The organism is Nocardia arthritidis, from assembly GCF_011801145.1.
Lineage (GTDB): Bacteria > Actinomycetota > Actinomycetes > Mycobacteriales > Mycobacteriaceae > Nocardia > Nocardia arthritidis_A.
In genome coordinates, this window is record NZ_CP046172.1 from 4,816,405 (window position 1) to 4,871,968 (window position 55,564).

Annotated in this window: 60 protein-coding genes (2 of these 60 running past the window's edge); 34 read left to right on the plus strand and 26 right to left on the minus strand. The window is 66.7% G+C overall.

The window, feature by feature from the left end; translation table 11 throughout:
• Window positions 1-529, minus strand: the beginning of a protein-coding gene (locus F5544_RS21750) for an MFS transporter (protein ID WP_238847376.1). Its footprint begins 647 nt before the window's first position; 529 of the gene's 1,176 nt are visible here — the first part of the coding sequence; the start codon lies at window positions 527-529; the stop codon falls past the left edge of the window.
• Window positions 530-593: 64 nt separating this feature from the next.
• Here F5544_RS21750 and F5544_RS21755 point away from each other — a divergent pair, with 64 nt between their 5' ends.
• From F5544_RS21755 to F5544_RS21770, 4 genes are all read left to right on the plus strand, one after another.
• A complete protein-coding gene (locus tag F5544_RS21755; protein WP_238847377.1) occupies window positions 594-971 on the plus strand; it encodes an ArsR/SmtB family transcription factor in 378 nt (125 codons plus the stop codon).
• A 108-nt stretch (window positions 972-1,079) separates the two neighbouring features.
• A complete protein-coding gene (locus tag F5544_RS21760) occupies window positions 1,080-1,901 on the plus strand; it encodes an alpha/beta fold hydrolase (protein ID WP_167474895.1) in 822 nt (273 codons plus the stop codon).
• Between the two features lie 77 nt (window positions 1,902-1,978).
• Window positions 1,979-2,800: an alpha/beta fold hydrolase gene (locus F5544_RS21765; protein WP_167474896.1), complete on the plus strand. Its 822-nt coding sequence runs from the start codon at window positions 1,979-1,981 to the stop codon at window positions 2,798-2,800.
• A gap of 68 nt (window positions 2,801-2,868) precedes the next feature.
• On the plus strand, window positions 2,869-3,936 hold the full coding sequence (locus F5544_RS21770; RefSeq protein ID WP_167474897.1) for a TfoX/Sxy family DNA transformation protein: 1,068 nt from the start codon (window positions 2,869-2,871) through the stop codon (window positions 3,934-3,936).
• Window positions 3,937-4,163: 227 nt separating this feature from the next.
• On the opposite strand, the gene F5544_RS21775 is transcribed toward F5544_RS21770, so the two are convergent.
• Together F5544_RS21775 and F5544_RS21780 are read right to left on the minus strand one after the other, a co-directional pair.
• Complete coding sequence (locus tag F5544_RS21775) at window positions 4,164-5,003, minus strand: hypothetical protein (RefSeq protein ID WP_167474898.1); 840 nt, start codon at window positions 5,001-5,003, stop codon at window positions 4,164-4,166.
• Between the two features lie 208 nt (window positions 5,004-5,211).
• Window positions 5,212-5,829 carry an NAD(P)-dependent oxidoreductase gene (locus F5544_RS21780; protein WP_167474899.1) on the minus strand — a complete coding sequence of 206 codons (618 nt, stop codon included), beginning with the start codon at window positions 5,827-5,829 and terminating at the stop codon, window positions 5,212-5,214.
• Window positions 5,830-5,909: 80 nt separating this feature from the next.
• Here F5544_RS21780 and F5544_RS21785 point away from each other — a divergent pair, with 80 nt between their 5' ends.
• The 9 genes from F5544_RS21785 to F5544_RS21825 all read left to right on the plus strand — a co-directional run bounded on the left by F5544_RS21785 (window position 5,910) and on the right by F5544_RS21825 (window position 12,980).
• Window positions 5,910-6,482, plus strand: coding sequence for a TetR/AcrR family transcriptional regulator (locus F5544_RS21785; RefSeq protein WP_167474900.1), 573 nt, complete (start codon window positions 5,910-5,912; stop codon window positions 6,480-6,482).
• A gap of 68 nt (window positions 6,483-6,550) precedes the next feature.
• Window positions 6,551-6,964, plus strand: a complete 414-nt coding sequence (locus tag F5544_RS21790; protein WP_167474901.1) for a VOC family protein — start codon at window positions 6,551-6,553, stop codon at window positions 6,962-6,964.
• Between the two features lie 87 nt (window positions 6,965-7,051).
• Window positions 7,052-7,807, plus strand: coding sequence for a phosphotransferase family protein (locus tag F5544_RS21795; RefSeq protein ID WP_238847378.1), 756 nt, complete (start codon window positions 7,052-7,054; stop codon window positions 7,805-7,807).
• 191 nt (window positions 7,808-7,998) lie between these two features.
• A complete protein-coding gene (locus F5544_RS21800) occupies window positions 7,999-8,763 on the plus strand; it encodes an SDR family NAD(P)-dependent oxidoreductase (protein WP_167474903.1) in 765 nt (254 codons plus the stop codon).
• Window positions 8,764-8,803: 40 nt separating this feature from the next.
• Window positions 8,804-8,977, plus strand: a complete 174-nt coding sequence (locus F5544_RS21805; protein WP_167474904.1) for a hypothetical protein — start codon at window positions 8,804-8,806, stop codon at window positions 8,975-8,977.
• Window positions 8,978-9,220: 243 nt separating this feature from the next.
• Window positions 9,221-9,673, plus strand: coding sequence for a hypothetical protein (locus tag F5544_RS21810; RefSeq protein ID WP_167474905.1), 453 nt, complete (start codon window positions 9,221-9,223; stop codon window positions 9,671-9,673).
• A gap of 193 nt (window positions 9,674-9,866) precedes the next feature.
• Window positions 9,867-10,112 (plus strand): S1 RNA-binding domain-containing protein, encoded by a 246-nt coding sequence (locus F5544_RS21815; RefSeq protein WP_167474906.1) that lies wholly within the window; start codon window positions 9,867-9,869, stop codon window positions 10,110-10,112.
• Window positions 10,113-10,184: 72 nt separating this feature from the next.
• Complete coding sequence (locus tag F5544_RS21820) at window positions 10,185-10,994, plus strand: dienelactone hydrolase family protein (RefSeq protein WP_167474907.1); 810 nt, start codon at window positions 10,185-10,187, stop codon at window positions 10,992-10,994.
• A gap of 435 nt (window positions 10,995-11,429) precedes the next feature.
• Window positions 11,430-12,980, plus strand: coding sequence for a right-handed parallel beta-helix repeat-containing protein (locus tag F5544_RS21825; protein ID WP_203217625.1), 1,551 nt, complete (start codon window positions 11,430-11,432; stop codon window positions 12,978-12,980).
• Window positions 12,981-13,155: 175 nt separating this feature from the next.
• On the opposite strand, the gene F5544_RS21830 is transcribed toward F5544_RS21825, so the two are convergent.
• Window positions 13,156-13,566, minus strand: a complete 411-nt coding sequence (locus tag F5544_RS21830; RefSeq protein ID WP_167474908.1) for a DUF4345 domain-containing protein — start codon at window positions 13,564-13,566, stop codon at window positions 13,156-13,158.
• A gap of 78 nt (window positions 13,567-13,644) precedes the next feature.
• On the minus strand, window positions 13,645-14,238 hold the full coding sequence (locus tag F5544_RS21835; protein WP_203217626.1) for an alpha-ketoglutarate-dependent dioxygenase AlkB: 594 nt from the start codon (window positions 14,236-14,238) through the stop codon (window positions 13,645-13,647).
• Window positions 14,239-14,500: 262 nt separating this feature from the next.
• Between F5544_RS21835 and F5544_RS21840 the strand changes: the two genes are divergently transcribed.
• Window positions 14,501-14,941: a VOC family protein gene (locus F5544_RS21840; RefSeq protein ID WP_238847379.1), complete on the plus strand. Its 441-nt coding sequence runs from the start codon at window positions 14,501-14,503 to the stop codon at window positions 14,939-14,941.
• A gap of 113 nt (window positions 14,942-15,054) precedes the next feature.
• Here F5544_RS21840 and nuoN read toward each other — a convergent pair whose 3' ends face one another.
• The 14 genes from nuoN to F5544_RS21910 form a co-directional block, all read right to left on the minus strand.
• Window positions 15,055-16,671 carry an NADH-quinone oxidoreductase subunit NuoN gene (gene nuoN / locus F5544_RS21845; RefSeq protein WP_167474909.1) on the minus strand — a complete coding sequence of 539 codons (1,617 nt, stop codon included), beginning with the start codon at window positions 16,669-16,671 and terminating at the stop codon, window positions 15,055-15,057.
• The gene (locus F5544_RS21850; RefSeq protein WP_167474910.1) at window positions 16,668-18,260 is read right to left on the minus strand and encodes an NADH-quinone oxidoreductase subunit M; all 1,593 of its coding nucleotides are present in this window, start codon (window positions 18,258-18,260) and stop codon (window positions 16,668-16,670) included. The genes nuoN and F5544_RS21850 overlap by 4 nt, the downstream gene beginning before the upstream one ends.
• Window positions 18,257-20,143 carry an NADH-quinone oxidoreductase subunit L gene (gene nuoL, locus F5544_RS21855; RefSeq protein ID WP_167474911.1) on the minus strand — a complete coding sequence of 629 codons (1,887 nt, stop codon included), beginning with the start codon at window positions 20,141-20,143 and terminating at the stop codon, window positions 18,257-18,259. The genes F5544_RS21850 and nuoL overlap by 4 nt, the downstream gene beginning before the upstream one ends.
• A gap of 1 nt (window position 20,144) precedes the next feature.
• Window positions 20,145-20,444: an NADH-quinone oxidoreductase subunit NuoK gene (nuoK, locus tag F5544_RS21860; RefSeq protein WP_167474912.1), complete on the minus strand. Its 300-nt coding sequence runs from the start codon at window positions 20,442-20,444 to the stop codon at window positions 20,145-20,147.
• On the minus strand, window positions 20,441-21,283 hold the full coding sequence (locus F5544_RS21865) for an NADH-quinone oxidoreductase subunit J (RefSeq protein ID WP_167474913.1): 843 nt from the start codon (window positions 21,281-21,283) through the stop codon (window positions 20,441-20,443). The genes nuoK and F5544_RS21865 overlap by 4 nt, the downstream gene beginning before the upstream one ends.
• The gene (gene nuoH, locus F5544_RS21870; RefSeq protein ID WP_167474914.1) at window positions 21,280-23,097 is read right to left on the minus strand and encodes an NADH-quinone oxidoreductase subunit NuoH; all 1,818 of its coding nucleotides are present in this window, start codon (window positions 23,095-23,097) and stop codon (window positions 21,280-21,282) included. Before nuoH ends, F5544_RS21865 begins: the two co-directional genes overlap by 4 nt.
• Window positions 23,090-25,540 (minus strand): NADH-quinone oxidoreductase subunit G, encoded by a 2,451-nt coding sequence (locus tag F5544_RS21875; RefSeq protein WP_167474915.1) that lies wholly within the window; start codon window positions 25,538-25,540, stop codon window positions 23,090-23,092. Before F5544_RS21875 ends, nuoH begins: the two co-directional genes overlap by 8 nt.
• Window positions 25,537-26,853, minus strand: a complete 1,317-nt coding sequence (nuoF, locus tag F5544_RS21880) for an NADH-quinone oxidoreductase subunit NuoF (protein ID WP_167474916.1) — start codon at window positions 26,851-26,853, stop codon at window positions 25,537-25,539. The genes F5544_RS21875 and nuoF overlap by 4 nt, the downstream gene beginning before the upstream one ends.
• Complete coding sequence (gene nuoE, locus F5544_RS21885; protein WP_167474917.1) at window positions 26,850-27,551, minus strand: NADH-quinone oxidoreductase subunit NuoE; 702 nt, start codon at window positions 27,549-27,551, stop codon at window positions 26,850-26,852. Before nuoE ends, nuoF begins: the two co-directional genes overlap by 4 nt.
• On the minus strand, window positions 27,548-28,933 hold the full coding sequence (gene nuoD / locus F5544_RS21890) for an NADH dehydrogenase (quinone) subunit D (protein ID WP_238847380.1): 1,386 nt from the start codon (window positions 28,931-28,933) through the stop codon (window positions 27,548-27,550). The genes nuoE and nuoD overlap by 4 nt, the downstream gene beginning before the upstream one ends.
• Entirely contained in the window at window positions 28,933-29,706 is a 774-nt protein-coding gene (locus F5544_RS21895; RefSeq protein ID WP_167474918.1) for an NADH-quinone oxidoreductase subunit C, read from the minus strand. The genes nuoD and F5544_RS21895 overlap by 1 nt, the downstream gene beginning before the upstream one ends.
• Window positions 29,703-30,257: a NuoB/complex I 20 kDa subunit family protein gene (locus tag F5544_RS21900; RefSeq protein WP_167474919.1), complete on the minus strand. Its 555-nt coding sequence runs from the start codon at window positions 30,255-30,257 to the stop codon at window positions 29,703-29,705. Before F5544_RS21900 ends, F5544_RS21895 begins: the two co-directional genes overlap by 4 nt.
• A 55-nt stretch (window positions 30,258-30,312) precedes the next feature.
• Entirely contained in the window at window positions 30,313-30,693 is a 381-nt protein-coding gene (locus tag F5544_RS21905) for an NADH-quinone oxidoreductase subunit A (RefSeq protein WP_167474920.1), read from the minus strand.
• A gap of 213 nt (window positions 30,694-30,906) precedes the next feature.
• The gene (locus F5544_RS21910; RefSeq protein ID WP_374111265.1) at window positions 30,907-31,305 is read right to left on the minus strand and encodes a hypothetical protein; all 399 of its coding nucleotides are present in this window, start codon (window positions 31,303-31,305) and stop codon (window positions 30,907-30,909) included.
• Between the two features lie 163 nt (window positions 31,306-31,468).
• On the opposite strand from F5544_RS21910, the gene F5544_RS21915 reads away from it, so the two are divergent.
• From F5544_RS21915 to F5544_RS21950, 8 genes are all read left to right on the plus strand, one after another.
• Window positions 31,469-33,004 carry a hypothetical protein gene (locus F5544_RS21915; protein WP_167474922.1) on the plus strand — a complete coding sequence of 512 codons (1,536 nt, stop codon included), beginning with the start codon at window positions 31,469-31,471 and terminating at the stop codon, window positions 33,002-33,004.
• Window positions 33,005-33,007: 3 nt separating this feature from the next.
• Entirely contained in the window at window positions 33,008-33,451 is a 444-nt protein-coding gene (locus F5544_RS21920) for a hypothetical protein (RefSeq protein WP_167474923.1), read from the plus strand.
• The gene (locus F5544_RS21925) at window positions 33,451-35,172 is read left to right on the plus strand and encodes an FHA domain-containing protein (RefSeq protein ID WP_167474924.1); all 1,722 of its coding nucleotides are present in this window, start codon (window positions 33,451-33,453) and stop codon (window positions 35,170-35,172) included. The genes F5544_RS21920 and F5544_RS21925 overlap by 1 nt, the downstream gene beginning before the upstream one ends.
• Window positions 35,173-35,338: 166 nt before the next feature.
• Window positions 35,339-36,151, plus strand: a complete 813-nt coding sequence (locus tag F5544_RS21930) for an SAM-dependent methyltransferase (protein ID WP_167474925.1) — start codon at window positions 35,339-35,341, stop codon at window positions 36,149-36,151.
• A gap of 22 nt (window positions 36,152-36,173) precedes the next feature.
• Window positions 36,174-37,046 carry a LysR family transcriptional regulator gene (locus F5544_RS21935; protein ID WP_238847381.1) on the plus strand — a complete coding sequence of 291 codons (873 nt, stop codon included), beginning with the start codon at window positions 36,174-36,176 and terminating at the stop codon, window positions 37,044-37,046.
• Between the two features lie 87 nt (window positions 37,047-37,133).
• Window positions 37,134-38,276: an NAD(P)/FAD-dependent oxidoreductase gene (locus tag F5544_RS21940; protein WP_238847382.1), complete on the plus strand. Its 1,143-nt coding sequence runs from the start codon at window positions 37,134-37,136 to the stop codon at window positions 38,274-38,276.
• Entirely contained in the window at window positions 38,273-39,160 is an 888-nt protein-coding gene (locus tag F5544_RS21945) for an RNA polymerase sigma-70 factor (protein ID WP_167474926.1), read from the plus strand. The genes F5544_RS21940 and F5544_RS21945 overlap by 4 nt, the downstream gene beginning before the upstream one ends.
• 116 nt (window positions 39,161-39,276) lie before the next feature.
• A complete protein-coding gene (locus tag F5544_RS21950; protein ID WP_203217627.1) occupies window positions 39,277-39,948 on the plus strand; it encodes a class I SAM-dependent methyltransferase in 672 nt (223 codons plus the stop codon).
• An 88-nt stretch (window positions 39,949-40,036) separates the two neighbouring features.
• Here F5544_RS21950 and F5544_RS21955 read toward each other — a convergent pair whose 3' ends face one another.
• Window positions 40,037-40,591, minus strand: coding sequence for a flavoprotein (locus F5544_RS21955; protein WP_167474927.1), 555 nt, complete (start codon window positions 40,589-40,591; stop codon window positions 40,037-40,039).
• A 21-nt stretch (window positions 40,592-40,612) separates the two neighbouring features.
• Window positions 40,613-41,791 carry a helix-turn-helix domain-containing protein gene (locus F5544_RS21960; protein ID WP_167474928.1) on the minus strand — a complete coding sequence of 393 codons (1,179 nt, stop codon included), beginning with the start codon at window positions 41,789-41,791 and terminating at the stop codon, window positions 40,613-40,615.
• A gap of 457 nt (window positions 41,792-42,248) precedes the next feature.
• On the opposite strand from F5544_RS21960, the gene F5544_RS21965 reads away from it, so the two are divergent.
• From F5544_RS21965 to F5544_RS21975, 3 genes are all read left to right on the plus strand, one after another.
• The gene (locus tag F5544_RS21965) at window positions 42,249-42,467 is read left to right on the plus strand and encodes a hypothetical protein (protein WP_167474929.1); all 219 of its coding nucleotides are present in this window, start codon (window positions 42,249-42,251) and stop codon (window positions 42,465-42,467) included.
• A gap of 53 nt (window positions 42,468-42,520) precedes the next feature.
• Complete coding sequence (locus tag F5544_RS21970; RefSeq protein WP_167474930.1) at window positions 42,521-42,850, plus strand: hypothetical protein; 330 nt, start codon at window positions 42,521-42,523, stop codon at window positions 42,848-42,850.
• A 213-nt stretch (window positions 42,851-43,063) separates the two neighbouring features.
• Entirely contained in the window at window positions 43,064-43,507 is a 444-nt protein-coding gene (locus F5544_RS21975) for an SRPBCC family protein (protein ID WP_167474931.1), read from the plus strand.
• On the opposite strand, the gene F5544_RS21980 is transcribed toward F5544_RS21975, so the two are convergent.
• Window positions 43,446-44,639 (minus strand): Cmx/CmrA family chloramphenicol efflux MFS transporter, encoded by a 1,194-nt coding sequence (locus F5544_RS21980; RefSeq protein WP_238847478.1) that lies wholly within the window; start codon window positions 44,637-44,639, stop codon window positions 43,446-43,448. The genes F5544_RS21975 and F5544_RS21980 overlap by 62 nt on opposite strands.
• A 393-nt stretch (window positions 44,640-45,032) precedes the next feature.
• On the opposite strand from F5544_RS21980, the gene F5544_RS21985 reads away from it, so the two are divergent.
• The 3 genes from F5544_RS21985 to F5544_RS21995 are packed head-to-tail and all read left to right on the plus strand — an operon-like array spanning window position 45,033 to window position 47,516.
• Window positions 45,033-45,956: a phosphotransferase gene (locus tag F5544_RS21985; protein WP_167474933.1), complete on the plus strand. Its 924-nt coding sequence runs from the start codon at window positions 45,033-45,035 to the stop codon at window positions 45,954-45,956.
• A gap of 25 nt (window positions 45,957-45,981) precedes the next feature.
• Window positions 45,982-46,626: a nucleotidyltransferase domain-containing protein gene (locus F5544_RS21990; RefSeq protein WP_167474934.1), complete on the plus strand. Its 645-nt coding sequence runs from the start codon at window positions 45,982-45,984 to the stop codon at window positions 46,624-46,626.
• A 38-nt stretch (window positions 46,627-46,664) separates the two neighbouring features.
• Window positions 46,665-47,516, plus strand: coding sequence for a class I SAM-dependent methyltransferase (locus tag F5544_RS21995; protein ID WP_167474935.1), 852 nt, complete (start codon window positions 46,665-46,667; stop codon window positions 47,514-47,516).
• On the opposite strand, the gene F5544_RS22000 is transcribed toward F5544_RS21995, so the two are convergent.
• Together F5544_RS22000 and F5544_RS22005 are read right to left on the minus strand one after the other, a co-directional pair.
• Complete coding sequence (locus tag F5544_RS22000) at window positions 47,513-47,827, minus strand: transcriptional regulator (protein ID WP_167474936.1); 315 nt, start codon at window positions 47,825-47,827, stop codon at window positions 47,513-47,515. The two genes, F5544_RS21995 and F5544_RS22000, sit on opposite strands and share 4 nt — an antisense overlap.
• The gene (locus F5544_RS22005) at window positions 47,824-48,183 is read right to left on the minus strand and encodes a hypothetical protein (RefSeq protein ID WP_167474937.1); all 360 of its coding nucleotides are present in this window, start codon (window positions 48,181-48,183) and stop codon (window positions 47,824-47,826) included. Before F5544_RS22005 ends, F5544_RS22000 begins: the two co-directional genes overlap by 4 nt.
• A 126-nt stretch (window positions 48,184-48,309) precedes the next feature.
• On the opposite strand from F5544_RS22005, the gene F5544_RS22010 reads away from it, so the two are divergent.
• Genes F5544_RS22010 through F5544_RS22030 form a run of 5 tightly spaced genes read left to right on the plus strand, consistent with a single transcriptional unit; the run spans window position 48,310 to window position 53,152 of the window.
• Window positions 48,310-49,752 carry a form I ribulose bisphosphate carboxylase large subunit gene (locus F5544_RS22010; protein WP_167474938.1) on the plus strand — a complete coding sequence of 481 codons (1,443 nt, stop codon included), beginning with the start codon at window positions 48,310-48,312 and terminating at the stop codon, window positions 49,750-49,752.
• 19 nt (window positions 49,753-49,771) lie between these two features.
• Window positions 49,772-50,194, plus strand: coding sequence for a ribulose bisphosphate carboxylase small subunit (locus F5544_RS22015; protein ID WP_167474939.1), 423 nt, complete (start codon window positions 49,772-49,774; stop codon window positions 50,192-50,194).
• Window positions 50,184-51,182, plus strand: coding sequence for an AAA family ATPase (locus tag F5544_RS22020; protein ID WP_167474940.1), 999 nt, complete (start codon window positions 50,184-50,186; stop codon window positions 51,180-51,182). The genes F5544_RS22015 and F5544_RS22020 overlap by 11 nt, the downstream gene beginning before the upstream one ends.
• A gap of 16 nt (window positions 51,183-51,198) precedes the next feature.
• A complete protein-coding gene (locus F5544_RS22025) occupies window positions 51,199-52,266 on the plus strand; it encodes a class 1 fructose-bisphosphatase (protein ID WP_167474941.1) in 1,068 nt (355 codons plus the stop codon).
• A 7-nt stretch (window positions 52,267-52,273) separates the two neighbouring features.
• Entirely contained in the window at window positions 52,274-53,152 is an 879-nt protein-coding gene (locus tag F5544_RS22030; protein ID WP_167474942.1) for a phosphoribulokinase, read from the plus strand.
• Between the two features lie 13 nt (window positions 53,153-53,165).
• Here F5544_RS22030 and F5544_RS22035 read toward each other — a convergent pair whose 3' ends face one another.
• Window positions 53,166-53,957, minus strand: a complete 792-nt coding sequence (locus F5544_RS22035; RefSeq protein ID WP_167474943.1) for an aldose 1-epimerase — start codon at window positions 53,955-53,957, stop codon at window positions 53,166-53,168.
• 109 nt (window positions 53,958-54,066) lie between these two features.
• On the opposite strand from F5544_RS22035, the gene F5544_RS22040 reads away from it, so the two are divergent.
• The gene (locus tag F5544_RS22040; RefSeq protein ID WP_167474944.1) at window positions 54,067-55,233 is read left to right on the plus strand and encodes a thiolase family protein; all 1,167 of its coding nucleotides are present in this window, start codon (window positions 54,067-54,069) and stop codon (window positions 55,231-55,233) included.
• Between the two features lie 44 nt (window positions 55,234-55,277).
• Here F5544_RS22040 and F5544_RS22045 read toward each other — a convergent pair whose 3' ends face one another.
• Window positions 55,278-55,564, minus strand: partial view of a hypothetical protein gene (locus F5544_RS22045; protein WP_167474945.1) — the 3' end only. 1,273 nt of this gene lie beyond the right edge of the window; only the last 287 of its 1,560 coding nucleotides appear in the window; its start codon lies off the right edge, out of view; the stop codon is at window positions 55,278-55,280.

Consider the following 55,564-nt stretch of genomic DNA (forward strand, 5'->3'; position numbering starts at 1 on the left):
CGGCGGCGGGCAGCAGCAGCCCGACCTCGACGATGAACGGCAGAACGTATGGGGCCGGGGCATATTGGGCCAGCGCTCCGCCCAACACCGGACCTACGCTGATGCCGCTGATGGAGACGGCGGTGGAGACGAGCGCGGCCTTGCGATGATCGCCCGCGGGCTCGAATTCGACCAGTGCCGCGCTGAGCGGCCCCGAGGCCGCACCCACCGCGATGCCTTGCAGGATGCGCGCCGCGAACAGCCAGCCGGTGCTGGTGGCCAGTGCGAAAAGTATGGATCCGAGCGCGGCCAGCGCCAGCGCGGGCAGCAGCACCCGGCGGCGGCCGATCGCGTCGGAGAGCGGACCGCACAGCAGCAGCGAGGGGATGAGCGCGCCGACATAGGCGGCGAAGATCAGCGTGAGCACCAGCGGTGAGAAGCCGAATTCCCTTGCGTATCCGCGATATAGCGGGGTCGGGATATTCGTGCCCGCGAGCAGGATCAGCAGGGTGTATGCGATGGACCAGAACCGCCATCCGGCGTGTGACATGTGGGCTCCCCAAGATTTCATGTTCGGATTTCCTGAACATAGCACATGTTCGGAAAATCGGAACATGAGTTATTCTGGGGGTATGGCCAGCCGCACCGCCACCGAACTCGTCCACCCCGCCCGCGCGGACCTACGGTTCACCGAGGTACTCGCCGCATTGAGCGATCCGGTCCGACTGGCGATCGTCGCGCGACTGGCCGAACTCGACGACGATGCCGAATTGGCCTGCCGTGTCTTCGAACTCCCGGTCAGCAAGTCGACCCAGAGCAATCACTTCCGGGTGCTGCGCGAGGCCGGCGTCATCGCGCAACGCGACGAGGGCACCCGCCGGATGAACCGGCTGCGCCGCGCCGACCTCGACGCCGAATTCCCGGGACTATTGGATCTGGCGATACCCCAGGGCCGCGCCGTCGTGGCGGAATGGGCCGCGCAGCGGGCGTAGCAGGCGGAACCCGCGGCCGAATTCGGCGCGAACTTGCCGCGAACGATGACTATCGGGCGCTCGCACCGTCCAGACTGGTGACACCGCCGTCACTAGGAGAGCTCCCCGATGACCGAATCCATCCCCGTCGGCACCGGAACCCTCGCGGTTCCCGGCGCAAACCTGTACTACGAACTGCGCGGCACCGGACCACTGATCGTGCTGGCCGGATCGCCCATGACGGCGGCGCCGTTCGCTCCGCTGGCCGATACGCTCGCCACCGACCACTCCGTGCTCACCACCGATCCGCGCGGTCACGGCGGCACCGTGCTCGACGATCCGGCCCAGGACTCGACCCCCGAACTGCGCGGCGACGATCTGGCCCGGCTCATCGTCCACATCGACCGCGGCCCCGCCATCGCCTTCGGCTCCAGCGGCGGCGCGAGCAGCGTGCTCGCCCTCGTGCAGGACAATCCGGACCTGGTGACCACCGCCGTCGCGCACGAGCCGCCCCTGGTGGAACTGCTCGACGACCGCGCGCGACGCATTGCCGCCATCGAGGACATCATGGCCACCTACGACGCGGGCGACAGGCTCGCCGCCGGACGAAAGTTCATGGCGTTCACCGAGGTTCCGGTCTCCGAGGAGATGATCGACCAGATGTACGGTCCGGGCCGCGATCCGGCGCAGCTGGCCGAGGAGGCCTACTTCTTCCGCCACGAGATGCTGGGGACCACCCAGTTCCTGCCGAATATCGAAGCGCTGCGCAATGTCCCGACCCGCCTGGTGATCGGCATCGGCGAGACCTCGGCGGGCCAGCTGTGCGACCGCGCATCGCGGGCGCTGGCCGCCGGACTCGGGATCGAACCGGCCCTGTTCCCCGGCGGGCACGGCGGCTTCATGGAGGACGCGGAGGCCTTCGCCAAGCGGTTGCGTGCGGTGCTGAGCTGAAATACGCACCGGGGACCGATGAATTCGCGCGGCGGCGGCGGTCTGTTCCTGAGGACACCCGTTCCGAAGGAGGACCCATGGATTCAGTCGTCACCGCCCGCACCCTGACGGTGCCCGGCGCCAGCCTGCACTACGAGGTGCGCGGCGCCGGAACCCCGATCGCGCTGGTCGGCGCGCCGATGGCGGCAGCGGCGTTCGCGCCGCTCGCCGATTTGCTCGCCGGGGATCACACCGTGCTCACCACCGATCCGCGCGGCCACGCGGGCAGCGTCCTCGACGATCCGGACCAGGACTCGACCCCCGAACTGCGCGCCGACGACCTGGCCCGACTGCTCACCGAACTCGGCGCGGGCCCCGCGGTGGTGTTCGGCAGCAGCGGCGGCGCCGTCACCGCACTGGCACTGGCGCAGGCACGCCCCGATCTGGTGCACACCGTCATCGCGCACGAACCGCCGATCGTCGAGTTGCTCGACGATCGCGCCGAATTACGTTCTCGGACAGAGGAAATGATCGCCACCCACCGGTCCGGCGACGCACTCGGGGCCTGGCGGCAGTTCATGGCCAACGCGAATATTCCCATACCGGAACCGGTGCTGCGGGAGCAATTCGGCGGCGACCGCGACCTGACGCAACTCGCCTCCGAGGCATACTGGTTCGCGCACGAAATGCGCGAGACCACCGCGTGGGCACCGGATCTCGACGCGTTGCGCGCCGGATCGGTGCGGATCATCGCCGCGATCGGCGAGCAGTCGGCGGGGCAGCTCTGCGACCGCAGCACCCGTGCCCTCGCGGCCGCTCTCGGCATCGAGCCGACCATATTTCCTGGGGACCACATCGGATTCGTATCCGATCCGGCCGGGTTCGGCGACCGGTTGCGGGAGGTGCTCGCCGCTCGGTGACGAATCTTCGGGCGGCCGGGTGAAATTCGGTTGAGCGGCGGCGGATTCTGTGGCGTCATGGAACACCTATGAGAGTGAAGCCGCAGCGGCCGGGGACGCGACATGCGGTGGGGGACGGGCTCAAGGTGCATCGCCGAACGATGCGACTCGACCGCCGGGACCACACCGTCATCTCGCTGCGCCCCGGCACCGCAATCCGATTCAGTACCAACCGTTTTCACAACACCTGGCATGTGCTCTCCGACGACCGGGGCGCACAGCTGCTGGCCCGGCTGCTCTGGGGGCTGTCGTATCAGGCGCGGCCGGGCACCCTGGTGGTGATCGATCAGCCGTTCCTCGCGCCGACCCCGTTCGACGCGGACCCGGCCGACCCGATCGTGTTGCTGCCCAACTGGTTCGGCAATCTCACCGCGACGGCGGCACGGGAGCTGCGACACCGGCTGCCGCTGCGCGGGCCGTCCGAGGGGACGGTGCGGTGGCGCAGTTTCGGTCTGTCCCAAGACTATTGGGCAGGTCGCCCGGACTGGCGGTGGCGGGCCGAGCGCGGCACCACCAGCCGCCGCAGCGGGATGATCGTGCTCGCCCCGATCGACCCGGACGAGTGCCGCGACTGGGCGGTCGACGTCGCCCGCATGAACACCGCGGAGCGCACCTCCGACCACCGCTACCTCGGCCCATGGCGACACGGCTACGACGGTGAGGTGCAGATCTTCCGGCACTTCCATCAGATGGTCGGCGTCGCCGCACGGGCGCGCCGCCAGGTGCTGGACCGGCCGGACGGCCCGCCGGCCGACCCGGAAGGCCTGCGCTACGCGATCTGGGCGGAATCCGCCCGAATCCGTGGACAGCACTTGCGGATTCGCGGCCGCGCCCGCTACTGGACCGACCTGAACGAGGCCGCAGGCCTGATGCTCGGACCCGCCGGTATCAACTTCGTGTCCGAACTCCAGGAAGTCGGCGCCGTCGAAGCCTACCGCCGCATGCGCGCCGCTCAGGTCCGCGGCCTCGACCTGCGCATGCTGTGGGCGATGGACGCCGTCATCACCGGAATAGACCGCGCCGCAGTATCACCCATGCGCCGTCGCCAATTGCTGACCCAACTGCGAGCACTCGATCGCCGCGAGTCCGCAGGATGATCTCGCGCGCTGACGCGCCTCGTCAGCAGCTGTCGGTGCCGCGCCCGGATCGGTTGCTGCGGTAGCCCGGTGCCGCATATCGTGACCGCCGCTTCAACGACCCTGCATCCGCCGCGGGATGTTGCGTGCGCCCGTATGTCGTTGACCGCCTGTTGAATCCGGAGCACCTGATACCGCGATTTCCGCCCGTGTTCGCTGTCCCCACGTGGACTGATCAGTCGTCTTCGCTACTCGATTGCCCAGGGCACGGGTTCAGACCGCTTCCGGTGGGCGTGATATTCGACCTGACTGTCATCGATGTGCACACCCTTCTCACGTAGGTGCTCGACGACCTGGTGCGTGAACTTACGCGCGGGCCGATAGTGGGTGCTGTGATCGGAGATGAGAGCCAAATGGCCGTTGCTGACCCGGATTTCGCCTGCTCCTGCTACTGGTGCGCCCGCGAGAAAACTCGAGTGATGGAATACCCCCGCGATGTGTTGCGGTGAGGAATACAGGTCGCCGTTCTCGTCCATCACGAAGATCGCCCGTCCGCCTTGTGGGGTCCACAGTGTGCTGGCAGTCGAGGTGTCGAGGAGGCGGCCGGTGCTGTCGTATAGCAGGCCATCGCGGATGGTGAGTTTGTACGCCTGTCGTTCGGTTGCATTCAAGTATTTGACGTGAGTGTCACGCCATACCCGATTGCCCGGCACTTCCTCACCCACGAACTCGGGGTGTATCGGTGTCGTCCGGTACCGGGCTATCGAGCCCCTGGGCACGGTACTCGTGGGCTCGATCTCCGGCCACGACACTTCCGGCCATGGTCGCATGTCGTCGAGTTCGGCAACGATCCGGTTGAGGAAATCTCGAATCTCGGCTTCGCTGTGCCTCGTGCCTATCGTCGCATTGAGCTCTGCGCCCGACTCGAGCGCTTCGAGGAGCGCGCGGTACTCCTGATCGGCTGTGAGATCAAAGAAGGGTTTTGTGAGCAAGTCGCGTGATACGCGGCTCACCTCCGCCGGGCCGAGTTCATTGAACTGAACCACATAGAGAATGGCGTTCACGACACCGCGCCATTCTTCGGTCATCTTGTCCTCCACATCATTTGGTTGCCATGAACTGAATCGTCGACGGATCCGGTTCTACGCCGCGTATATGTTGCTGCCTGGACCGGCAGGGTGGCGTCTGGTTGCCGCCCGCCGCACTGTAGTCGGCCGCGGAATTCGGCGCAGTTCTTCAGCCTTCGTGTGTGCCGGTGCCGAGTGGATCGGTAGGTGAATTGTTCGTGGCCGCTGCTCAATTCGCGACGTTGACATGGTGGTGGACCGCCGACGGATCGGCGGCGAGGGTGAGCACGCAGCGGGCCAGGTCGGGGCGGGTGATCCGGACGCCGAAGGTCACATTGCGATCGATGGCCGTGCGATAGGAACCCTTGCCCGGCTTGTCGGTCAGCTGTGGTGCGCGCACGATCGTCCAGTCGAGGCCGGACCCGCGGACCACCTCCTCGGCGCGGGACATATCGGTGAGGCTGTGGCGCAATAGATTTCGTAGGATCAGCGGTTTGACCACGTAGCGGGTGAACGGGTCGTCGCCCGGCCCGGCGATTCTGGCGCTGTTGCTCATCACCAACAGTCGTCGTGTTCCGGTGGCCGCCATGGCTTTTGCGATCATCTGGATGGTATCCGCCTGTACCGAGGTCGGTCCCTTCTCCCGGGAGCCGATGGCGCTGAGTACCGCGTCCGCGCCGGCGACGGCCCCTGCCAGTTCGGCCGGGTCGAAAGCGACCATTCGGGCTCGCTGCGGCAGTTGATGCCGACCGCGTACCACCGCCGTCACCTCATGGCCGTCGTCCAGTGCCTGCTGGACCAAATGAGCGCCGGTCCGGCCGGTCGCGCCGAAGATCGTGAGCCGCATATCGCACCCCATCAGGTTGGTGAGTATTTACTAACCTATAGTGGGTGAGTAATTACTAACCTGTCAACCGGAGCTCACCGTTGGGAACCCGCGATCGCATCCTCGACGCCGCCGCCGACATCATGCGCGAGCGCGGCGTCGCCCATGCCACTACCAAGGAAATCGCAAGGGCCGCAGGCTATTCCGAGGCCGCGCTGTATAAACACTTCGGCGACAAGGAGGAGCTGATCCTAGAGGTGCTGCGCGAGCGAATGCCCGATCTCTCCGCGCTGACCCCGCGCGCGGGCACATCGACCGTCGAGGCGAACCTGGCCGCCATCGCCCGCGCCGCCACCGCCTTCTATCAGCGGGCGCTACCGCTGTTCGGCGGGCTGCTCGCCGAACACGCCCGCATGGCGGCGCACCGCGACGCCATGCGCAAACACGGCGGCGGGCCGGGACACGCCATCGCCCGGATCGCCGAATACCTGCGCGCTGAACAGGAACTCGGCCGGATCGCCGCCGATGCCGACGTGGAAACCGTGGCGGCGCTACTCGACGGCGGCTGCTTCCACCAGGCATTTCTGCGCTACTACAGCGCCGGGCCCGATGCGGGACCGATCCCGGCATCGGTGGCGAAGCGGATGGCCCACAGTCTTTTCCGCGCGCTGTGACAAGGTCGCCGACGGGCCGTCATGACGTCAACCGGTCGGTAGGGCAATGCTGTGCCAGTATCGGTGGCATGTCGATTTCCGTGGAATCCATTGCCCATGTCCGGCTCACCGTATGCGATATCGGGCGGTCGCGGGCCTTCTACGAGAAGGTGTTCGGATGGCCTGTGGCGCTGGAGGTTCCGGACGGCGCCGATGAGGAGACGAAGCAGCGGCTCGGGTTCCTCTACGGTGGGGTGATCTATCGGATGGAACACGGTTTGATCGCGCTGCGGCCGGTGGGGACCGACCGCTTCGACGAAAACCGGGTCGGGCTCGACCATCTCGCGTTCCCGCTGGGTTCACTGGCCGAGTTGGAAGCGGCCGCAGCACATCTCGATGAGTGCGGTGTCGCGCACGAGGAGATCAAAGATATCGGCGTCAGCTACATTCTGGAGTTCCGGGACCCGGATAACATCGCCCTGGAGTTGATTGTCAAGAAGTAGTCGGCGGGTCGCCTCGGCACAGAGGCTCGGATGTGGGCTGCCCCGCCAGCGAAAAATGCGGCGACGTCGGCGATCATCCTCGCGATAATGGCCGGCGTGGCGGGAATCGAAGTCGTTGTGGCCCATCAGGAGCGCGCGACGTTGCGCGTGGGTGAGATGTTCCTGAAGATCGACGTCGATCAGGCACACACCGATATCGAGGTCGATGCGATGGCTTTGGCGCCGATTCCGACGCCGGAGGTCCTGTGGCGCAAGCCGCCCGTGCTCGCGCTCGCCGCCCTGCGCGGAGCGCCGCTCGGCCGCCTGGGCCGGCCGTCGACCGCATCGTCGGCGGCGTGGGTCGCGGCGGGCGCCGCCGTTCGGAGGCTGCACGATGCGCCGCTGCCGCCGTGGCCCGGTCGCAACCTCGACGGGGCCGCATCGGAACTCGACGCCGAATGCGCGTGGCTCATCGCGAACGATGTTCTGCCCGCCGACGTGGTCACCCGTAACCGCCGGGCCGCCGAGGCCGCGCTGCGGCCGTGGACACCGGTGTTCGCGCACGGCGACCTGCAGGTCGCCCACGTATTCGTCGACGGTGACGAGGTCACCGGCGTGCTCGACTGGTCCGAGGCGGGCCCCGGCGATGCCCTGTACGATCTCGCCACCTTGACGCTGGGACATCCGGAGCGCCTCGACGACGTCATCGCCGGGTACGGCGCGGATGTCGACCGGGATATCGTCCGCGCGTGGTGGTCTTTGCGGAGCCTGCGGGGTGTCCGCTGGCTGGTCGAGCACGGCTTCGACCCGACCTTGCCGGGCTGCGAAGTGGACGTGCTGAGAGCGCAGGCGATGCGAGGCTGACGCTCGCACGCTCGTCCAGGTCCGCGCACCGGACCATTGGAACGAATCCGGGCACCGGCATTGTTGCATCGGTTGTCGTCGCGGCGATTCCGGAGGAGACCCATGTTCGCGATCAACAAAGATCCGGCGGCACTTGCCATCTCGATGATCGGCGGAATCCGGCCCGGCGAGAGCAGGGGAGTACCCGCCGAATGAGCGGACAGCCTGATGGCTCGCGGCGGGTCGCTTTGGTGACCGGCAGCTCGCGCGGGCTGGGCAGCGCGATCGCCCGGCGTCTCGCCACCGACGGATTCGCCTTGGTGGTCAACGGATTACCCGGCGATGCGCGGGTGCGCGAGGTGGTACGGGAGATCGGTGATGCGGGTGGTGTCGCCGCGGCGATCTGCGCCGACATCACCGACGAGCGGGCTGTCGACGAACTCGTGGCCGCCACCGCGGAAACGCTCGGGCCGCCGGATGTGTTGGTGCTCAACGCGACCGGCCCGCAGCCCGAGGCGCCGCTACTCGACGTGACCTGGGCCGACCACGTCCAGCAGTTGGACTTCTTCGTCAAGAGCCCAATCCTGTTGGGCCGGGCCGTAATTCCCGGCATGCGCGCCCGCGGCTTCGGCCGGATCATCCAGATCGACTCCGAGGTGGCCCACCGCCCACCTCCGGGCCGGTCGGCATACGCCACGGCCAAGAACGCGCAGATCGGCCTGACGCTCAGCTGGGCAAGGGAACTCGCACCCCACGGCATAACGGTCAACACCGTCGCACCCGGCTTCATCCCCGTCGAACGCCACGCCACCGTCCCCGCCCCGGTCCGCGCCGCCTACCTCGCGCAGGTCCCCGCGAACCGAATGGGCGTCCCCGCCGATGTCGCCCACGCCGTCAGCTTCTTCGCCTCCGAAGGCGCGGGTTTCATCACCGGCCAACGCGTAGTCGTCGACGGCGGCCGCTTCCTCGGCACCTGACCGCGCCGAAATACCGTGTCTATCAAGGAGATGCGATCAAATGCACTTGTTCGGGAGTTGGCTGTCCGGAACCTGGCGTGCTTGGTTCGCCGAAGCGGTCCACATCACCACGCCCCAGCTCACCGCGCTCGCACCCGCGGCGGCCGGTCTCGTCTGGGGCATCTGGTTCCCGCCGTTGACGGTCGCCGCCCGCCGCCCGGCTCACGCGCGATGACCGCGCTCGACACCACCGCCACCAATGCCGCGAATCGCCGAACTTCGCAGGGCCACAAACGATCTGGAAACAACCAGTCATCGATCGTGTCAGCAGCGGCACCGGATAACGATGGCGGTTTTCCAGCGGCAGGCCGCCTATTTCGGAAATATCGTCGGGGTTGTTGTGGCGGCCGTTCGGCTCCTATCGTCGGCTGCGGCGATACGGTCGCGGTCGGGAGATGGTGCCGGGAAGGAATTCTGAATGATCACGGATCCGATACTCATCCGGATCGGCGAGGTCGCGCGGCTCGGCCACGGTGGCGAGCGGGAGGCCGCTCGCCACCAGTTCGCGGAGATTTGGGACGAGATCGGCGGCGAGCAAGGCGATCCCCTGCAGCGCTGCACGCTCGCGCACGCGATGGCCGATATGCAAGACGACGTGCGAGAGGAGCTGATCTGGGATCAGCGAGCACTGGCGGCCGTCGGCCTGATCACCGATGCGCGAGTCGCGCAGGCCGGGGTATCGGTTCCGGTGGCCGGACTGTATCCCTCGCTGTATCTGAACCTGAGTGAGTGCTATCGCAAGTTGGGCGATCTCACTCGTGCTCGTGAGTATCTACAGCGTGCGCGGGAAACGATCGGCGCGCTCGGCGATGACGAATATGGGCGGCTGATCAGAGACGGCTTGAAGCAGGTCGCTGAACGACTGAGCTGACGAGATCCTCGGTGCGACAAGTGACCTGGTCGGTCACCTCCGCTATCCTGGCACCTGTGACTGCCGGGTCGGCTGTAAGCCGCACACAGACAGGTTTCCCGGCCGCGCGGTGAGCGCGGCGCGGGCCAGAGGCCCGCCCTCCCAACGCATCCCGATCTATCAGCTCAGGGACTTGCGAAAGGAGGTGAAAACAATGTCCTCTCATGAGGTTTCGCTTGCCGCGTGGCAGGCGTTCCAGGATAAGTACGGTGTGGGTGCCCTCGTCGACGCGACGGTGGTATCCGTGGTCCCGTTCGGCGCGTTCGTCGAGGTCGCGCCCGGAATCCATGGTTTGTTGCACAAGGATTCCTGGGACCGGGCCCCGGAAGTCGGTGATTCGATGTCGGTTCGCATCGCTGAATGGGGACCGCCGCGACTGAGCGTCGCTCCGGCTCGATAACACCCAGCGTGGGGCCAGGTTCAGGCTGGCCCCACGTCAGTGATCGTAGTCGGTCGCATCCGCGACCCCACCGTGTACAACTACCCCCTTGGAATGATTGTCGTGAATGATGTTCTTCCCCAAAACTCCGCCACGCAAATGCCGACGGTGACGGTCTCGACTTGCAGCCTGCCTTACCGCGACGATGACACCTCGCTCGCGGGCGTGCTGTATTGGAGCAGCACTCCCGCTCCGGGAGTCCTACTCGTTCACGGAGGAGCCGGACTGGACCAGCATGCGCGCGATCAGGCGCACCGCTACGCAGAACTCGGCTATACCGTTCTGGCCTGCGATATGTACGGCGACGGCGTCAGGGGCGACCGAGAAAAGATCCTCGAATGCCTGACAACTCTGCGTGATGATCCGGCGCTGCTGGTCCGTCGAGCGACCGCCGGGCTCACCGCCTTGTCCGAATGTCCGGAAGCGACCGGTGACGCTGTGGCCATCGGATTCTGTTTCGGCGGAATGGTTTGCCTCGCGTTGGCGCGATCGGGTGCGAACCTTGCCGCCGCGGTCAGCATCCACGGCAGCCTCGCGACGTCCGCCCCCGCGCGGCCGGGTGGTGTGAAAGCCAGGATCCTCGTCTGTCACGGCGCTCGCGACCCCCACGTCCCACTCACCGACGTCACCGCATTCGCCGAGGAGATGAACCGGGCCGACGCCGATTGGCAGCTGATCATGTACGGCCGAGCCGTGCACGGCTTCACACATGCCCAAGCTGTATCTGGCGCGACACCAGGGGTAGCCTACGACCGATCCGCCGACCTTCACTCCTTTGCCGCAACCAAAGCGCTTCTCGCCGAAACCCTTCCAATCGGTGGCGGCCGTTCGCTACCTCGGTAACTGCTGGGAGCCTTGGTCTTCCTCACGCTCTCGATCGCGACATCGGTCGTGCTCGTCCTCGATTTCCCCGCCGCCCGAGCTCGGGTTCCACCTCGGCCGCCAGTTCCGCGATGCCGAAACCTGATGCGGCCGCAGGTGTCTCGTGAACGATCGGCACCGGACGCCCACCCTGAATTCAGAATCCGCGCATGACCGACCATGGTGCCTTCGGACCCGAACATCCCCAGATGGTGATGCCAGGAATCCCCGGCGGGCAGCCCATTCGGCCCACTGGGACAACGGCACATTGCTGGGGGCGATTGGGACACAAGACAATTCGGCCCATCCCTGCGTTGTAAGCTACTCGAGCGCGTGTCCTCATCGGCGATTTCGAACTCCCCTCACCGGGAAACCGGACAATTGCCTCCCCAGTTGTCGGCGCGTGAAGATACCGGAATGAAGATCGTGAAGCTCGGATGTCGGGCCCGCAGGCTCCTCTCCTCGATGAGTGTCGTCGCCCTCATCTGCGCGGGCTTATCCGCCACCGCCGTGGGCTCCTCGACCGCTGTCGGCGGACCACCATCCGCGCCACCCCAGATCTGCGGCAATAGCGGCGTCCTCGACGGTGGCCCCACCACGGCGCCCCCGGGCGCGATCGAGGTGCCGAAAGGCAACAACAAGGACGTGGACTTCCGGCAGGAGAACAAGACGTTTTGGTTCGCGCCGGGGGTGCACACACTTGACAGTGGCGAGTACGACAAGATCGAACCAGGGGCCAAAAGTACCTACATAGGGGCCCCGGGGGCCGTCCTCGATGGCCAGCACTTGAACAGCTATGCCTTCGGCGGGTCGTCCGCCGGCGTCCGCATCGCCGATCTGGAGATCCGGAACTTCGGCAAGGCCGGCGAGAACAAGAACGCGGGTGTCGTCAACCATGACTCCGGTGACGGCTGGGTGATGGAGTCGCTCTACATCCACGACAACGCCGGAGCCGGCGTCTTCCTCGGCAGCGACAACGTGGTCCGCAACAGCTGCTTGAAGGATAACGGGCAGTACGGATTCAGCATGTACAAGGACCCGGTCCCCGGCAAGTCGTCCATCACCAACATCACCCTGGACCACAATGAGATCGCCGGGAACAACACGGATGACTGGGAGGCGCGCGACACCACCTGCGGCTGCACCGGCGGCGGCAAGTTCTGGGATGTCCAAGGCGCGCGAGTCACCAACAACTACGTCCACCACAACCGCAGCGTCGGACTGTGGGCGGACACCAATGACATCGACTTCCTCTTCGACGGCAACTGGATCGAGGGCAATGACGCCCAGGCGATCTTCTACGAGATCAGCTACAACGCGGCGATCCGGAACAATGTGATCAAGGGCAACAACATAAAGGGCGGGAAGGCCCGGATGGCCCAAGCGGACTCGTTCCCCGAGACCGCGGTCTACATTTCGGAATCGGGCGGTGACAGCCGAGTCTCGTCCACCAGCACCGGCACGCCCACAGTGGACATCAGCAACAACCTGTTCATCGATAACTGGGGCGGCGTGGCCCTGTGGGAGAACGCCGACCGATTCTGCAACTCGCCGGCCAACACCAGCACGGGTTACTGCACTGCCGTGAACCCGGCGGTCACATTGGCCAAGTGTGCGGCCGGGACAATCGACAACGAGCCGTACCGCTCCGACTGCCGGTGGAAGACCCAGAACGTCAGCATCAGCAATAACGAGTTCCGCTTCGACCCGGCGCAGGTCGGTGGTTGCGATATCGCCTACTGCGGCCACATGGCCGTGCTCAGCAACTACGGCAGCGACCCGAAGTGGTCCCCCTACCAGGGCAATGTGATCGAGAAAGCCATCACGTTCAACCAGAACAACAAGTGGCGGGGCAACAAGTACATCGGCCCCTGGCAGTTCATCACCGAGGACCAGGGCTCGCTGAAGGACTGGGCCACCTGGCAGGCGGCCCCGTACAACCAGGACGCCGGCAGCACCAAGCAGTAGATCCACGCCGGACCCGACAACGGGCGAGTTGGGGGGCAGTTGCGTGGCTCAGCTGATCGAACTTCCCTTGCCGCAGGTGAATCTGGGTTACGGCGAAAACACCGTCGCCGCAGCGTAATTCGATGCGGCGACGGCTAGTGCGGGGGCGTGAAGCCCTTGGGGGCGAGGCGGATTGTTATCGGGCCAGTTCGAGTAGGTCCGAACGGATCGGACGTTTCGTGATCTGTTGCAGCAGTGGCGAATAGATCAGTGGGGTGACGAGTTCCACGACGAGCATGGCGATGTAGAACCAGTGTGGCCATCCCACGTAGGCCACGGTCAGTAGGCGGACCAGGCCGCCGATGAAGAACAGCAGCATGAGCAGGTGGATCAGGCCGGCGTGGCGGTTCAGGTCTCGTGCCGCCCATACGCAGGCCGCGCCGTAGGCGGCGAACAGCACCATGCTGAAACGGAGGTCGCCGTCGAGTGTGGCGTTCGGTGTATTCGCCCCGATGATCGTGTTCGGCCCGACGAATATGTGCGCCAGCGCGATCAAGACGCAGGCGACGCCGAAAATGATTAGGTACCAACGCAATACGGTTTGCACAACCGCCCCCTTCGCCGGAGCATCGTGTACGCGTGTCAACTAGCTGGGTCGCAGCGTAACCGCATTAGTAGACACGCGTCAACTATCGTGATTCTCGATGTCGATCTCCGCGAGCACCGTTCGGAATGTCACCGACACTCGCCGTCCGCGTGGAACTCGCCCGGACGGTGCGGGATCGGTCTTGCGCGCCGGGATGGTATGCCGCCACCGGTAACGTGCTGCACGGGTCATCTCGCACAGACTGCCGGGTGCCAATCTGATCGGCACCCGGCTCGCGCCGTCGGGGTCCAGAAAGTCCATCGTGCACGCTGAGCCGAGGCTCAGGGTTGCAACGACCGGCCCGAAACAGGGCACACAGTCGATATGTGGGCTGATGCCTTGCCCGGGGAGGTATTCGTTGACGATGACCTGATCGGGCGCGACATCCCACTCCAGCCGCTCCGCCAATTCCCGCGCCCATCCGGGCAGCGGCGGTGCGGGCTCGCGCGCGGACACCGAGCGGCGGCCGTAATCGTAGCGGTGGCCGAAATGCTGGACCCGGCGGCGCAATTCGCTCGACCACACACCTGCATCGATCGCGGCCAACACCGTTACCTGCTCCGATACCTCGAGCCAGTCCGCCCCATAACGAAGACCCTCCACACCCGCGATGTCATCGAATACCACCGTCACACGATCAACTGTGCCACCCCGGAACGACACCTAACGGGTGCGGCCGATGCCCGTCGCCGCAACGGATTTCGGTGCGGCGACGGCGGATGGCGGCCCACCCTGGTCATCAGAGCCCGACTTGTCGACATCCTCGACCGGAAACAGGATGGGGCTCAGCGGATATCGGCGGCGGCAGTGGTGATAACGGCGTGTGATGAGTTTCGGTCACGCTACTGTCCGCACCGAGGCCCATCGAGGGGTCCGTGGCGAAGGAGGCAGGGCTGTGGCGATTCAGCGGATGGACAATGTCCTCATTGTTGTGGAAGACATCGATAGGATGATCGAGTTCTTCGTCGAACTCGGTATGGAGTTGGAGGGTAAGGGGCCGGTCGAGGGGCGTTGGGTGGAACGCATCATCGGAATCGACGATGTCCGGGAGGACGTCGCGATGCTGCGGACACCGGACGGCCACGGCAAGATCGAGTTGGCGAGTTTCCATGCTCCGAAGGCGATACGCCCCGAGCCCGAGAACGCGCCGACGAATACGCTGGGGATCCGTCGGATCATGTTCGCCGTCGACGATATCGACGACACCATTGCCCGGTTGCGCACCCACGGCGCCGAACTCGTCGGCACGGTGGAACAGTACGAGCAGATGTTCCGGCTCTGCTACATCCGTGGCCCCGAGGGCATCATCGTCGGACTGTCCGAGGAAATCGGCTGAAAGATATTGTGCCGAGCACGCATCGCTATTGCGGGGCGGCGCGGTGGGATAACCGGGTACGAAAACGCCGTCGCCGCACCGGATTACGGTACGGCGACGGCGGATGACAGTGCTCAGTGCACGAAGGTCGCGGCTTTGTTGGCGAGGTCGAGCAGCGGTTGCGGGAAGATGCCGAGGACCAGTGTGGCCGCGGCTGTCAGCGCTACCAAAGTGGTGGTCAGGAAGGGAGACACCACGATCGGCGCGTCGGACGGCGGATCGGTGAAGAACATCAGCACGATGACGCGGATGTAGAAGAACGCGGCGACGGCGCTGGCGATCACGCCGATGATCACCAGATATGCGGCCCCACCGGCCGATGCCGCCGCGAACACCGCGAACTTGCTGACGAACCCGCTGGTCAGCGGCAGACCCGCGAAGGAGAGCAGGAACAGCGCGAAAACCGTTGCCAGCCAGGGGGAACGGCGGCCGAGCCCGGCCCACTGGGACAGCGCCGTCGCCTCGTCGCCGGAGCCGTCGCGCACCAGGCTCACCACGCCGAATGCGCCGAGGGTGCCGAGACCGTAGGCGAGCAGGTAGAACAGGATGGCTCCGACGCCCTTGGTGTTGGCCGCGACCAATCCGGTGAACAGGAATCCGGCGTGTGCGATGGAGGAGTAGGCGAGCATCCGCTTCACATCGGTCTGGGTGATCGCCATGACCGCGCCGACCACCATGGTGGCGATGGCGACCGCGGCGAGCACCGGCCGCCAGTCGCCGCGCAGTCCGGGCGTCGCCACCTGGATGACCCGCAGCATCGCCCCGACCGCGGCGATCTTGGTGGCCGCGGCCATGAATCCGGTGACCGCCGTCGGCGCACCCTGATACACGTCGGGCACCCAGGACTGGAATGGCACGGCGCCGATTTTGAACAGCAGTCCGACGGCCAGCATGCCGAGGCCGAGCAGCGCCAAAGTGGTGTTCTCCGGATGCCTTTCGATGGCCTCGGCGATTCCGCTGAGACGCACCGTGGCCGCCTGCCCGTACAGCAGCGCTACCCCGTAGAGGAAGAACGCCGACGAAAACGCCCCGAGCAGAAAGTATTTCAGCGCCGCCTCCTGGGAGAGCAGCCGCTTGCGCCGCGCCAGCCCGCACAGCAGATACAGCGGCAGCGACAGCACCTCGAGCGCGACGAACATGGTGAGCAGATCGTTCGACGCCGGGAACAGCAGCAGGCCGCCGACCGCGAGCAGCAGCAGCGGAAATACCTCGGTGGTCGCGATACCCGCACGGACAGCGGCCATTTCGTCCGCGCTGCCCGGCACCGACGCCGCCTGCGGGGTGAACGCGTCCACCCCGCGACCCCGCGCCGCCGCCAGACTCCAGGTGCCGGGACCGGATTTGACCGGCAGCACCGGTTCGGCGCCGCGTTCGGCGAAGAAGAACACGCCGAGCACGGCCACCACCAGGATGACGCCCTGCAGGAACAGCGTGACCCCGTCGACGGCCACCGAGCCTGCCATCGCGGTCGCCGATGTCCCCGACAACAGGATCACCGCGACCAGCGCCGCCACCAAACCCACGATGCTCAACGTCACTTGGATCCCGTACCGCAGCCGCCGCGGCGCGAACGCCTCGACCAACACCGCGACAACGCCTGCCCCGAAGACGATCAGCATCGGCGAGAGCAGCCGGTATTCGACGTCGGGCGCGGGCACAGCCGCCGCGAGAAGCACTGTGCTACCGCTCATTTGCTGGTACCTCCTGCGTCGGCCGTGGCCGGGGTGTTCGGCGCCGGGTCGTGCACTCCGATGGTGGTGAGGGTGTTCGCGACGGCCGGATTGATGAAGTCCAGCACCGGTTTCGGGTAGACGCCGAGGAACAGCAGCGCGACGATGAGCGGCACCACCACGGCCAGTTCCCGTGGAACCAGGTCGTAGAGGCGCTCATTACCCTTTTTGACCGGTCCGGTCATCATCCGCTGGTACATCCACAGCACGTACAGCGCGGCGAGCACCAGCGCGCCGGTCGCGATGACCGCCGCCGCCTGGTATCGGGTGAATGTGCCGAGCAGCACCAGGAATTCGCTGATGAACGGCGCGAGCCCGGGCAGCGAGAGGGTGGCCAGGCCCGCGATCATGAAGGTTCCGGCCAGCACCGGGGCCACCTTCTGCACGCCGCCGAATTCGGCGATGAGCCGGGTTCCCCTGCGCGACACCAGGAATCCGGCCACCAGGAACAGTGCCGCGGTGGAGATGCCGTGGTTGACCATGTACAGCGTCGCACCGGCCTGGCCCTGGCTGGTCATGGCGAAGATGCCGAGGATGATGAAGCCGAAGTGGGAGATCGAGGTGTACGCGATGAGCCGCATCACGTCGGTCTGCCCGATGGCCAGCAGCGCACCGTAGATGATGCCGATCACCGAGAGCGTGATCACCAGCGGCGCATAGGTTTTCGAGGCGTCCGGGAACAGCTGCAGGCAGTAGCGCAGCATGCCGAAGGTGCCGACCTTGTCGACCACCGCCATCATCAGCACCGCGCTGGACGGGGTGGCCGCGACCGCCGCGTCGGGCAGCCAGGTGTGCAGCGGCCACAGCGGCGCCTTCACCGCGAACGCGAACATGAAGCCGAGGAACAGCGCGTTCAGCACGCCGGGTGTGGCGCCGAGGTGCCCGGAATTGGCCGCCGCCACCACATCCCGGAAATCGAAGGTGCCGCTGCCGTCGCGCGCGGTGACCACGTACAGCCCGATCACCGCGGCCAGCATGATCAACCCGCCGAACAGGTTGTACAGCAGGAACTTCACCGCGGCGCGCGAACGCTGTTGGCGCAGTTGCTGATCCACGGTCCGCGGCCCGAAACCGCCGATGAGGAAGTACATCGGCACCAGCATGGCCTCGAAGAACACGTAGAACAGCAGGATGTCCAGCGAGACGAAGGAGATCAGCACCATCGCCTCGACCATGAGGGTCAGGGCGACATAGGTGTGCGCGACGCGGGTGCCGCTGCCCACGGCGCGCTCGTCGTGCCAGCCCGCCAGCATCAGCAGCGGGACGAGCGCGGTGGTGAGCAGCACCAGCACCAGCGCGATACCGTCCAGCCCGAGCGTGTAACCCGCACCGAAAGCCGGTATCCAGGAATGGGATTCGACGAATTGATACTGCGAGCCGCCGGGTTCGAAGCGCACCGCGAGCACCACAGCGAACACGAGCATGGCGAGCGCGATGGTGAAGCCGAGGCCGCGGGCGAAGGTGCGCTGCTTGGCCGGTACCGCGAGCACCAGGGCCGCGCCGATGGCCGGCGCCAGCCACAGCGTGGTCAACCAGGGATAGTTCGTCACCAGATCCTCACCGCCAGCAGGGCAGCGGCCAGCAGGGCCGCGCCGGTGAACATGGACAGGGCATAGGTACGCACGAAGCCGGACTGCACCCGCCGGACCCGCGCGGACAGGCCGCCGATGAATGCGGCGGTGCCGTTGACGATTCCGTCGATGCCGCGGTTGTCGAGGAATACCAGCGACCGGGTGAGGTGCTGCCCGGGCCGCATGAACGCGGCCTCGTTGAGCGCGTCGCCGTAGAGGTCCTGGCGGGCCGCGACGGTGAGCGCGGAGACGGCTTCCGGTGCGGTCTGCGGGATTTCGCGCTGCGCGTACTGGAAGTAGGCGGCCGCGACACCGACCGCGACCACCATCAGCGCCAGCGCGGTGACGACGCCCGCGGGCACGCCGCCCTCGCCGTGATGCGCGCCGACGACCGGCTCGAGCCAGTTCTGCAGCGACGACCCCCACACGAAAACCCCGCCCGCCGCAACGGATCCCACTGCCAGCAGGATCATCGGACCGGTCATCACCGCGGGCGCCTCGTGCGGATGGGTACCTTCCTTCCAGCGGCGTTCGCCGAAGAAGGTCAGCAACATCACCCGTGTCATGTAGAACGCGGTGAGCCCCGCGCCGGTGAGCGCGGCGACGCCGAGCATGATCCCGTTGAATCCGCCCTCGTCGAAGGCGGCCTCGATGATCTTGTCCTTGGAGAAGAACCCGGCGAACGGCGGCACCCCGATGATCGCCAGATAGCCGAGTCCGAAGGTGATGTAGGTGATGGGCAGCAGTTTCCGCAGGCCACCGTAGCGGCGCATATCGGTTTCGTCGTCCATCGCGTGCATCACCGAACCCGCGCCGAGGAACAGCCCGGCCTTGAAGAAGCCGTGGGTGAGCAGATGCATGATGGCCACCGCGTATCCGGCCGGGCCGAGTCCGGCGGCGAGCACCATGTAGCCGATCTGGCTCATGGTGGATGCGGCGAGCGCCTTCTTGATGTCGTCCTTGGCGCAGCCGATGATCGCGCCGAACAGCAGCGTCACCGCGCCCACCAGCAGCACCCCGAGCCGCGCGCCGGGCGCGAGGTCGAAGATCGGCCCGGAGCGCGCGATCAGGTAGACGCCCGCGGTGACCATGGTGGCGGCGTGGATGAGGGCCGACACCGGGGTCGGGCCCTCCATCGCGTCACCGAGCCAGGATTGCAGCGGCACCTGCGCCGACTTACCGCATGCGGCCAGCAGGAGCAGCAAACCGATTGCGGTGAGCGCACTTTCGCTGGCCCGCGGCGCGGCCCCGAATACGCCGTGGAAATCGATCGAGCCGAAGGTGGCGAACATGACGAACATGGCGATGGCCAGCCCCATATCGCCGACCCGGTTGACCACGAACGCCTTCTTGGCCGCGGTGGCCGCGCTCGGCTTGTGGAACCAGAACCCGATCAGCAGGTAGGACGCCAAACCGACGCCCTCCCAACCCAGATAGAGCACCAGGTAGTTGTTCGCCAGCACCAGCAGCAGCATGGCCGCCAGGAACAGGTTGAGGTAGGCGAAGAATCGCCGCCGCGCCGGATCGTGGCTCATGTAGCCGATCGAATAGATGTGGATCAGCGAACCGACGCCGGTGATCAGCAGCGCGAAACACATTGACAGCTGGTCCAATTGGAGGCTGAAGTCCACGTGCAGCCCGGCCACCGGCACCCAGCTGAACAGATTCTTGCCGATCGCGCGGGCGCTGCCCGTGCGGTCGAGCATGTCGAAGAACGCGACGGCGGCGATCGCGAACGAGCCGAGCGCGGCGAGGGTGCCGAGAAAATGGCCCCACTTATCGCCGAAACGCCCGATCAGCAGCAGGATTACGGCGCCGGCCAGCGGCACGGCGGGCAGCAGCCACAGCGATGCGGTAACCACGTCAGAACTTCAGCAGGTTGGCGTCGTCGACCGAGGTCGAGCGGCGGGCGCGGAAGATGGTCATGATGATGGCCAGTCCGACGACGACCTCGGCCGCCGCGACCACCATGGTGAAGAACGCGTACACCTGCCCGTCCAGGTTGGCGTGCAGGCGGGCGAAGGTGACGAATGCCAGGTTCACCGCGTTGAGCATCAGCTCGATGCACATGAATACGACGATGGCGTTGCGGCGCAACAGGACTCCGGCCGCGCCTATGGTGAACAGCAGGGCGGACAGGAACAGATAGTTCTGGGGATTCACCGGGTGCCTTCCTCGTCGCTGTCAGGGCTGTGTTGGATTCCTGGTTGTTCGATGCCCCGCTGTTCGGATCCCACCGAGATCACCGCGGCCTCGGTGAGCGCCCTGGTGCGGCGGTGCCGCAGGATGGTGCTGACGGACAGTTCCTCGAACGAACCGTCCGGCAGCCTGGCCGGAACGTCGACGGCGTTGTGCCTGGCGTAGACGCCGGGGGTGGGCAGCGGGGTGGCGCGGTGCGTGCCGTCGCGGAACCGCCGCCGCGACATCTCCCGCTGACCCAGCCGCCTGCCGAAGTTCTCCCGGTGCGCGAGCACCATCGCGCCGATGGTCGCGGTGATGAGCAGTGCGCCGGTGAGCTCGAATGCCCACACGTACCGCACGAAGATCAGCTCGGCGAGTCCGGCGATGACGTCGCGGTACGGGAAACCCGTTGCCGGATAGGTGATTCCGGAATGCCGGATGCCGTTGGCGATACCGCTGATGAGCAGCAGCCCGAAGCCGAGCCCGACCGCGCCGGCGGCGATTCGCTGGCCGCGCAGCGTCTCTCGCAGCGATTCGGCCGAATCGACGCCGACGAGCATCAGCACGAACAGGAACAGCATCATCACCGCGCCGGTGTAGACCACGATCTGCACGACGCCGAGGAACAGCGCGTCCTGTGCCATGTAGAACAGGGCGAGGGTGATCATGCTCGCCGCCAGGCACAGCGCCGAATGCACTGCCTTGCTGGTGAAGATCATGCCGAGCGCGCCGAGCACGGCCACCGGGGCGAGTATCCAGAATTGGACGGTCTCCCCGGTGGACGTGCTGGTGAGCGGTTCGGCGGCCAGTAGAGCGTTCATCGTGCGCCTCCCTGTGCGGCGGCGATCGCGGGTTGTTCGGCCGCGCCGTCGCCATTGCCGTTGCCGCGCAACACCTTCTGATCGGAGGTGACCCGCTCGAGGTAGTAGTCGGCCTCGGTGCTGCCCGGCGCCATCGCGTGCGGCGGCGCTTGCACGCCCGGCTCGAGCGGTGCGAGCAGCCGGTCCTTCTCGTAGATCAGGTCGGCGCGGTTGTCGTCGGTGAGTTCGTAGTCGTTGGTCATGGTGAGCGCGCGGGTGGGGCAGGCCTCGATGCACAGGCCGCAGCCGATGCAGCGCAGATAGTTGATCTGGTAGACCCGCCCGTAGCGTTCGCCGGGTGAGAACCGTTCGGCCTCGGTGTTATCCGCACCCTCGACGTAGATGGCGTCGGCGGGGCAGGCCCACGCGCACAGCTCGCAGCCGATGCACTTCTCCAGCCCGTCCGGGTGCCGGTTGAGTTGGTGACGGCCGTGGTAGCGCGGCGCGGTCGGCACCTTCTGTTCCGGATAGAACTCGGTATTGGGCCGCCGGAACATGGTGGCCGCGGTGACCGCGAACCCGGCGAGCGGTTCGAACAGGCCCGGCTGCGATACGTCGTGTGCCGGCCGCTCGGGCAGCGGCGGCGTCGGAAAACCAAGGAACACAGCGGAATCCGTGACCGGCTCGGCGGCCGGCGGCGGCGCGCCCTTCCTGCGCCCCGCCCGGATGAACATGCCGACCATCGCGCCCGTGATCAGCAATCCGCCCACGACCAGCGCGGGCGTCTCGATGTGGTGGTAGCCCTCGGCGTCGATCACCCGGGCGGCGGCCACCAGCATCACCCACAGCAGCGAGGTCGGGATGAGCAGCTTCCAGCCCAGGCTCATGAACTGGTCGTAGCGCATCCGGGGCAGCGTGCCGCGCAGCCAGATGAAGACGAACAGGAATGTCCACACCTTGGCGGTGAACCACAGCACCGGCCACCAGCCGGAGTTCGCGCCCGCCCACAGGCTGATCGGGAACGGCGCGTGCCAGCCGCCGAGGAACAGCGTGGTGGCGAGCGCGGAAACCGTTGCCATATTCACATATTCGGCGAGCATGAACATGGCGAACTTCAGCGAGGAGTACTCGGTGTGGAAGCCGCCGACCAGCTCACCCTCGGCCTCGGGCAGATCGAACGGCGCCCGGTTGGTCTCGCCGACCATGGAGACGCAGTAGATCAGGAACGAGGGCAGCAGCAGGAAGACGAACCAGGTGCCGTACTGCGCCGAGACGATTCCGGAGGTGGCCATGGTGCCCGCGTGCAGGAACACCGCGGCGAAGCACAGCGCCATCGCGATCTCGTACGAGATGACCTGTGCCGTCGAGCGCAGGCCGCCGAGCAGCGGATAGGTGGATCCGGATGCCCAGCCCGCCAGCACGATTCCGTATACGCCGATGGAGGTGATGGCCAGGATGTACAGCACGGCCACCGGCAGATCGGTGAGTTGCAGCGCGGTGCGATGCCCGAGCACCGACACCTCGGGCCCGAACGGGATGACGGCGAACGCCATGAACGCCGGGATCACCGAAATGATCGGCGCCAGAATGTAGATCGGCTTGTCGACGATGGCCGGGACGATGTCCTCCTTGAGCGCCATCTTCACGCCGTCGGCGATGCTCTGCAGCGATCCGAACGGGCCCACCCGGTTCGGGCCGATGCGCATCTGCATGCGCGCCACGATCTTTCGCTCGGCGACCACCGCGATCATCGGGGTGAGCAGCAGGAATACGAAGATCACCAACGATTTCGCGATGACGAGCCAGAGTGGGTCGTGACCGAATACATCACTCATGGCGGTGCTCCTTCATCCTCTCGTCGGCGCGGTGCAGGTGCACGATCGCGCCGGGCTGGGCGGCGAGGGTTTCGTACACCGGGCTGCCCGGCGAGTTCAGCGGCAACCAGACCACCCGGTCGGGCAGGTCGGTGATCAGCAGCGGCAGCGTGATCATGCCGCGGTCGGTGGCGACGGTGACCGGATCGCCTTGGGCCGCACCGATTTCCGCGGCGGTGTTGCGGGACAGCCGGACCACCGGCGGCCTGCCGATACCGGCCAGGTTGGGTTCGCCGTCCTGCATGCGGCCCAGGTCGAGCAGCATCCGCCAGCCGGCCAGCACCGCGGTGCCCGGCCCCGGCGCCGCGGCGGGAGCGGCGGGCTGGGTCGGCGCGGCGAGCGGCGGTCCGTCCCAGGCGCCGAGCTCGTCGAGTTCGGCGCGGGCGGCGGCGGTATCGGGCAGGCGCAGTTGGACTTTCATCTCGTCGGCGATGGCCTGCAGCACCCGTTGATCCGACAGCGGCGCCGAGGTGCGGCGGACCGTGCTGTCGGCGAGCGCGGCATCGAACGGGCGCGGCCTGCCCTCCCAGGTGCGGAAGGTGCCCGCCTTCTCCATCGCGGTGGCCACCGGGAACACCACGTCGGCGCGGTCGGTGACGGCGCTGTGGCGCTGTTCCAGGCTGACCACGAACCGGGCCGCGTCGACGGCGGCCAGCGCGGCCGCCGGATCGGGCAGGTCGGCGAGGTCGACGCCGCCGATCACCAGCGCACCGAGATTCCCGGCGGCGGCGAGGATGGCGGCGGTGTCGCGGCCCACGCTCACCGGCAGGTCCGGCACATTCCAGACCGCTCGAACCTGTTGGCGCGCACGGGGATCGGCGACGGGGCGACCACCGGGCAGCAGCGCGGGCAGCGCACCGGCCTCGACCGCGCCGCGCTCACCGGCCCGCCGCGGCACCCAGGCCAGCGCGGCGCCGGTCTCCTCGGCCAGCCGCACGACGGCCGACAGCGCACCGGGTATCCCCGCCATTCGCTCGCCGACCAGAACCACCGCACCGGGTTCACGCAGCATCCTGGCCGTGGGCGACTGGCCGCCGCGCAGCGCGTCGAGCAGCTGCGGCTCCTCGCCCGGCGCACAGCGCAGCAGCGTGCCGGACATGCGTTCCAGGCCGCGAGATGCGAAGGGCGCCAACGAATACACCGGCAGTCCGCGTTTGCGGGCCGCCTTGCGCAGCCGCAGATAGATGATCGGCGATTCCTCTTCCGGCTCGAAGCCGACCAGCAGCACGCCGGGCGCGGCCTCCATGCTCTCGTAGGTGACCGTCATCGGCTGCCCGGCGACGCGGGCGGCCAGGAATTCGGCCTCCTCGGCCGAGTGGACCCGGCTGCGGAAGTCGATATCGTTGGTGCCCAATGCGATTCGCGCGAACTTGGCGTACGCGTAGGCATCCTCCTCGGTGCCCCGCCCGCCGACGAGCACACCGGCGTTGCCGAATGCCGCGGCCAGCCCCTCCGCGGCCCGGGCGAGCGCCTCCGACCAGGAGGCGGGAGCCAGCGTGCCGTCCCAGCCGCGGACCAGCGGCGTGGTGAGCCGGTCGCGTTCGGTGGCGTAGGCGAAGGCCCAGCGGCCCTTGTCGCAGTTCCACTCCTCGTTCACCTGCGGATCGTCACCGGCCAAGCGGCGCAACACTTTTCCGCGTCGATGATCGGTGCGCTGCGCGCATCCGGAGGCGCAGTGCTCGCAGACATTGGGGCTGGAGACCAGGTCGAACGGGCGGGCCCGGAACCGGTAGCTGGTGCCGGTGAGCGCGCCGACCGGGCAGATCTGCACCGTATTGCCGGAGAAGTAGGAGTCCAGCGGTTCGGCCTGCGCGGTGCCGACCTGTTGCAGCGCACCGCGTTCCAGCAGTTCGATGAACGGGTCGCCGGCCACCTGCTGGGAGAACCGGGTGCAGCGCGCGCACAGCACGCAGCGTTCGCGGTCCAGCAGTACGGCCGTGGAGAGCGGAATCGGCTTGGGGTAGGTGCGTTTTTCGCCGTCGAAGCGGGATTCGGCGCGTCCGTTGGACATGGCCTGGTTCTGCAGCGGGCATTCGCCGCCCTTGTCGCAGACCGGACAGTCCAGCGGGTGGTTGATCAGCAGCAGCTCCATCACACCCTCCTGCGCCTTGTCGGCCGCGGGGGAGGTGAGTTGGGTGCGCACCACCATGCCGTCGGTGACCGTCATGGTGCAGGAGGCCACCGGCTTGCGCTGACCCTCCACCTCGACGAGGCATTGGCGGCAGGCGCCGACCGGGTCGAGCAGCGGGTGGTCGCAGAAGCGCGGCACCTGGATGCCGATGAGTTCGGCGGCGCGGATGATCAGCGTGCCCGCGGGCACGCTGATGGTGGTGTCGTCGATGGTGACGCTCACCAGATCAGCGGGCACCACCCCACTGCTGTTCGCATTAACCGTGGCTGTCATCGAGCCTCCTCTGCCCAGGCGGTCGATCGCGCGGGATCGAATGGGCACCCGTCGAGTCGCAGGTGATCCAGGTATTCCTCGCGGAAGTACTTCAGCGAGGAGATGATCGGGCTGGCCGCGCCGTCGCCGAGTGCGCAGAACGACTTGCCGTTGAGGGTGTCGCTGATGTCGAGCAGTTTGTCCAGGTCGGCCTCGCTGCCGTGGCCCGCCTCGAGTCGCTCCAGCAGCTGCACCAGCCAGTAGGTGCCCTCGCGGCACGGCGTGCATTTGCCACAGGATTCGTGCGCGTAGAACTCGGTCCAGCGCAGGACGGCGCGCACCACGCAGGTGGTGTCGTCGAAGATCTGTAATGCCTTGGTGCCCAACATGGATCCGGCGCCCGCGACACCCTCGTAGTCGAGCGGGACATCGAGGTGTTCGTCGGTGAACAGCGGGGTGGACGAGCCGCCCGGCGTCCAGAACTTCACCCGGTGCCCGTGGCGCACCCCGCCCGCGTAATCCAGCAGCTCGCGCAGCGTGATCCCGAGCGGCGCCTCGTACTGGCCCGGCCGATTCACATGCCCGGACAGCGAATACAGCGTGAAGCCGGGCGATTTCTCGCTGCCCATGGACCGGAACCACGCGGTGCCGTGCAGGATGATCGGCGGCACGCTGGCAATGGATTCGACATTGTTCACCACGGTCGGGCAGGCGTACAGGCCCGCGACGGCCGGGAAGGGCGGGCGCAGTCGCGGCTGCCCCCGCCGCCCCTCCAGCGAATCCAGCAGCGCGGTCTCCTCACCGCAGATGTACGCGCCCGCGCCGGCGTGCACGGTCAGCTCCAGGTGGTAGCCGGAGCCGAGGATGTTGTGCCCCAACAATCCCGCGGCATAGGCCTCGGCGACCGCGGCCTGCAATCGCCGCAGCACCGGAACCACCTCGCCGCGCACGTAGATGAACGCGTGCGCCGCGCGGATCGCGTACGCGGCGATGATCACGCCCTCGATGAGGGTGTGCGGTGCGGCCAGCATGAGCGGAATGTCCTTGCAGGTACCGGGTTCCGACTCGTCGGCGTTGACCACCAGGTAGTGCGGTTTGGTGATGCCGTCCGGGCCGGGGCCCTGCGGGATGAAGCTCCACTTCATTCCGGTGGGGAAGCCCGCGCCGCCGCGGCCGCGCAGGCCCGAATCCTTGATGGTCTGGATGATCTGGTCGGGTTCCATCCGCAGCGCTTTGCGCAACGCCTCGTAGCCGTCGTGGCGGCGGTAGGCGTCGATGGTCCAGGAGCGCGGTTCATCCCAGTGCTTGGTCAGCACTGGCGTCAATGAGGTCATGCGTCCTCCGGTGCGGGGGCGGACATGTTGTGCTCCTTGGCGATTCGCAGTCCGACCACCGTCGCCTCGCCGGGTTCGCCCTCCAGCACGCCGGGCCGCTGGTCCGGGAATCCGGCCAGGATGCGGGCGGTCTCCCGGAAGGTGCACAGCGGCGCGCCGCGGGTCGGGGTGACCTGTTCGCCCGCGCGCAGCGAATCCACAAGGGCGCGAGCCGATTCCGGCGTCTGGTTATCGAAGAACTCCCAGTTGACCATCACCACCGGCGCGTAGTCGCATGCGGCATTGCATTCGACGTGTTCGAGGGTGACCTTGCCGTCGGGGGTGGTCTCGCCGTGCCGCACGCCCAGATGCTCGCTCAGCGTGGCCATGATCGCGTCGCCGCCCATCACCGCGCACAGCGTGTTGGTGCAGACGCCGACGTGGTAGTCGCCGGTGGGTTCGCGCCGGTACATGGAGTAGAAGGTGGCGACCGCGGTGACCTCGGCGCCGGTCAGATCCAGTTGCTCGGCACAGAATTCGATGCCCGAACCGGTGACGTAACCCTCCTCGGCCTGCACCAGGTGCAGCAGAGGCAGCAGCGCGGACCGCGGATGCGGGTAGCGGGCGATGATCTCCTTGGCGTCCACCTCGAGCCGTTCCCGCACGAACGGCGGATACGGTTCCGGGCGGCTCGTGAGCTTCAATAAAATCTCTGTCATCGGTCAACTCCGCCCATCACCGGGTCGATGCTGGCGACCGATGCGATGACGTCGGCCACCATGCCGCCCTCGCACATCGCCGCCACCGCTTGCAGATTCGTGAACGAGGGGTCGCGATAGTGCACCCGGTACGGCCGGGTGCCGCCATCGCTCACCATGTGCACGCCGAGTTCGCCGCGCGGCGATTCCACCGCGACGTACACCTGGCCCGCCGGCACCCGAATGCCCTCGGTGACCAGCTTGAAGTGGTGGATCAACCCCTCCATCGACTTGCCCATGATGCGGCCGATGTGCTTGGGGGAGTTGCCCAATCCGTCCGGGCCCAGTTGCAGGTCGGCGGGCCAGGCGATCTTCCTGTCGTCCACCATGACCGGGCCGGGCCGCAGCTTGTCCAGGCACTGTTCGACGATTTTGAGCGACTCCTTCATCTCCTCCACCCGGATGACGTAGCGGCCGTAGCAGTCGCAGCCGGTGGTGGTGGGGATGTCGAATTCGTAGTTCTCGTAACCGCAGTAGGGCTGCGACTTGCGCAGGTCGTGCGGTAATCCGGTGGCGCGCAACATCGGACCGGTGATGCCGAGCGCCATGCAGCCGGTCAGGTCCAGGTAGCCGATGTCCTGGGTGCGGCCCTTCCAGATCGGGTTCTGGGTGAGCAGCAGTTCCAGTTCGCGCAGCCGTTTCGGCATGAGCGCCAACAACTCTCGCACCTTCTGCACCCCGTTGTCGGGCAGATCCTGTGCGAGGCCGCCGGGCCGGATGTAGGAGTGGTTCATCCGCAGGCCGGTGATGGTCTCGAAGACGTCGAGGATCAGTTCGCGCTCGCGGAATCCGAACAGCATCGGGGTGAGCGCGCCCAGCTCCATGCCGCCGGTGGCCAGGGCCACCAGATGTGAGGAGATCCGATTGAGCTCCATGAGCAGCACCCGAATCACGGTGGCGCGCTCGGGAATCGCGTCGGTGATGTCGAGCAGCCGCTCGACGCCGAGGCAGAAGGCGGTCTCGTTGTAGAAGGGGGACAGGTAGTCCATCCGGGTGACGAAGGTGACGCCCTGGGTCCAGTTGCGGAATTCCAGGTTCTTCTCGATGCCGGTGTGCAGGTAGCCGATGCCGCAGCGGGCCTCGGTGACGGTCTCGCCCTCGATCTCCAGGATCAGCCGCAGCACGCCGTGCGTCGACGGATGCTGCGGGCCCATATTCACGACGATGCGTTCCTCGCCCGCGCCCGCGAGGGATTGGGCGACCTGCTCCCAGTCCTGTCCGGCGACGGTGACGACCGCGGGATCCGGTCCGGTGTCGTCGGCGGTCTCGGGCCTAATCTCGGTGCCGTGCCCGCCCGTCGCCCGACCACCGCCCCCCACTGAATCGCTTCGCGATGCTGGCATTAGTTGTACGCCCTCCGCTCGTCGGGCGGCGGGATGCGCGCGCCCTTGTACTCCACCGGGATCCCGCCGAGCGGGTAGTCCTTGCGCTGGGGATGTCCGCGCCAGTCGTCCGGCATGATGATGCGGGTCAGCGACGGGTGGCCGTCGAAGACGATGCCGAAGAAGTCGTAGGTTTCCCGCTCGTGCCAGTCGGTGGTCGGATACACCTCGTACAGCGAGGGGATATGCGGATCGGCGTCCGGCGCGGAGGCCTCGACGCGGATGCGCCGATTGTGCGTGATCGACATGAGCGGATACACCGCGTGCAGTTCGCGGCCCGCGTCGTCCGGGTAGTGCACGCCGCTGACGCCGAGGCACAGCTCGAAACGCAGTGCGGGATCGTCACGTAACGCGCGCGCCACCGCCACCAGCCGTTCGCGGCGCACGTGCAGGGTGAGCTCGCCGCGGAAGACGACCACCTTCTCCAGTGCGTCCTCGAATCGGATTCCCTTCGCGGACAACGCGTTCCGTAGTGCGGCCACCACCTCGTCGAAGTAGCCGCCATACGGCGCGGGCGAACTGCCCGGCAAACTGACCGGTTTCACCAACCGGCCGTAGCCGGAGGTGTCACCGGTCCCGCTGACGCCGAACATGCCACGGCGCACGCCGATCACCTCCGCCCCCTGCGCGGTGGTGTCCTCGGGTACCGTCGCCTCCGGGCCAGCAGTCTCCGCGCCGATCGAATCGGCGTACGTCTCTTCGGTTTCGGTGTTGTTGTTGCTGTCGAAGGTCATCGCAGCAGACCCTCCATCCGGATGGTCGGCGTCGCCGCGAGCGCCGCCTGCTCGGCGGCACGGATCGCTTCCTGGCGGTTCACGCCGAGCGGCATCTCCTGAATCTTTGCGTGCAGTGCCAGAATCGCGTTGAGCAGCATCTCCGGCCGCGGCGGGCAGCCGGGCAGGTAGATGTCCACCGGCACGATGTGGTCGACGCCCTGCACGATGGCGTAGTTGTTGAACATGCCGCCGGAGGATGCGCAGACCCCCATGGCGAGTACCCATTTCGGCTCGGTCATCTGATCGTAGACCTGACGCAGCACCGGGCCCATCTTCTGGCTGACCCGCCCGGCCACGATCATCAGATCGGCCTGGCGCGGGGAGGCGCGGAACGCCTCCATGCCGAAGCGGGCGATATCGAAACGTCCTGCGCCCGTTGCCATCATCTCGATGGCGCAGCAGGCCAGGCCGAAGGTGGCCGGCCACAGCGAACCCTTGCGCAGGTATCCGGCGAAATCCTCCACGGTGCTCAGCAGAAAGCCGCTGGGCAGTTTTTCCTCGAGACCCATATCCGACCGACACTCACTTCCACTGTGTTGCTACGGAATTCGGCGCTGATCCGGCTCAGTCCCAGCTGAGCCCGCCGCGCTTCCATTCGTAGGCGTAGGCCACCGAGACGTTGACGATGAACAGCGCCATCGCGGCCAGACCGAAGAGACCGAGCGCATCGAAGTGGACAGCCCACGGATAGAGGAACACGATCTCGATGTCGAAGATGATGAACAGCATCGCGGTGAGGTAGTACTTCACCGGAAAGCGTTGTCCGGTAACGTTTCCCGGCCCGCCGGCGACCGCGTGCGGCGTCGCTTCGATACCGCATTCGTACGGCTCGAGCTTGGCCCGGTTGTACCGCTTCGGGCCGACGAGGGCCGCGGCGACGATGGAGAATACGGCGAACGCGGCCGCGACCGCGCCCAGGACAAGAGTCGGCACCTCGATGTTCACGACTGCACTTCCCCTCCTTGTAAGGACGGCTGTGGGCAGCTGCGGGCGTAGGGCCACCTATGACTGTTGATTGGTCATGCAGCAGCCCGCACTCCTGTGAGCTAGGGCACAGACTACAACCGCACCCCCTGGGTGCATCCCTTTTCCGACCGGCGTTTGATCGAAGTTGCTACTCCGATTTATGACCGAAACGGGGGTAATCGAGGAGGGGACTCACGCCGCCGAACGGTTGCGCAGCAGCGCGACGACGGCGTCGGTCAGCTCGATCGGATCGATCGGGTGCGAGACCGCGGCCTCGGCGCGCGACCAATTCGCCAGCCAGGCGTCGTCGGGGCGGCCGGTGAGCACGAGAATCGGTGGGCAGTGCCGGATTTCGTCCTTGAGCTGTTTGGCCAGACCCAGCCCGCCCGCGGGCACCGACTCACCGTCCAGGATGGCCAGATCGATACCGCCCGCGTCCATCCGCTCGATGACCACCGGCGCGGTGGCGACCTCGAGATACTCGATGGCGGGCAGTTCGGGATGCGGTTGTCTGCCGAGGGCCAGGGTCACTTGACTCCTGGTGTCGGCATCGTTGCTGTAGACCAGCACCCGCAGCGGGGTGGAACGCATCGCATCGGCCACGGTGGGCATGGTACGACGCCGACGCCCGCGCCCGTGGCAGGTTGGCGCAGATTCGCGGTTGTCGGCGCGCCACGTCGCGACGCGCGGAAGTGCTTGCGCCGGAAAGCCGATCGCAAGTTGTCTGTAAGAATATGCCGGTAAAGTCCGGAAAATGCGGGGAGACATCACGCAGGCCCTCATCGATACCGATGTGTGGACCGATGAAATGCTTGACCAATCGGGAATTCCGATCATCGATGTGCCGCTGGTGTTGATCGGCAGCGGAATCGGTTCCTTCGTCACCTACGACACGCTTCGGATCTACGGCGTGCCCGCGCAATCGATGGCGGTACTCGGACCGCAGAACGTGCCGTGGCAATCCTACGAGTACCTGGTGAAGTGCTCGCAGATCCCGCGGATGGAGCGACTGCGCAGCGATTCACAGTCCGCGCCGGACAATATCTGGGGGTTCCCCTCCTACGCGGTGCGGGAGGCGTTCGCGGAGAAGTCGATCAAACCGCTGTGGAACGTTTTCACCGAGCCCATCTTCAGTAACTATTACACCCCGCGCTCGGGCCAGGCATTCCGCGGTATGGAACGGGAATTCACCAGAATCGGGTACGCGCAGTCCTTGCACAAGGGGCACGTCCGCATGGTGCGCAAACGTGCGGGCGGCGGCTATTTCACCATACTCACCCCGCCGGACGGCACCACGCCCACCAAGCGAATCGCCTTCCGCAGCATGTATGTTCACGTGGCCGTCGGCTATCCGGGCCTGAAGCTGCTGCCCGATCTGCAGGAGTACCGGGAGAAGTATCGCGACCCGTCGCGCGTCGTGAACGCCTACGAACCGCACGAACACGTCTATCAGGCCTTACAGCGCAAACCGGGCACGGTGATGATCCGCGGCAGCGGGATCGTGGCCAGCCGGGTGCTGCAGCGGCTCATCGACGATCGGGACAAGCATCGGCTGAACACGCAGATCCTGCACCTGTTTCGCAACTACGTGGCAAAAGCGCACGGCCCCAACGTCTGGAGTCGCAGGCCTGGTAAAGACGGCTGGGCCTTCCAGGGTTTCAATTATCCGAAATCGGTGTGGGGCGGACAGCTCAAGGCGAAGATGCGCGGGCTGCAAGGGGAGGAGCGGGCCATCGCGTACAAGGAGATGGGCGGCACGAACACCCCGATCCGGAACAATTGGCGGGCGCAGTTGAAGCGCGGACGCAAACAGGGGTGGTACCAGGTGATGGCGGGCACCGCGCGCGATCTGCGCCCGGCGCCCAACGGAGTCACCGCCACGATCGTGCCGGATCCCACCGCGCCACTGCCGTTTCCGCCGCCGACCCAGCCGTTCGACAACACCGTCGACTACATCATCGACTGCACCGGGCTGGAGGCCGACATCCGCGAACACCGGCTGCTGGCCGACTTGCTCGATCACGCGGGCGCGGGCCGCAACCCGGTCGGCAGGCTCGACGTGGACACCACCTTCGAGCTGATCGGCACGCGCAGCGGCGCCGGGCGCATCTACGCCTCCGGCAGCGCGACGCTCGGCGGGCCGTTCCCGGGCGTCGACACCTTCCTCGGGTTGCAGATCGCGGCCCAGGAAATCGCGGACGACCTTGCGGCGCTCGGCTTCTGCAAGCGGATGGGTCCGCTGCGGTCGACCCGGCAATGGTGGTTGTGGGCTACGAACAAGAAGATCTGAACAATGCTGCCGACACTGAACGGGCGGATCCAGACCCGCATTCTGGCGCTGGGCGTCATCGGGCTGATCGTCCTGCTGATCATCACACCATTTCTGCCGACGGGTTCGCTGAGCCTGCTACAGGCCTACCGGATAACGGTTTCGGTGCTGCTGGCGACGGTCCTGGTCGGGGTGCTGTGGGAGTTGCTCTACCATTTCCTGCAGCAGTTCCGTTGGGAGAAGGACTGGCCGACGCTGTTCGGGTTCATCACGATCGTCAACGAGGGGGCGCTGATATGGGTCCTCGTGCGCTACACCACGATCGTGCTGCCGGAGAACCTGCATCCCGATCTCACCGCATTTCTCATTCAGTTCATCGTCACCTGGCTCGCCTTCTGGCTCGTGGTCAACGGGCCCATGCGGTTGATGTTCCACCGGTGGCGATTCCAGGGCGGCAGGTTCCTGTGATGGATCGACAGATCGAAGTTTTGCCCGGCACCCATCTCGTCGCGGGTGTCGCGGGCGCGGTCGTGCTGGTCGCGCACCGCGACGGCACGCCGCCGACGGCGAATTCGCCCGCGTGGCAATCGCTTATGGCGCTCACCCAGCTGGTGCGGCAGGCGGCGGCCAAGGAGCAGCGGCGCACTGGCCGCGCCTTGGCCCGGTTGGCCACCAACTGGCTGATGAGCCTGGACTACGAGGAAGAGGTGGAATTCGGGGTGCTGTCCCCGGCCGATTCCGGGCTGGCGGTGTTCCTGCACGGCGGGATCACCGCGGTGCTGGCCGGGCCGGAGCGGGTGGAGGTGCTGCGCGGGCGCGACGCCGGATTCACCGTCGACCGAGTGGTGATCCCGGCGCCGGGTGTCGGCGCAGGACTGTTCGTCGACGAGGCCGGGCAGAGCACGGAGGTGTTGCCGCCCAGGGGGATTCACGCGTTGGAGGCCGGTACCGCACCGGGTTCGGGAGCCGTGGTGTGGACCGGGCCCGTTCCAGGTGTTCCGACGGTACCGGCCGGGCCGGTGCTGGTGAAACAGTTGGATCATCCGGTCGCGCCGCCGGAACCGGTGCTGCCGCAGGCTGATCCACTGGTCGGTCGGGTGGTGCCGCGAGCGGACGAGTCCGCCGGGCAGCAGTCGGCAGCGCCGGATTGGCTCGTCCGGCGAACGGAACCGATTGGGCGACAGTCGGATCCGGCGGCCGGTCGGCAGGATTCGGGGTTGTCCGCGGGTCGATCCGTGTCGCGTCCGGAAGCGGTTGTGCCGCAGGCGGATCCTTCCGTGACGCAGCCGGAACCAGCGCTGCCGCAGGTTGATCTATCGGTCATCGGGTCGGAATCGGATTCGCCCGAGGCAGGGCGGCAGCAGGCGATGTCGGCGCAGGCCGATCGATCTGTCGCGCGGCCGTTGCGGCCCGCCGAGCAGCCGGAGGCCACACAGCTGGACCAGTCCGTCGTGCCGCCGGAACATGTTGTACCGCAGCAGGATCAGCCGTCATCCGGGTCCGGGCCGGGCGGACGCGCGGTGCCCAAGCCCGTATTGGGTAAGGCCGCAACCGAACCCGACGATCTGCCGGTTCCGGGCATCCGGGAAGCCGCCGAGCAGCCGACCATGGTGCACACCGAGCCCGACGAGCACACCCCGGTCGCCCCGGATGGCGAGACGGTGCTCGCCCAACCGACGGTCGCGCCCGAGGCGGCGGTGCACACCGGATCCGGCACGGTGGTCAAGGGTTTCAAATGCGCGCGTCACCACCTCAACGATCCGCGGGTGTCGTTCTGCGCCGTCTGCGGCATCCGGATGGACCAGCTGACCTGCGTGCTCACCGACGGTGTCCGCCCGCCGCTCGGCCTGCTGCTGCTCGACGACGGCAATCAGTTCGTCCTCGACAACGACATCGTGATCGGCCGGGAGCCGGAGCATTCCGAGGCGGTGTCGCAGCGTGGCGCCCGGCCGGTGCGGCTGGAGGATCGGTCCGGCGGTATGTCGCGGGCGCATGCGGAGATCCGGTTGATCGACTGGGATGTCACGGTGGTCGACGGCGGATCCACCAACGGCACCCACATCCGGCAGCCGGGCGCGCAGGAATGGACCCGCGCCATTCCGGGGCATCCGGTGAAGTTGCAGCCCGGCGCGCAGGTCCTGCTGGGCGGCCGGGTGGCGACATTCGATTCGCAGCACGGGCAGCTCTGAACGAAATAGCTTCGGCGGCAAGCAATTCCGGGCGACACACCGACTCCGGTCCGGCGGTTCGCCCGGATCGCGGGCGGATGATTCGGGTTGGCGAAGCGCGCACCTCGCCAGGCGCGGTCTCCTACCATGAAGGGCAGGCACGGAACTCGTGGACGAGGGTGTTGACATGGCCGATCAGCCGAACACGATAGACCAGAGCAAGCCGAGCATCGCGCGAGTTTACGACTACCTACTCGGCGGCAAGGATAATTATCTCGTCGATCAGCAGGTCGGCGACCGTTTCAAGAACGACCTGCCCGGGTCGGTGGCGATCGCGCAGACGAACCGTCAGGCCCTGATCCGCGCGGTCCGCGATATGTCGGCCGCCGGGATGCGGCAATTCATCGATTTCGGCAGCGGGTTGCCCACCGCCGACAATGTGCATCAGGTCGCGGAACGGCATGCGCCGGGCAGCCGGGTGGTGTACGTCGATATCGATCCGATCGTGCTCGCGCACGCTCGGGCGCTGCTGGCCACGAACAACAGCACCACCGTGATCCAGGCGGATCTGCGCGATCCGAAGCGGATTCAGGACGATCCGGAGGTCGCGCGGCTGATCGACTTCAGCCAACCGGTCGGGATCGTGTTCAGTGCCATCCTGCATCACCTCAACGACGAGGAGAATCCCGCCGAGGTCGTGCGCTACTGGACCGATCAGCTGGTGCCGGGCAGCCTGGTCTACATCTCGCACTTCCGGTCCGGACACAATGCGGAGACCGAGGCGGCCGAGCGCACACTGCAGGACACCTTCGGGCGCGGCCGGTGGCGCGACGACAACGAGATCCGGGAGCTGTTCGGCGATCTGGAAATTCTCGAGCCGGGCATCACCTACTGCGCCGCCTGGCGGCCCGACGTGCGCGACGCCGCCACCGGTGAGACGGCGCGGCGGCCGACGGTGTGGGAGCAGCTGATCGTTTCGGGGCTGGCCCGGAAGAACTGACCGGCGCCCGCGCGCAGCCGTCATGGGCATGGTGAGCGCGGGCCGGATGGAAACGTTCCTCGCCGTCGCCCGTCACACCAGCATCCGGCGGGCGGCGGCGCAGTTGCACGTCACCGAGGCGGCGGTGTCGGCGGCGGTCGCGCATATCGAAAAACAGTTGGGCGCCAAGCTCATCGCCAAATCCGGCCGGGGGATCACGCTCACCGAGGCGGGCCGGGTCTACGCCGACTACTGCCGCAGCATCCTCGGTTTGATGGAGGAGGCCCAGGCCGCGGTGCGGCAGGCCGAGACCGGGCGGCTGCGGATCGGGGTGGTCGCGACGGCCGGGGAGTATGTGCTGCTGCGCCCGCTGGTCTCGTTCCGCAGTCGCTATCCGGATATCGAGCTGAGCCTGTCGATTCATCCGCGCGATGTGCTGTTCCTCGAATTGCGGCATCACGAAACGGATCTCGTCATCGCGGGGCGGCCGCCGCGCGACGCGGGCCTGGTGACCAGGGCGCGCCGGGCCAGTCAGCTCGTGGTGGTGGGTCCGCCGCACGAGCGAGACGCGTTGCGCGCCACCTGGTTACTGCGCGGGCGCGGCTCGGGGACCAGGGAAGCCACGCTGAGCCTGTTCGAACGGCTGCAGATCAACCCGCCGACGCTGACCCTCGGCACCCACGGCGCGGTGCTGGCGGCGGCGCGAGAAGGGTTGGGCGTCACGCTGATTCACAGCGACGCCATCTCGCAGGACCTGACATCCGGGGTGCTGCGGGTGCTGGCGGTGCCGGGTACGCCGCTGGACCGGCCGTGGCATGCCACCACCACCCGCAGCCCGGCCCCGACGGCCCGGCTGTTCCTGTCGCACATCACCGATCCGGCGGCGGTCGGGAAAGACGCGTTCCAGGCCCTGTGATCGGTGACACAACGTCGCGGCGTCACGGTCGCGGCGTTCCCGGTGTCCATGAGGTATCGGCTTCGAACGAATCGGGAGGTGGTCGCGGTGACGCACGTGGTGGTGGTCGGCGCGGGATACGCGGGCGTGATGGCGGCGAATCGGATTGCGGCCAAAGGTAATTCGGATATTCACGTGACGGTCGTCAATGCGCGGCCGGAATTCGTGGAACGGATCAGGCTGCACGAGCACGCGACGGGCGGTGCGGTGGCGTGGCGGCCGTTGAGCGAATTGCTGCATCCCTCGGTGCGGCTGCGGGTCGCGACGGCGGAGACGATCGGTGCGCGGTCGGTGCGGCTCGACGACGGTGCGGTGATCGACTTCGATTATCTGCTCTACGCGGTGGGCAGTATGGCGGCGCCGGGGCCCGTCGGATGCGAACATGCCTGGAGTATCGCGGATTTCGACACCGCCGAGGCATTGCGCGCCGAACTGCGGCGGCTGCCCGCCGGCGCCAGGGTCGTCGTGGTCGGGGGTGGTCTCACTGGTATCGAGAGTTCCGCGGAGATCGCTTACCGGTATCCGGCCCTGACAGTCGAATTGGTGTCGGACACGGTCGCGGGATGGCTGCCCGAGGCGAGCCGGGCGAATATCGCGCGCAGGCTGGCGGATATCGGTGTGGTGCTGCGTACGGGGTTGCGGGTCAATGGTATTCGCGCGAACGAGGTCGTCACCGACGCGGGGCCGCTGTTCAGCGATTGCACGGTGTGGGCGGGTTCGTTCGCGGTGCCGGACCTGGCGCGGCGCAGCGGACTTCCGGTGGCCGCCGACGGGCGGCTGCGCACCGATGAAACGCTGGTCTGCGTGGACCATCCGCGGATCGTCGGCATCGGTGACGCCGTTGCGCCGCCCCGCGATGTCGGCGATCATTTGCGAATGAGTTGCCAGGCAGCGATACCGTTGGGAGCGCACGGCGCGGACACCGTGCTCGCGCTGATCCGGGGCGCGGAACCCGCGCCGATCTCGATCGGCATGGGCGGGCAGGGGATCAGCCTCGGGCGGCGCGACGGGTTCATCCAGGTCTCGCGCCTCGACGACACCCCGGTCCGGATCGCGTTTTCCGGGAGGGCCGCGGCCGTGCTCAAGGAACGCGTCTGCCGCTACACGCTGTTCGAGCTCCGGCATCCGCGGCTGCATCGGTGGCTGCGCGGTCCGGCCGTAGCGGCCGACGCGGTCGGTGCGCCGGTATGACCGAAGCGGATGTGTTCGATCAGCTGCGGCCGCTGCTGTTCACGATCGCGTACGAGATCCTCGGCAGCGCCGCCGACGCGGAGGATGTGTTGCAGGACAGCTATCTTCGCTGGCGCGACACCGATCACGCCGAGGTCGAACACCCGCGCGGCTATCTGGTCCAGATCGTCACCCGCCAGGCGCTGAACCAGCTGCGGACGGTGCGGCGCAGGCGCGAGGACTACCTCGGCAGCTGGCTGCCCGAACCGATCCGCACCGAGCACGACGCCAGCCACGATGTGCTGCTGGCCGAATCGGTGTCGATGGCGATGCTGCTGGTGCTGGAAACGCTCACACCCACCGAACGGGCGGTGTTCGTACTGTCGGAGGTGTTCGGGCACAGCCTCGTCGAAATCGCGGGCATGATCGGCAAATCCGATACCGCGGTGCGTCAGATCGCGCACCGCGCCCGCTCACACGTGCAGGCCCGCCGCAAACGCTTCGAACCCGACACCGACACCAGCGAGGCGGTGATCGGCCGCTTCCTGCTCGCCGCCCGCACCGGCGACGTCCAAGCCCTGATGGACGTCCTCGCCCCCGACGTCGTCCAGATCTCCGACGGCGGCGGCCGCGTCACCGCCGCCCGCCACCCGATCGTCGGCGCCGAGCCCGTCGCCCGATTCCTCATCCGCCTGGCTCGAAACACCCTGGCGGGCATGGAAATCGAATTCGGCACCTTCAACGCCCTACCGGCGGTACTGCTGCGCTCCGAAGGCCGTCTGGATTCCGTACTGATGATCGAGGTGGTGGGGGAACGCATCACCGGGCTCTACGCCGTCCGCAACCCCGACAAGCTGCGCACCGCGAACGTGGTGCGCACCCTCGAGCGAGGCGGAGACGACTGACCCGCTCGGCAACCGTCCGCCCGCAAATCTGTGGTGTTTCGGCGGCGAACCTCATAGCTTGTGCGTTCGTGACCAGCGACCCGAAGATCCGTCCGAATCGACGCGACCGTGGCCGAGTGTTCAACGAGGTGCCGGAGCTCTACGACCGAAACCGGCCTGGATACCCCGATGAACTGTTCGCCGACCTCGGTGCCATCACCGGCCTGGACGAACGCTCGGTGGTGCTGGAAGTAGGCTGCGGTACCGGTCAGGCGACGCGCGCGCTGGCCGCGCTCGGCTGCTCGGTGACAGCCGTAGAGCCGGGCGTCGATATGGCCGCACTCGCGCGCCGGCGGATCGCGGCGTTTCGCAACATCGAAGTCGAGACCTCGACGTTCGAGGAGTGGGACGACCGCGGCCGACGCTTCGATGTGCTCGTGGCCGCGTCGTCGTGGCACTGGGTTGACCCGTCGGTCGGCTGGCCGCGAGCCCACGAGGTGCTCTATCCCGACGGCTGGATGGCGCTGCTCGGGAATATTGTTGTCCGCAGGCCCGGGGAACCCGAAGTTTATGCCGAGACCGCCGATCTCCACGAGCAGTTCTGCCCCGGTAACCCCGACTGGGGGCACCCTCCGCTGGAGGACGAGGTGCGTTCTACCGACGAGGGCTGGGGCCCGATCAACGATCCAGGACTATTGTTCGGCCCGACGATCGTGCGCTCGATCGCGGCGTACGTGAGCCCCTTCTCGACGCCATCGCCGAACGCATCCGGACGCGGATGGGCGACCGAGTATCACGGCGTTATCTGACTGTTCTCCGTGTCGGACAGCGCGCTGAATGAGGCCGGAGACCGTCTTATGGTCCTGGGGCTGAAGCGTTTTCGGCATCGGGCCGTTATCACTGCGGATTCGACCGCCAGGGGTGGTCCAGCAATGCTTGCCATGCGGCTGCCCAGGGGAATGCGTTTCTGTGGTCGCCGCCGCTGCGGGGTTCGTGGGGTGGATCCTCGGCTATCACCGTTACACCCCAGTCCGACAGCTTGCGGACTGCTTCCCCCACCGGCGGAAAACTCATCAACGCGCGATTCACGAACGGCACGGCCACTACAGGCCGCTGAAGGCCGACGGCTTCCACCAGTAAGCCGAGAGGCAACGTGTCCGAGATCCCCGCGGCCCACTTCGCCAGCGAGTTCGAGGTAATCGGCGCGACGATCATCGCATCGGCGGGTGGAAGGGTATCCGGCGCGTCAGGTTCCTTGTAGTGGCTGCGTACCGAGTGCCCTGTCTTGGCGGCAAGCGTGTCGGCATCAATGAACTGATAGCCGGCGGGCGAGGCGATGACGCAGACGTCCCAGCCGTCGGCCTGCGCGAGGTCGACCAGTTTCCCCACATCTCCCGCGACGGTTGCCCCGGTGACGATCGCGTAGAGGACCGGCGCGCCCTGACCATTCATATGCACCATCGTCTCAGTCCGCTAGAGCGCGGCCCCCAACCAGGAGGCGAACCCGAGCAAGCTGTCTGTCTGCCGCCGCTGCGCCGCAGCTATCCCGTACACGGTTTCGCGGACCGCAGGATGCAGGCGGGTTTGCTGGGGCGCTATAGCGCGAGCCTTGTTCAGCGCGGCCAATGCGCGGTCCGGCTTGCCCGACATCAGCCAAGCACGAGCATTGTCCTGCCAGTGGTATCCAGCGCGCGGCGGTGCCATGTCCGGTGGTAGTTGCAGCGCAGCACCCTCGCGAGCGGCTTTTCCGGGATCCCCGGCCTCCAATTCGACCGCACATGCATGAATCTCGACATTCCCCGGACCGAAATCTGTTGTATACAAGTCGCTTTCATGGTTCATCGGTCGCGCGATAAGCCGCGCCTCCTGGATGTGCGTTTGAGCGAGTTCCAGCCGTCGCCCACGCGCGGCGACAATGGCACCGCGAAGATGCCCGTAGCCGCGGAGCATCTGCTCTCCCTCACTGCTACCCGGGAGCAGATCAAGTCCCCGTTCCACCAGCGACATCGCTACTTCGGTGGACCCATGCGACATAAGCAGACGGGACCGTTTCATAAGGCTCCGGACCGCGTAGCCGGGATCCTCGGTGTGCTCAGCGGCCCAATCTAGCCGATCGAGCACCAGTGCCGTCAGGGACGAGTATCCGAGTCGACAGCATGCACCCTCGGCAGCGATGAATGCCGCACAGAGCATCTCGTATGCCTTGGTGCGGTCGCGGTCGTGTTGGGCGCTCTGCACTGCTCCATGCAACTGCCGAATCAGACCGGGAAGGAGCGCTAAGGCGCGGCGCGTCCGATCATTGTGCAATGCCGACTCGGCCAGCATCAGCTGTGCCGCTAACTCCGGTTGACTTGTTGGCTCGATTGCTTGCGCATACGCGCCCTCGGCCAGCACCGTCCGGAGCTCGGCAAGTCCCTCCAGCGGCCCATCTTCGGCAAGCGTTTCAACGTAGGGAGTTCCGTAGAGCCGATCGGGATCGACGCCGAGCGCATTGGCTACTGTCGCGATAAAGCCAGGTGAGGCAACTTCCCGGCCTTGCTCCACCGCCTTGACCATGCTGAGGCTGTAGCGGGCGCGCGCAGCCAACTGCCGCTGGCTCAATCCGGCGACCTTGCGCTCTGCGGCAATTGCTTGCCCCACGTGCGGACCCATGCTCCGAGCGTAGATCGATGTCCGCACCGCGGTGCCTTTCTGTCCCTCGTCTGTCCCTCGCCGAGCTTGCGAACGGCGAAGCTTAAGGCGGGTGCTTTCCACATGGGTAACCGACCGAAGGTGGGGGACGATGGGGCAATCAGGAATCGGCGCTGTGCGGCAAGCGATTTCAGCTGGAATCGGTATTTGTTGCGATGAGTAGCACTCTGCCGCAACGAATTCCGGGAAAGAGCGCTTTCCCGGCAGTATTCACCGATCGCGCATCAGCCGAACTGGTGGCCCGTGTCGCCGCTGGGGTCCGGCAATGGAGCGGTGCCTCCGAAACTCCGAATCCTTATCAAATCCACTACATCAGAGGATGGTTCATACGATGCCCACTGAATTGACGACGACCTTGATAGTACTCGGGTTCGCTATCACCCCCGGACCGGCGGACGCATGAAGGACGCTGATGACGATGAGCGAGTGGGATACATGGAAGGAAGCGCTGAAAACCCTGGCCACTCAACAGGGATACAGCTTGGAGGTGCGAACCTCCTCCGAACCGTACTGCTGGCATCTGCTCGACCACGACCGTGCCGAGATCGCTTCCGGCTCGCTGAAAGATCTCGAGGGGTATCTGAATGCGATTGGCCGTCGCCAGGATTCGGACGGTCCGTGTGGTGATGTTCGGTGATTGATCAGGATCGGGACTGGCTGCCCGGCCGCACCGGCGGATACGGTGCTGCCATGGAATCAAAGCTGGGCAAGGGTGACGTATGCGAACTGCCCGCCACCGCGTCCGTATGGCTCACCGACGACCCGCAACCCGGGTTGGTTCTGGTCGAGTTCACCGACGCCATCGGTCGACCTCACCAACTGGTCGATAAGAGCGCCATCTTCGGCAGCGATCTGCATCCGACCTCGGCCTACCCCCGCCCCACTGCCGTCCGGTGCACGATCGAAGACATCAACGGCGAAATCGCAACGGTCAGCGTGCACTGGGTGCCCAGCCGCGTCACCGACATGCCGTTCACCTTCGAGGTTCGGCTGGATACACTCGGCCCGGTTGCCGTCTGAACATCCGATCAGTATGCCCCCGATTCCCTTGTGCGACTGGGGATCTTACGTGGTAGCGGGTCAGCCCGATGCTATGCGGCGGAGCCGCGGGTCGATCTCGGGCGAGCATTGGGGTCGGCGACTGTGCGGCAGGTCATACCGGTGTGGTGTCACGGTGAGCGCTCGACCGGTGTCTGCGAGGTATTCCGAACTATGTGTGGGAGGGCGAATCGCATGGAGACCTTTACTGTCGAGCGGGTTATCGCGGCACCGGTCGAGCGGGTATTCGATTGGTGCTCGGTGACGTCGAACTATGAGCGCAGCGGGTGGGTGGTGCGTGACGTGCTTACCCGGCCCGGCGAGGGCGCGCCGTACGGGCTGGGCGCGGTCCGGCGGCACACCTGGGTGATCGGCCGGTTCGTGGAGCGCATCACCCGGTACGACGCGCCGAATGCGTTCGATTACGTTGTGGAACAAAGCTTTCCGCCGGCCCGCCACGAGGGTGGAACCATGACCTTCGAGGCGGTACCGGGTGGCACCAGGGTGGTGTGGAGCACCACCGTCGAGGTGCCGTTCGGCGGCGCGTTCGTGACGCGCCGAATCGCCGGGCCCGTCATCACTTACGTGTTCGGGCGGATCCTGCGGGCCTGCGAGAGGGAGCTCGTCGCAGCGAACTGAGCCGTGATCCGGCCGTTGTCGCGTACGGGAAAACGCAGGCGGCGCAGGTGAATACGGCGCTGGTCCACAGTGCCGCCGTGGATCGGCCGGTGTGATCGACGACGAGTCCGGCGAGCGCGGGGCCGAGGACCGCGCCGATATTGAGGGCGGTGGTCGCCAGCGCACCGGCGATATGCGGTGCGCTCGGGGCCGCGGTGCGCACGATCGTCGCGATGAGGGTCGAGCCGACGCCGAATGCGACCGCGCCGGTCACCACGGCCAGCGCGGATACTCCGGCGAGCGTGTGGGCGGTGATCGCTGCGAGCACCCAAACCGCCACGAGCGCAACGGTTCCCGTGTCGATGATAATCCGGCCGTAGCGGTCGCCGTAACGTCCGGCGAGCGTCACACCGGCGAACGAGCCGAGCCCGAACAGGGCCAGCACCAACGGAATCCACCGCTCGTCCGCACCGGTCGCCGCGGTGATGGCGCCGAGGTAGGTGAACCCGGCGAACGTCGCGGCATTGACGAGCACCCCGAGCGCGACCGGGGTACGGATTTCGCTGCGGCCCAACACCATCCATTCTCGGCGAATGGGCGATTCCGGCTGCTGAGCGCGATCGGATCCGGTCAGCGCCCACACCGGGATCAGGACGACCGCGCTGAGAACCGCGACGGCCCAGAACGCCGAACGCCAGCCCCATATCTGTCCGAGCAGCGTGCCCGCGGGCACACCCGCGATACAGGCCACCGTCACCCCGGACACCACCACCGAGGTGGCGCGCCCGAGCCTGGCCGGGTCGATCAATCGGGGCAGCGCCGCCAGCGCGATGGCGAGGAATCCGGCATTGGACACCGCGGCGAGTACGCGCGTCGTCAGCAGTACGGTGAAATCAGTTGTGACAGCGCCGATCACGTGCGCCACACAGAACAGCGCCAGGAACGCGGCGGTCGCGACGCGGACCGGCAATCGGCCCGCCGCCATCGCCATGACCGGCGCACCCACCACCATGCCCGCCGCGAACAGCGAGGTCAGCAGGCCTGCGGCGCCGACAGAAACGCCGATATCGGATGCGATCGGTGCCAGCAGACCGGACACCATGAACTCGGATGTACCCTGCGCGAAGACCGCGACAGCGAAGACGAAAACCACTATGGGCAAGACAACTCCCGGAATACCTGGCGCCGCGGTCACATTCGCGGCGCCGAGATGGTTGCGGAGTCGGGCGAACCCGACGACAGGTAACCAACGGCGTCCGGCGTTGTGAACGGCACGAACAGGAGCAACGGTCCGGCGGAGCAGATGCGCGGTGTGCATGCTCACGACTGCGCCGCGCGGGGCGCTCGGCTCCGTCGCGGGCAAGGCCGCTGTGCCTATGGCTCGCTCACAACGCCGCCCGGCACAGCGGCCGAGCGGCTAACGTCTGGACGACTCCGGGGAGCTCATGGCCGCCACCATAACAAGCCCATTGGATGCGGCCAAATGATTTGTGGCATGGTCGAAATTCGCTGGCGACAGCCGCGACGGGGGCGAGACGATGGTGGCATGCCTGACGACCGACCACATCGCACGCGCTGGGAGCAATTGCCCGACGCGGTGCGCGACGCCGTCCAGCAACAGTTGTGCGACAAGGTCATCGCGGTGCTGACGCCGCAGGGTGGTTTCACGCACGGTATGGCGGCGCTGCTCGAACTAGGTAGTGGCCGAACGGTTTTCGCCAAGGCCATCGAGTGCGCCGATCCGTTGGCGGCGATGTATCGCGCCGAAAGCGCAACGGTCGCCGGGCTTCCGGTGCGGGCACCGGCACCGCGGCCGATCGGCACGCTGGAAACGGACGGCTGGCTGGTGCTGTTGTTCGAGGCGGTGGCCGGTCGCCATCCACAGCTCGACGACCCGGCCGAACTGTCAGCGGTCCTGCGCACGGTCGAGAAACTGGCCGGAGTGCTCACCCCGAACCCGCTGCCGGACGCGCCGACCATCGAGCACGCGTACGGTGTTGCCTTCACGGGATGGCGGGGATTCGCCGAACACGGCCCGCCCACCGACCTCGACGAATGGTCGCTGCGCAACCTGGACCGCCTCGCCGGTCTCGAGGCCGGATGGTGCCTACAAGCAACTGGAAATACGTTGCTGCACACCGATCTTCGCCCCGACAACATGCTGATCCGACCCGACGGCCGGGTGCTGGTGGTCGACTGGGCCTGGCCGTGTCGCGGTGCGGCCTGGGTGGATCTGGTGCTGCTGTGCCCATCGATGTTGGCGGCCGGAGTCGACCCGGAACCGATCCTCGCCGCCCATCCGCTCACGGCGGACGTCGACCCGGCCGCCATCCTCGCCGTGATGTGCGCGATGTACGGCTTCTGGGCCCGCAACAGCCGACAACCCGCACCACCCAAATCGCCGGGCCTGCGCGCCCATCAAGCCTGGCATGCCGATCTCACCCGGGATTGGCTGAAGCGACGGCTCTGACGCGCGGCTCGTACGCTTTTCCGGCATGGACGACGATCTCCCAACGGGCGGCCGCCCAATCGACCCGGCCGAGTGCGAGCGCCGATGGAAAGCGTGGACACCGGCTCAGGTGGCCGCCACGCTCGCGGGCGTCCGCGCACCCTGGTGCGTGACCGCTGGATGGGCGCTGGACCTGTTCGCCGGTGCACAGACCCGCGACCACGGCGATATCGAAATCACCGTTCCCCGAGCCGCATTCGGCGAAGTGGCCGCCGCATTGCCGGGGTACGAATGGGATGTCGTCGGAGCGGGCATGGTATGGCCCTACGCCGATGTCGCCGACCACCCCGAACTGCACCAGACCTGGCTGCGAGACCCAGCCACCGGCGAATACCACCTGGACGTCTTCCGCGAACCGCACGACGGCGACCGCTGGATCTGCCGCCGGGACAACACAATTACCCTGCCTTACGCGGAATTGATCGAGACCGGACCGGCGGGCATCCCGTACGTGATCCCGGAGGTGGCGCTGCTGTTCAAGGCCAAGGCCCGCCGCCCGAAGGACGACGGTGATTTCGCGCGAATCCTGCCGCTGCTCGCCGAGTTTCGCATCGCGCGACTGTCGGAATGGCTCACTCGCCTGCACCCCGGCCACGAATGGCTGGCCGCGCTGGCCGGCGGGACCGCGTGACCGTCGCGCACGCGCAAACCTGTGCCAGACTGGCGGTCATGGCAGACCGGACAGTACCGACGAATGTGTCCGACACCGCCCGCTGGGTGGCCGCGTATCGGGCGCGGGAGACCGCTCGACCGGATGCGGTGTTCCGTGATCCGCTGGCCGACCGGCTGGCCGGGCCGCAGGGGTATGCGATCGCCGATGCGGCGCCGTCGCTGATGCGCAACGGTTGGCCGGTGGTGACGCGCACCAAGCTGATCGACGACCTGATCGCGAAATCCATTGCGGCGGGCTGTGATCGGGTGTTGAACCTGGCCGCCGGACTCGATACCCGTCCCTATCGGCTGGAACTGCCGCCGGGGTTGTTGTGGATCGAGGCGGACCTGCCGGAGATGGTGGCCGAGAAGGATGCCGCGCTGGCCGGTGAAACCCCGCGCTGCGTGCTGCGGCGCCACAGCGTCGACCTGGCCGACGACAGCGCGCGCAAGGCGTTCCTGGACGAGGCGCTCGGCCCGCACGACCAGACCGGCGCGGCGAGCAAAGCGCTGGTGCTCACCGAGGGGCTGCTGGTCTACCTCGACAACGCCACCGTGACGCGGCTCGCACAGGATCTCGCGCGCCCGGAAATCGCTTGGTGGATAGCCGATCTGGCGACAAGGATAACGAGGGGCCGGGCCGGCTCGGTGTTCGAGAACGCGCCGCTGCGCTTCGAACCGTCGAACGGCGCCGGATTCTTCGAGGAATTAGGTTGGCAGATAACGGATCTCGAGCAGCTCATGGTGTGGGCGCGCAAGCTGCGGCGGCTGCCGTTGGTGCTGCGCCCGTTCAGCTATCTGCCGCAACCGAATCCGCGTCAACCAGGCCGCACCCCGTGGTCGGCCGTAATTCGTTTCCAGCACCGCTAGAGCTCATCCATCTCGGCCGCGTTGCGTGCGTTCATGGCGGCGATTTCCTGTAGTGCCGCAAGGTGGGCGGCGAGCCGCGCCCGGCCGGAGCGAGTCAGCGACAACCAGGTTCGGGGCCTGCGACCGATATACCCCTTGCGGACCTTGACGTGACCCTCGGCCTCCAGCGCGGTCGCCAGTTTGCTGAGCGTCGGTTCGGAGATCCCGCAACTCTCCCGGACAGCGCGGAATTCGGCCTCCGTGCAGCCGGAGAGGAAGGCGACCACCGCCAATCTGGTCGGATGGTGAAATCCCGGTTCCAGCCCGGTCATCGGTGCATCCGAGCCAAACGGAACCATCCCGATGCGCCCCCCAGGACACCGGCGACGATGAAGGCCCAGCCGACGCCCGCGGTGAATCCGACCGCGACGACCGCCATATCGGGCGCATTGTCGATCCAGCGTTGAGCTTTCGGCCGCATGGACGGCCGGCGCACGACGCCGCCGTGCCGGACCATCACCACGGTGAGCGCGATCATCGCCACCCACGCGACCGCCCACACCCCGTTGAGCAGCCCGAACCATGCCGCGTCCCGGCCGCGCAGGACCGAAATCCCGAATGCCTCCGCGCCGATGGCCCACAGCGCCCCGAACAGCGGGGGATACCAACCGGGGCGATCGATACCCATCGACTGTGAAGACGAAACTCGAATTATTCGTTGGGTATTCGCAGAAACATTCAAATTGTTTGTCGATGAGACGGCCGTCATCCTGGAATCCACCAAGCGCCGAGGCGCCGGAAACCGGGAGGAACGATGGCCGCAGAAACCGAACGGGACCGCTGGGATCCGGGCGTCCAATCCTATGCGTCGATGGGATACTACGCGCCGGATTATCGGCCGTCCGATACCGATGTGCTGGCCGTTTTCCGGGTGACGCCGCAGCGCGGAGTGGATCCGGTCGAGGCGGCCGCCGCGGTGGCGGGTGAATCCTCCACGGCCACTTGGACGGTGGTGTGGACCGACCGGTTGACCGCGCATTCGCGGTATCAGGCGAAGTGCTACCGGCTCGACGAGGTGCCGGGCAGGCCGGGCGAGTATTTCGCCTATATCGCCTATGATCTCGACCTTTTCGAGGAGGGCTCGATCACCAACCTGACCTCGTCGATCATCGGCAACGTATTCGGTTTCAAACCGCTGCTGGCGCTGCGCTTGGAGGATATGCGCATTCCGGTGGCGTATGTGAAGACATTCCAGGGCCCGCCGCACGGAACGGTGATGGAGCGGGAATATCTGAACAAATACGGCCGCCCACTGCTCGGTGCGACTGTGAAACCGAAACTCGGTCTGTCGGCCCGCAATTACGGCCGGGTGATCTATGAGGCGTGCAAGGGCGGCCTGGATTTCACCAAGGACGACGAGAACATCAATTCACAGCCGTTCATGCGCTGGCGCGATCGCTACCTGTTCGCGATGGAGGGTGTGAACCGGGCGATGTGCGAGACCGGTGAGATCAAGGGCCATTACCTGAATGTCACCGCGGCGAGCATGGAGGAAATGTACGAGCGCGCCGAATTCGCCAGGGAACTCGGCAGCGTGGTGATCATGATGGATCTGACGGTCGGTTTCACCGCGATGCAGTCGATGTCGCGCTGGGCCCGGCGCAACGGGCTGCTGCTGCATCTGCACCGGGCCGGGCATTCCACCTACACCCGGCAGAAGACACACGGGGTGAGTTTCCGGGTGCTGGCCAAGTGGTGCCGGTTGATCGGGGTGGATCATCTGCACGCGGGCACCGTCGTCGGCAAGTTGGAGGGCGATCCGGCGACCACCCGCGGCTTCTATGACACGTTGCGGGAGAACCACATTCGCACCGAACCGGCCAACGGGATCTTCTTCGACCAGCATTGGGCGAGCCTGCCCGGGGTGATGCCGGTGGCGTCGGGCGGGATCCACGCCGGCCAAATGCACCAGCTGCTGGACCTTTTCGGCGACGACGTGGTGTTGCAGTTCGGCGGCGGCACCATCGGGCATCCGCTTGGCATCGCGGCGGGCGCGGAGGCGAACCGGGTGGCGCTGGAGGCGGTTGTCAAGGCGCGCAACGAAGGTCGTGATCTGTTGCGGGAGGGCCCAGAGGTGCTGCGCAAGGCCGCCGAGTGGTGCCGTCCGCTCGATGTCGCACTGGCGACCTGGGGCGATATCACCTTCGAATACACATCCACCGACGCCCCCGATGCGGTGCCGACGGTCACTCGCTGAAATCCCTTGGAGCACAGTCATGTATCTGCGTCACGGCACCTTCTCGTATTTACCCGAGCTGACCGACGCCGAGATCGCCGCCCAGGTGCGCTACGCACTGCTGAACGGGTGGCCGGTGTCGATCGAATACAGTGACGACCCCCATCCGCGCAACGCGTACTGGGAGATGTGGGGTCTGCCGCTGTTCGATCTCGACGAGCCCGACGGCGTGCTCGCCGAAATCGATTCCTGCCGAGCCACATTCCCCAACCACTACGTCCGTGTGCTGGCATACGACGCCCGCTACACCCGTCAGACGACCGCGCTGAGCTTCCTGGTGCAGCGTCCCGCCGAGGAGCCGGGCTTCCTGCTCACCCGCGTCGAGGGCGCGGACCGGCGCCAGCGCTACGGTGTGCACTCCTATGCCACCGATGTGCCGCAGGGGCGCCGGTATGGCGGTTGACGGGGGAGCGGCCGGCTTCCGGATGCACCGGCCGGGCGGCGAGGGTCCCCGATCGGTGCTCGCCGAAACGGCGCCGGAACCCGAGCCGCCGCTGGATGATGATGCGCTGCTGGACCTTTCGGCCGATATCGCCGGTGACCACGTGGCCGCGACGCTGGACCGGCTCGACGCCGAACTGGTCGGCCTGACGAATGTGAAGCGCCGGGTGCGGGAGATCGCGGCGCTGCTGCTGATCGATCGGGCCCGGCAGCGGTTCGGGCTGAGCGCCTCGCGCCCGACGATGCACATGTCGTTCACCGGTGGACCCGGCACCGGTAAGACGACGGTGGCGCTGCGCATGGCCGAACTGCTGCACGCGCTCGGTTACATTCGTAAACCCAAGGTGCACACCGTGACCCGCGACGATCTGGTCGGCCAGTTCATCGGCCACACGGCGCCGAAGACGAAGGAGGCGCTGGCCAAGGCGGCGGGCGGGGTGCTGTTCATCGACGAGGCCTACTACCTGTTCCGCCCGGAGAACGAGCGGGACTACGGCCAGGAGGTCATCGAAATACTGTTGCAGGAAATGGAATCCGAGCGGACCAGCCTGGTGGTGATCTTCGCCGGATACCCGGACCGGATGGAGCGGTTCTTCTCCGCGAATCCGGGGCTGTCCTCGCGGGTCGCGCACCATTTGGAGTTCGCCGATTACAGCCACGCCGAGCTGATGGCCATCGCGGATCTCATGGTGGCGCGGGAGAATTTCCGGTTCGACGCGGCGGGCCGGGCGGCATTCGCCGAATACCTGACGTTGCGGATGACGCGGCCGCGGTTCTCGAATGCCCGCAGTGTGCGGAACGCGTTGGACCGCTGCCGATTACGGCAGGCCAAGCGACTGGTCGAGGCGCGGCGCCCGCTGTCGAAGCCCGATCTGATCACGTTGACCGAGCGAGATGTGTTGGGCAGCAGTGTATTCGCCGCGACGGACGGCGAACGGGCATCCCCGTGAGGAGTTGAGCGCACCCATGCCGGAAGGTTTGAAGACCCTCACCCGCTACACCATCGAGGAGGAGCACCGGCATCCCGGATCCTCCGGTGAGTTCTCCGCCCTGGTGAATGTGGTCGCGACGGCCACGAAGATCATCGCGAACCAGGTGACCAGGGGTGCGATCGTCGGCTCGCTCGGCGCGCACGAGGCCGATAACCTGCCCGCCACCGTGCACCGCAGGATGGATGCGATCGCCAACGACATCATGGTGGGCGAAACCCAGTGGACGGGCCACCTTTCGGCACTGCTGTCCGAGGAACTGCCGCAGGTGCATCCGGTGCCCGACACCCATCGCCGGGGCAAATACCTGCTGGCCTTCGACCCGTTGGACGGCTCGTCGAATATCGACGTCAACCTGCCGGTGGGCACCATCTTCAGCGTGCTCCGAACGCCGGGCGAAACGGGTGGCGCGGCAACAGAACAGGACTTCCTGCAACCCGGAGAGCGGCAGGTGTGCGCCGGATTCACCCTCTACGGCCCGGCGACCATGCTGGTGCTCACCACCGGCAGCGGCGTCGACGGGTTCACCCTGGACCGGGAGATCGGGGCGTTCGTGCTCACCCATCCGCGGATGCGAATCCCCGACGACACTTCGGGTTTCGCGATCAATGCCGCCAACGAGCGGTTCTGGGAGCGGCCGGTGCGCCGCTACGTCCACGAATGCCTCGACGGCACGGAGGGCCCGCGCGGACGCGACTTCAATATGCGCTGGGTGGCCTCCCTGGTGGCCGACACCTTCCACATCCTCACTCGCGGTGGGGTTTACCTGTATCCGCACGACACTCGCTCGCCGGGACGGGTTTCGCTGCTCTACGGCGCGAACCCGATCGCGTTCATCGTCGAGCAGGCGGGCGGTGCGGCAACGACGGGTCACGAGCGGGTGCTCGAGGTGCGGCCGGATCGGGTGCACCAGCGGGTTCCGCTGATCTTCGGTTCGCGCAACGAGGTAGAGCGCATCGAGCGCTACCACCGCGAACCGGAGGAGGGGCCCAGCTTCGACAGTTCGCTGTTCGGCACCCGGTCCCTGTTCCGCCCGTTGAAGTGAGGTGCCCATGTCGGTCAAACATCCCGTTGTCGCGATCACCGGATCGTCCGGCGCCGGAACGACCAGTGTCACCAGGACATTTCAAGAGATCTTCCGGCGTGAGGGGATCAATGCGGTGATCGTGGAAGGGGACTCGTTCCACCGCTACGACCGCAACGAGATGAAGCTGGCGATGGCCGAGGCCGAACAGCATCGCAACCACCGGTTCTCGCATTTCGGCGAGGAGGCGAATCTGCTGAAGGAGTTGGAGACGCTGTTCCGCGACTACGGTGCGAGCGGGGTCGGCACGGTGCGCCGGTATCTGCACGACGACGCGGAGGCGAAACCCTATGGGCAGCAACCGGGTACGTTCACCCCGTGGGAGGAGTTGGCGCCCGGCAGCGATCTGCTGTTCTACGAGGGACTGCACGGGGCCGCGGTGACCGAGACGGTGGATGTGGCGCGGTATGCCGATCTGCTGGTCGGGGTGGTGCCGATCATCAACCTCGAATGGATCCAGAAGGTGATCCGGGACAAGACCGAGCGCGGGTATTCCAGTGAGGCGGTGATCGATACGATCCTGCGGCGGATGCCCGACTACATCACCTACATCTGCCCGCAGTTCTCCCGCACCTACGTCAATTTCCAGCGGGTGCCGACCGTCGACACCTCCAATCCCTTCATCGCGCGGACGATTCCGACCGCCGACGAGAGCTTCGTAGTGATCCGGTTCGCCGATCCGAAGGTGATCGACTTCCCGTATCTGCTGTCGATGCTGCACGATTCGTTCATGTCGCGGCCGAATTCCATTGTGGTGCCGGGCGGGAAGATGGAATTGGCGATGCAGTTGATCTTCACGCCGCTGATCCTGCGGTTGATGGACAAGCGTCCCAAGCGCAGCCGTTGACGCGACAACTGGATCACAACTTTCGCCAGCTCCAATTCGTCCGCATCGTCAGCGGACTTTCCGGAGTGACCGGGCGGGGCAGTGTGTTGATACCGTTGGGCGGGCCGGATTGCGGCTCGACGCAGACGGCGGCCTCCTGTTCGTCGAAGACCACGACCCATTCGGCCGGGCTGGTGACCGTCAGTTCCAGCACGCCGGGCCAGCTGAGGGTGACCTCGACGCCGCCCGGCATACCGAAGCAGTCGTCCCACGGTCCCGGTCGTGGGGCGATGCGGCGGCCGGTCGGCAGGTGGTCGGCGCCGCGTTCCTCCTGCCACGCCGGGGTGAATTCGATGCGCGCCGGTGCGCCGGCGCCGAGGTCGCGGTTGAACCACGGATGCCAACCGGCTTGTGCCGGAAAGGATTCCGCGGCCGATTCCACCCGCATGGTGAGGGTGAGCGAGTCGGCGGACAGTTCGACGGACTGGGTGACGCGCCCGCGATACGGCCAGGGGTCGGTGAGTTCGTAGGCGAAGGCGGCCGAACGGTCGTCGCGGCGCAGCACGGTCCAGGCGGTGTCGCGGCCGGTGCCATGGATCGCGTGCGGCGGGCTGTTGATCGGCAGTTGTACGACGGTGCCGCGATTGTCGAAGCGGCCCAATGCCGTTCGGCCGCACCACGGCACCATCGGGAAGGCGCCGTAGCGCGGGCCCTGGCGCAGCAGTTCGATATCGCCGACGCGCAGGCTGCTCAGACGGCAGCCGTTGGCGGGGTCGACGGTGAGGTCGGCGTCTCCGGCGTGCAGCACTACGCGCTCGTCGATCATGGACCGACGATACGGCGGGATGGGCTCGCCTGTGCGGGCGGCCCGGCGTACAGTGAGTTAAGTTAATCGTGATTCACATCGTGATTGCCGAAACCCGCAAGGAGCGCCCATGACTTCCGCCGTCATCGTCGACGTCGTCCGCACCCCGTCCGGGAAGGGTAAACCCGGTGGGGGACTGTCGGATGTCCATCCGGCGACGCTGCTCGCCGGGGTGCTCGGGAACCTGGTGGAGCGCAACGACCTGGATCCGGCGCTGATCGACGATGTGATCGCCGGTTGCGTCACGCAGAGCGGTGAGCAGGCGTTCAATATCGCCCGCACCGCGGCGCTGGCCGCGGGTTTCCCGGAATCGGTGCCCGCCACCACGGTGGACCGGCAGTGCGGATCCAGCCAGCAGGCCGCGCATTTCGCCGCACAGGGCGTGCTCGCGGGCGCATACGACATCGTCATCGCCTGCGGCGTCGAATCGATGAGCCGCGCGCCGATGTTCTCCAACGCGCAGGGTAAGGACGCCAACCGCGCACCACTGGCCCACCGCTACCCCGGCGGGCTGATCCAGCAGGGTATCGCCGCCGAAATCATCACGCAGCGTTGGAAATTGGATCGCGAGGCGCTCGACGCGTTCGCGGCGCGCTCGCATCGGCTCGCCGCGGAAACCGCCGCCGCCGGCGGCTTCGCCCGCGAACTCGTGCCCGCGGGCGGCCTGACCGCGGACGAAACCATTCGTCCCAGCACCACAGCCGACGGATTGGCCGCGCTGAAACCGGCATTCGTCGACGAGTCGATGAAACAGCGCTTCCCCGAGATCAATTGGTCGATCACCCCCGGCAACTCCTCACCGCTGACCGATGGCGCCTCGGCCGCGCTGATCATGAGCGAGACCGCGGCGAACCGGCTGGGCCTGCGCCCGCGCGCCCGCTTCCACGCCTTCGCCGTCACGGGCGACGACCCGACATTGATGCTCACCGCAGTGATCCCCGCCACCCGCAAGGCCCTCGCCAATGCGGGGCTGTCCATCGACGATATCGACGCCTATGAAGTGAACGAGGCATTCGCCCCCGTCCCGCTCGTCTGGCAACACGAACTCGCCGCCGACCCGGCCCGCCTCAACCCCCGCGGCGGCGCGATCGCCCTGGGCCACCCCTTGGGCGCCTCCGGAACCCGCCTGCTCGCCACCCTCGTCAACCACCTCGACCAAACCGGCGGCCGCTACGGTCTGCAAACCATGTGCGAGGCAGGCGGACTCGCCAACGCCACCATCATCGAGCGGCTGTAAGCGGTTGCGGCCCATGATCGCCGCGACACTCGACCGGCCGCGGATCACGCGGAAGGTGGTGGCAACTGGACTATTTCGGGTTCGGTGAAGGTGGCGGTGAATGCGACGTCGTCGCCGGAGAAGGCGAACAGGGCGAGTTCGATCGGTGGATGTGGTGCGTTCGCCTTTCCGATGATCTTGATGATGGGCTGGAATGTCACCCCGTCGGTGCTGAACCTGAGCAATACCGAGCCAGTGCCATGGACGACCATCTGTAGATGAATGGTGTCGGCGTCGAACGGTTTCGGGAAATCAACCGTTGGCGCGGTGCCGTCCAGGGTGCCGAGCAGCT

What these genes read in the sequence shown, in the direction of transcription:
- F5544_RS21760 (WP_167474895.1), top strand. Translation starts at nt 1,080, where the DNA reads ATGACCGAATCCATCCCCGTCGGCACCGGAACCCTCGCGGTTCCCGGC.
- F5544_RS21945 (WP_167474926.1), top strand. Translation starts at nt 38,273, where the DNA reads ATGACCGAAGCGGATGTGTTCGATCAGCTGCGGCCGCTGCTGTTCACG.
- F5544_RS21930 (WP_167474925.1), top strand. Translation starts at nt 35,339, where the DNA reads ATGGCCGATCAGCCGAACACGATAGACCAGAGCAAGCCGAGCATCGCG.
- F5544_RS21960 (WP_167474928.1), bottom strand. Translation starts at nt 41,791, where the DNA reads ATGGGTCCGCACGTGGGGCAAGCAATTGCCGCAGAGCGCAAGGTCGCC.
- F5544_RS21915 (WP_167474922.1), top strand. Translation starts at nt 31,469, where the DNA reads ATGCGGGGAGACATCACGCAGGCCCTCATCGATACCGATGTGTGGACC.
- F5544_RS21815 (WP_167474906.1), top strand. Translation starts at nt 9,867, where the DNA reads ATGTCCTCTCATGAGGTTTCGCTTGCCGCGTGGCAGGCGTTCCAGGAT.
- F5544_RS22025 (WP_167474941.1), top strand. Translation starts at nt 51,199, where the DNA reads ATGCCGGAAGGTTTGAAGACCCTCACCCGCTACACCATCGAGGAGGAG.
- F5544_RS22005 (WP_167474937.1), bottom strand. Translation starts at nt 48,183, where the DNA reads ATGGGTATCGATCGCCCCGGTTGGTATCCCCCGCTGTTCGGGGCGCTG.
- F5544_RS22000 (WP_167474936.1), bottom strand. Translation starts at nt 47,827, where the DNA reads ATGACCGGGCTGGAACCGGGATTTCACCATCCGACCAGATTGGCGGTG.
- nuoF (WP_167474916.1), bottom strand. Translation starts at nt 26,853, where the DNA reads ATGACCTCATTGACGCCAGTGCTGACCAAGCACTGGGATGAACCGCGC.
- F5544_RS21975 (WP_167474931.1), top strand. Translation starts at nt 43,064, where the DNA reads ATGGAGACCTTTACTGTCGAGCGGGTTATCGCGGCACCGGTCGAGCGG.
- F5544_RS21775 (WP_167474898.1), bottom strand. Translation starts at nt 5,003, where the DNA reads ATGACCGAAGAATGGCGCGGTGTCGTGAACGCCATTCTCTATGTGGTT.
- F5544_RS21920 (WP_167474923.1), top strand. Translation starts at nt 33,008, where the DNA reads ATGCTGCCGACACTGAACGGGCGGATCCAGACCCGCATTCTGGCGCTG.
- F5544_RS21965 (WP_167474929.1), top strand. Translation starts at nt 42,249, where the DNA reads ATGAGCGAGTGGGATACATGGAAGGAAGCGCTGAAAACCCTGGCCACT.
- F5544_RS22035 (WP_167474943.1), bottom strand. Translation starts at nt 53,957, where the DNA reads ATGATCGACGAGCGCGTAGTGCTGCACGCCGGAGACGCCGACCTCACC.
- nuoD (WP_238847380.1), bottom strand. Translation starts at nt 28,933, where the DNA reads ATGCCAGCATCGCGAAGCGATTCAGTGGGGGGCGGTGGTCGGGCGACG.
- F5544_RS21995 (WP_167474935.1), top strand. Translation starts at nt 46,665, where the DNA reads ATGGCAGACCGGACAGTACCGACGAATGTGTCCGACACCGCCCGCTGG.
- F5544_RS22015 (WP_167474939.1), top strand. Translation starts at nt 49,772, where the DNA reads ATGTATCTGCGTCACGGCACCTTCTCGTATTTACCCGAGCTGACCGAC.
- F5544_RS21875 (WP_167474915.1), bottom strand. Translation starts at nt 25,540, where the DNA reads ATGACAGCCACGGTTAATGCGAACAGCAGTGGGGTGGTGCCCGCTGAT.
- nuoN (WP_167474909.1), bottom strand. Translation starts at nt 16,671, where the DNA reads ATGAGCGGTAGCACAGTGCTTCTCGCGGCGGCTGTGCCCGCGCCCGAC.
- F5544_RS21825 (WP_203217625.1), top strand. Translation starts at nt 11,430, where the DNA reads ATGAAGATCGTGAAGCTCGGATGTCGGGCCCGCAGGCTCCTCTCCTCG.
- F5544_RS21910 (WP_374111265.1), bottom strand. Translation starts at nt 31,305, where the DNA reads ATGCGTTCCACCCCGCTGCGGGTGCTGGTCTACAGCAACGATGCCGAC.
- nuoH (WP_167474914.1), bottom strand. Translation starts at nt 23,097, where the DNA reads ATGAGTGATGTATTCGGTCACGACCCACTCTGGCTCGTCATCGCGAAA.
- F5544_RS22010 (WP_167474938.1), top strand. Translation starts at nt 48,310, where the DNA reads ATGGCCGCAGAAACCGAACGGGACCGCTGGGATCCGGGCGTCCAATCC.
- F5544_RS21895 (WP_167474918.1), bottom strand. Translation starts at nt 29,706, where the DNA reads ATGACCTTCGACAGCAACAACAACACCGAAACCGAAGAGACGTACGCC.
- F5544_RS21770 (WP_167474897.1), top strand. Translation starts at nt 2,869, where the DNA reads ATGAGAGTGAAGCCGCAGCGGCCGGGGACGCGACATGCGGTGGGGGAC.
- F5544_RS21765 (WP_167474896.1), top strand. Translation starts at nt 1,979, where the DNA reads ATGGATTCAGTCGTCACCGCCCGCACCCTGACGGTGCCCGGCGCCAGC.
- F5544_RS21900 (WP_167474919.1), bottom strand. Translation starts at nt 30,257, where the DNA reads ATGGGTCTCGAGGAAAAACTGCCCAGCGGCTTTCTGCTGAGCACCGTG.
- F5544_RS21985 (WP_167474933.1), top strand. Translation starts at nt 45,033, where the DNA reads ATGCCTGACGACCGACCACATCGCACGCGCTGGGAGCAATTGCCCGAC.
- F5544_RS21805 (WP_167474904.1), top strand. Translation starts at nt 8,804, where the DNA reads ATGCACTTGTTCGGGAGTTGGCTGTCCGGAACCTGGCGTGCTTGGTTC.
- F5544_RS22020 (WP_167474940.1), top strand. Translation starts at nt 50,184, where the DNA reads ATGGCGGTTGACGGGGGAGCGGCCGGCTTCCGGATGCACCGGCCGGGC.
- F5544_RS21810 (WP_167474905.1), top strand. Translation starts at nt 9,221, where the DNA reads ATGATCACGGATCCGATACTCATCCGGATCGGCGAGGTCGCGCGGCTC.
- F5544_RS21795 (WP_238847378.1), top strand. Translation starts at nt 7,052, where the DNA reads ATGGCCGGCGTGGCGGGAATCGAAGTCGTTGTGGCCCATCAGGAGCGC.
- F5544_RS21935 (WP_238847381.1), top strand. Translation starts at nt 36,174, where the DNA reads ATGGGCATGGTGAGCGCGGGCCGGATGGAAACGTTCCTCGCCGTCGCC.
- nuoE (WP_167474917.1), bottom strand. Translation starts at nt 27,551, where the DNA reads ATGACAGAGATTTTATTGAAGCTCACGAGCCGCCCGGAACCGTATCCG.
- F5544_RS21990 (WP_167474934.1), top strand. Translation starts at nt 45,982, where the DNA reads ATGGACGACGATCTCCCAACGGGCGGCCGCCCAATCGACCCGGCCGAG.
- F5544_RS22030 (WP_167474942.1), top strand. Translation starts at nt 52,274, where the DNA reads ATGTCGGTCAAACATCCCGTTGTCGCGATCACCGGATCGTCCGGCGCC.
- F5544_RS22040 (WP_167474944.1), top strand. Translation starts at nt 54,067, where the DNA reads ATGACTTCCGCCGTCATCGTCGACGTCGTCCGCACCCCGTCCGGGAAG.
- F5544_RS21865 (WP_167474913.1), bottom strand. Translation starts at nt 21,283, where the DNA reads ATGAACGCTCTACTGGCCGCCGAACCGCTCACCAGCACGTCCACCGGG.
- F5544_RS21955 (WP_167474927.1), bottom strand. Translation starts at nt 40,591, where the DNA reads ATGAATGGTCAGGGCGCGCCGGTCCTCTACGCGATCGTCACCGGGGCA.
- F5544_RS21800 (WP_167474903.1), top strand. Translation starts at nt 7,999, where the DNA reads ATGAGCGGACAGCCTGATGGCTCGCGGCGGGTCGCTTTGGTGACCGGC.
- F5544_RS21755 (WP_238847377.1), top strand. Translation starts at nt 594, where the DNA reads ATGAGTTATTCTGGGGGTATGGCCAGCCGCACCGCCACCGAACTCGTC.
- F5544_RS21780 (WP_167474899.1), bottom strand. Translation starts at nt 5,829, where the DNA reads ATGCGGCTCACGATCTTCGGCGCGACCGGCCGGACCGGCGCTCATTTG.
- F5544_RS21970 (WP_167474930.1), top strand. Translation starts at nt 42,521, where the DNA reads ATGGAATCAAAGCTGGGCAAGGGTGACGTATGCGAACTGCCCGCCACC.
- F5544_RS21790 (WP_167474901.1), top strand. Translation starts at nt 6,551, where the DNA reads ATGTCGATTTCCGTGGAATCCATTGCCCATGTCCGGCTCACCGTATGC.
- F5544_RS21925 (WP_167474924.1), top strand. Translation starts at nt 33,451, where the DNA reads ATGGATCGACAGATCGAAGTTTTGCCCGGCACCCATCTCGTCGCGGGT.